General features: G+C 44.8%; 45 protein-coding genes and 1 rRNA gene (1 of these 46 cut by a window edge). 15 read left to right on the top strand and 31 right to left on the bottom strand.

Translation table 11 applies throughout. The features are described 5' to 3' along the window. The 4 genes from qatC to F905_RS12320 all read left to right on the top strand — a co-directional run. A protein-coding gene (gene qatC / locus F905_RS12335; RefSeq protein ID WP_000571785.1) for a Qat anti-phage system QueC-like protein QatC crosses the window boundary here: on the top strand, positions 1-995 show its 3' portion. It extends 328 nt beyond the left edge of the window; the window shows 995 of its 1323 coding nt (coding positions 329-1323); the start codon falls outside the window, past its left edge; the stop codon is at positions 993-995. After that, complete coding sequence (gene qatD / locus F905_RS12330) at positions 992-1735, top strand: Qat anti-phage system TatD family nuclease QatD (protein ID WP_000640182.1); 744 nt, start codon at positions 992-994, stop codon at positions 1733-1735. The genes qatC and qatD overlap by 4 nt, the downstream gene beginning before the upstream one ends. Before the next feature lie 569 nt (positions 1736-2304). After that, on the top strand, positions 2305-2880 hold the full coding sequence (locus F905_RS12325) for a hypothetical protein (protein WP_000057883.1): 576 nt from the start codon (positions 2305-2307) through the stop codon (positions 2878-2880). A 174-nt stretch (positions 2881-3054) separates the two neighbouring features. Then, positions 3055-4425, top strand: coding sequence for a phosphohexomutase domain-containing protein (locus F905_RS12320; protein ID WP_005181263.1), 1371 nt, complete (start codon positions 3055-3057; stop codon positions 4423-4425). Positions 4426-4476: 51 nt separating this feature from the next. On the opposite strand, the gene pgi is transcribed toward F905_RS12320, so the two are convergent. From pgi to wecB, 15 genes are read right to left on the bottom strand one after another with little or no spacing between them, the layout of a single operon-like run. Then, the gene (gene pgi, locus F905_RS12315; RefSeq protein ID WP_005181261.1) at positions 4477-6153 is read right to left on the bottom strand and encodes a glucose-6-phosphate isomerase; all 1677 of its coding nucleotides are present in this window, start codon (positions 6151-6153) and stop codon (positions 4477-4479) included. Beyond that, positions 6153-7409, bottom strand: coding sequence for a nucleotide sugar dehydrogenase (locus F905_RS12310; RefSeq protein WP_005181259.1), 1257 nt, complete (start codon positions 7407-7409; stop codon positions 6153-6155). Before F905_RS12310 ends, pgi begins: the two co-directional genes overlap by 1 nt. An 18-nt stretch (positions 7410-7427) precedes the next feature. Next, the gene (galU, locus tag F905_RS12305) at positions 7428-8303 is read right to left on the bottom strand and encodes a UTP--glucose-1-phosphate uridylyltransferase GalU (protein ID WP_005181257.1); all 876 of its coding nucleotides are present in this window, start codon (positions 8301-8303) and stop codon (positions 7428-7430) included. Between the two features lie 24 nt (positions 8304-8327). Next, entirely contained in the window at positions 8328-10202 is a 1875-nt protein-coding gene (locus tag F905_RS12300) for a nucleoside-diphosphate sugar epimerase/dehydratase (RefSeq protein WP_005181254.1), read from the bottom strand. 43 nt (positions 10203-10245) lie between these two features. Further along, on the bottom strand, positions 10246-10776 hold the full coding sequence (locus F905_RS12295; protein ID WP_005181251.1) for an acetyltransferase: 531 nt from the start codon (positions 10774-10776) through the stop codon (positions 10246-10248). Then, entirely contained in the window at positions 10769-11779 is a 1011-nt protein-coding gene (locus F905_RS12290) for an MraY family glycosyltransferase (RefSeq protein ID WP_005181249.1), read from the bottom strand. Before F905_RS12290 ends, F905_RS12295 begins: the two co-directional genes overlap by 8 nt. A gap of 14 nt (positions 11780-11793) precedes the next feature. Continuing rightward, on the bottom strand, positions 11794-12747 hold the full coding sequence (locus F905_RS12285) for an NAD-dependent epimerase/dehydratase family protein (protein WP_005181244.1): 954 nt from the start codon (positions 12745-12747) through the stop codon (positions 11794-11796). Between the two features lie 16 nt (positions 12748-12763). Further along, positions 12764-13936 carry a glycosyltransferase gene (locus tag F905_RS12280; protein WP_005181242.1) on the bottom strand — a complete coding sequence of 391 codons (1173 nt, stop codon included), beginning with the start codon at positions 13934-13936 and terminating at the stop codon, positions 12764-12766. Next, positions 13933-15579, bottom strand: a complete 1647-nt coding sequence (locus F905_RS12275; RefSeq protein ID WP_005181240.1) for a heparinase II/III family protein — start codon at positions 15577-15579, stop codon at positions 13933-13935. Before F905_RS12275 ends, F905_RS12280 begins: the two co-directional genes overlap by 4 nt. Positions 15580-15583: 4 nt before the next feature. After that, complete coding sequence (locus tag F905_RS12270; protein ID WP_005181237.1) at positions 15584-17719, bottom strand: bi-domain-containing oxidoreductase; 2136 nt, start codon at positions 17717-17719, stop codon at positions 15584-15586. Then, complete coding sequence (locus F905_RS12265; RefSeq protein WP_005181233.1) at positions 17719-18825, bottom strand: EpsG family protein; 1107 nt, start codon at positions 18823-18825, stop codon at positions 17719-17721. Before F905_RS12265 ends, F905_RS12270 begins: the two co-directional genes overlap by 1 nt. Beyond that, positions 18826-19761, bottom strand: a complete 936-nt coding sequence (locus F905_RS12260; RefSeq protein ID WP_005181232.1) for a glycosyltransferase — start codon at positions 19759-19761, stop codon at positions 18826-18828. It abuts the gene before it with no gap. A 6-nt stretch (positions 19762-19767) separates the two neighbouring features. Further along, positions 19768-20445, bottom strand: coding sequence for a lipid II flippase family protein (locus F905_RS12255; protein WP_171065094.1), 678 nt, complete (start codon positions 20443-20445; stop codon positions 19768-19770). Beyond that, complete coding sequence (gene wecC / locus F905_RS12250; protein ID WP_005181226.1) at positions 20435-21682, bottom strand: UDP-N-acetyl-D-mannosamine dehydrogenase; 1248 nt, start codon at positions 21680-21682, stop codon at positions 20435-20437. The genes F905_RS12255 and wecC overlap by 11 nt, the downstream gene beginning before the upstream one ends. A gap of 18 nt (positions 21683-21700) precedes the next feature. After that, positions 21701-22819, bottom strand: a complete 1119-nt coding sequence (gene wecB / locus F905_RS12245) for a non-hydrolyzing UDP-N-acetylglucosamine 2-epimerase (protein ID WP_005181223.1) — start codon at positions 22817-22819, stop codon at positions 21701-21703. Positions 22820-23298: 479 nt separating this feature from the next. Here wecB and F905_RS12240 point away from each other — a divergent pair, with 479 nt between their 5' ends. The 4 genes from F905_RS12240 (at position 23299) to F905_RS12225 (ending at position 28622) form a co-directional block, all read left to right on the top strand. Beyond that, entirely contained in the window at positions 23299-24402 is a 1104-nt protein-coding gene (locus tag F905_RS12240) for a polysaccharide biosynthesis/export family protein (protein ID WP_005181220.1), read from the top strand. Then, on the top strand, positions 24402-24830 hold the full coding sequence (locus tag F905_RS12235) for a low molecular weight protein-tyrosine-phosphatase (RefSeq protein ID WP_005181218.1): 429 nt from the start codon (positions 24402-24404) through the stop codon (positions 24828-24830). Before F905_RS12240 ends, F905_RS12235 begins: the two co-directional genes overlap by 1 nt. Positions 24831-24847: 17 nt before the next feature. Next, entirely contained in the window at positions 24848-27034 is a 2187-nt protein-coding gene (locus F905_RS12230; RefSeq protein ID WP_005181213.1) for a polysaccharide biosynthesis tyrosine autokinase, read from the top strand. A gap of 145 nt (positions 27035-27179) precedes the next feature. Continuing rightward, positions 27180-28622, top strand: coding sequence for a capsule assembly Wzi family protein (locus tag F905_RS12225; protein ID WP_005181211.1), 1443 nt, complete (start codon positions 27180-27182; stop codon positions 28620-28622). Positions 28623-28721: 99 nt separating this feature from the next. Here the strand turns inward: F905_RS12225 and F905_RS12220 are convergent, their stop codons facing one another. Together F905_RS12220 and dapB are read right to left on the bottom strand one after the other, a co-directional pair. After that, the gene (locus tag F905_RS12220; RefSeq protein ID WP_005181209.1) at positions 28722-29366 is read right to left on the bottom strand and encodes an START domain-containing protein; all 645 of its coding nucleotides are present in this window, start codon (positions 29364-29366) and stop codon (positions 28722-28724) included. A 56-nt stretch (positions 29367-29422) separates the two neighbouring features. Beyond that, positions 29423-30244 carry a 4-hydroxy-tetrahydrodipicolinate reductase gene (gene dapB / locus F905_RS12215; protein WP_005181208.1) on the bottom strand — a complete coding sequence of 274 codons (822 nt, stop codon included), beginning with the start codon at positions 30242-30244 and terminating at the stop codon, positions 29423-29425. A gap of 248 nt (positions 30245-30492) precedes the next feature. Here dapB and F905_RS12210 point away from each other — a divergent pair, with 248 nt between their 5' ends. Next, entirely contained in the window at positions 30493-30765 is a 273-nt protein-coding gene (locus F905_RS12210) for a hypothetical protein (protein ID WP_005181206.1), read from the top strand. A gap of 72 nt (positions 30766-30837) precedes the next feature. On the opposite strand, the gene dnaJ is transcribed toward F905_RS12210, so the two are convergent. The 4 genes from dnaJ to F905_RS12190 form a co-directional block, all read right to left on the bottom strand. Then, the gene (gene dnaJ / locus F905_RS12205; protein WP_005181205.1) at positions 30838-31947 is read right to left on the bottom strand and encodes a molecular chaperone DnaJ; all 1110 of its coding nucleotides are present in this window, start codon (positions 31945-31947) and stop codon (positions 30838-30840) included. Positions 31948-32053: 106 nt separating this feature from the next. Next, positions 32054-32431, bottom strand: coding sequence for a hypothetical protein (locus tag F905_RS12200; protein WP_005181203.1), 378 nt, complete (start codon positions 32429-32431; stop codon positions 32054-32056). Between the two features lie 131 nt (positions 32432-32562). Further along, positions 32563-35709, bottom strand: a complete 3147-nt coding sequence (locus F905_RS12195) for an efflux RND transporter permease subunit (protein ID WP_005181199.1) — start codon at positions 35707-35709, stop codon at positions 32563-32565. 2 nt (positions 35710-35711) lie between these two features. Then, a complete protein-coding gene (locus tag F905_RS12190) occupies positions 35712-36812 on the bottom strand; it encodes an efflux RND transporter periplasmic adaptor subunit (RefSeq protein WP_005181197.1) in 1101 nt (366 codons plus the stop codon). A gap of 153 nt (positions 36813-36965) precedes the next feature. Between F905_RS12190 and F905_RS12185 the strand changes: the two genes are divergently transcribed. The 3 genes from F905_RS12185 (at position 36966) to F905_RS12175 (ending at position 42012) form a co-directional block, all read left to right on the top strand. Further along, complete coding sequence (locus F905_RS12185; RefSeq protein WP_005181195.1) at positions 36966-37577, top strand: TetR/AcrR family transcriptional regulator; 612 nt, start codon at positions 36966-36968, stop codon at positions 37575-37577. A 139-nt stretch (positions 37578-37716) separates the two neighbouring features. After that, positions 37717-40401, top strand: a complete 2685-nt coding sequence (ppc, locus tag F905_RS12180; RefSeq protein WP_005181193.1) for a phosphoenolpyruvate carboxylase — start codon at positions 37717-37719, stop codon at positions 40399-40401. A gap of 300 nt (positions 40402-40701) precedes the next feature. Then, on the top strand, positions 40702-42012 hold the full coding sequence (locus F905_RS12175; RefSeq protein ID WP_005181189.1) for a solute carrier family 23 protein: 1311 nt from the start codon (positions 40702-40704) through the stop codon (positions 42010-42012). 242 nt (positions 42013-42254) lie between these two features. On the opposite strand, the gene F905_RS15540 is transcribed toward F905_RS12175, so the two are convergent. The 5 genes from F905_RS15540 to ilvD (F905_RS12155) all read right to left on the bottom strand — a co-directional run bounded on the left by F905_RS15540 (position 42255) and on the right by ilvD (F905_RS12155) (position 48442). Further along, a complete protein-coding gene (locus F905_RS15540; protein WP_005181183.1) occupies positions 42255-42431 on the bottom strand; it encodes a hypothetical protein in 177 nt (58 codons plus the stop codon). Positions 42432-42841: 410 nt separating this feature from the next. After that, entirely contained in the window at positions 42842-43129 is a 288-nt protein-coding gene (locus F905_RS12170) for a chorismate mutase (protein WP_005181180.1), read from the bottom strand. Further along, a complete protein-coding gene (locus F905_RS12165; RefSeq protein ID WP_005181177.1) occupies positions 43110-44432 on the bottom strand; it encodes a hypothetical protein in 1323 nt (440 codons plus the stop codon). Before F905_RS12165 ends, F905_RS12170 begins: the two co-directional genes overlap by 20 nt. A gap of 79 nt (positions 44433-44511) precedes the next feature. Further along, a complete protein-coding gene (gene ilvD, locus F905_RS12160) occupies positions 44512-46197 on the bottom strand; it encodes a dihydroxy-acid dehydratase (RefSeq protein ID WP_005181175.1) in 1686 nt (561 codons plus the stop codon). Positions 46198-46612: 415 nt separating this feature from the next. Continuing rightward, on the bottom strand, positions 46613-48442 hold the full coding sequence (gene ilvD / locus F905_RS12155) for a dihydroxy-acid dehydratase (protein ID WP_075174681.1): 1830 nt from the start codon (positions 48440-48442) through the stop codon (positions 46613-46615). Positions 48443-48865: 423 nt separating this feature from the next. On the opposite strand from ilvD (F905_RS12155), the gene fmt reads away from it, so the two are divergent. Next, positions 48866-49828 (top strand): methionyl-tRNA formyltransferase, encoded by a 963-nt coding sequence (fmt, locus tag F905_RS12150; protein WP_005181170.1) that lies wholly within the window; start codon positions 48866-48868, stop codon positions 49826-49828. Continuing rightward, on the top strand, positions 49825-51129 hold the full coding sequence (rsmB, locus tag F905_RS12145; protein ID WP_005181166.1) for a 16S rRNA (cytosine(967)-C(5))-methyltransferase RsmB: 1305 nt from the start codon (positions 49825-49827) through the stop codon (positions 51127-51129). Before fmt ends, rsmB begins: the two co-directional genes overlap by 4 nt. Before the next feature lie 74 nt (positions 51130-51203). On the opposite strand, the gene F905_RS15240 is transcribed toward rsmB, so the two are convergent. The 3 genes from F905_RS15240 to F905_RS12135 form a co-directional block, all read right to left on the bottom strand. Further along, a complete protein-coding gene (locus F905_RS15240) occupies positions 51204-51314 on the bottom strand; it encodes a methionine/alanine import family NSS transporter small subunit (protein ID WP_005181164.1) in 111 nt (36 codons plus the stop codon). Between the two features lies 1 nt (position 51315). Continuing rightward, positions 51316-52803 (bottom strand): sodium-dependent transporter, encoded by a 1488-nt coding sequence (locus F905_RS12140; protein WP_005181163.1) that lies wholly within the window; start codon positions 52801-52803, stop codon positions 51316-51318. A 521-nt stretch (positions 52804-53324) separates the two neighbouring features. Continuing rightward, on the bottom strand, positions 53325-54776 hold the full coding sequence (locus F905_RS12135; RefSeq protein ID WP_005181161.1) for an aldehyde dehydrogenase family protein: 1452 nt from the start codon (positions 54774-54776) through the stop codon (positions 53325-53327). Positions 54777-54913: 137 nt separating this feature from the next. Here F905_RS12135 and F905_RS12130 point away from each other — a divergent pair, with 137 nt between their 5' ends. Further along, entirely contained in the window at positions 54914-55597 is a 684-nt protein-coding gene (locus F905_RS12130) for a TIGR04219 family outer membrane beta-barrel protein (protein WP_005181160.1), read from the top strand. Between the two features lie 79 nt (positions 55598-55676). Here F905_RS12130 and F905_RS12125 read toward each other — a convergent pair whose 3' ends face one another. Together F905_RS12125 and rrf are read right to left on the bottom strand one after the other, a co-directional pair. Further along, on the bottom strand, positions 55677-57038 hold the full coding sequence (locus F905_RS12125; RefSeq protein WP_005181158.1) for an aromatic acid/H+ symport family MFS transporter: 1362 nt from the start codon (positions 57036-57038) through the stop codon (positions 55677-55679). A 441-nt stretch (positions 57039-57479) separates the two neighbouring features. Further along, positions 57480-57594 (bottom strand): 5S ribosomal RNA (rrf, locus tag F905_RS12120). Between the last annotated feature and the right edge of the window lie 77 nt (positions 57595-57671).

The raw sequence follows: 57671 nt of genomic DNA, 5'->3' as shown, positions 1-57671 counted from the left end.
TTATGCACTTTTTGAGTGGAGACTTGTGGCATTTTCAATTTAGGACAGGAAGTTTTGTTTGGCCAGATAAGATCAAACGTGGTCGTAAAATACCTCTAGCTGGGCATGACTCTGCATGTCTTTTTTCAGGTGGATTAGATAGTGCTATTGGCATTATTGATTTAACCTCGAAAAATATTAACCCTGTGTTGATCAGTCATGCTTATGCTAGAGATAAATCTAAACAAGATAATCTATATAATTTATTGGGTTTGAAAAATTCGAAATTTCAAGTTATTGCATATCCAAGAAAGGCTGGTGATATTCCAACTGACGTACAAATGAGGACAAGAAGTTTTAATTTTATAGCTTTCGGTGCATTAATCAGTACCGCAATCAGCCAACATCATCAAGCAGGTAAAGTAACGACCTTATATGTGCCAGAAAATGGTTTGATCTCTATTAATCCACCTCTTACTCCTCGCCGAATTGGTTCTTTAAGCACTAGAACAACTCATCCTCATTATATGAACCTCTTAAACGAATTGTTTAAGCGAGTTCATTTACCAGTGTTTTTAGAAAATCCTTACCAGTTTATGACTAAAGGTGAGATGATGCAAAACTGTTCAAATAAGATTATTTTGAAGCAGATTGCCAAAGATACGGTGTCTTGTGGTAAATGGAAAAGAACAGGAATTCAGTGCGGCAAGTGTGTTCCATGTATAATAAGAAGAGCCTCGTTCAATTCAGCAGCTATACCTGATCAAACAGTAGATTACGTTTATAAACACTTGGATTTAGTAATAAAGGATCCAGATAATCGTGATGATCTTATGTCAATGATTCTAGCTATTAGAAAATTGAAAAAGGTAAGAAATCCTAATATTTGGATCTCTAAGTCAGGAGCATTGCCTACTGATTTACATATCAGAAATCAAATTTTAGATACAGTGGTTCGAGGATTTAAAGAAGTCGAAGACTATTTAAAGTCACAATCTTTAGGTGTTAATATTTGATTTACCCTTACATTGATTTCCATTGCCATTTAGATTTATATGATGACCCACATGCTGTAGCTAAAGCATGTGGAGATTCAAAAAGCTATATATTATCTGTAACGACAACGCCTAAAGCGTGGTTTGGCACGGATAAACTAACTAGCCATAGTAAAAGAATCAAAACAGCATTGGGTTTGCACCCGCAACTAGCTCATGAACGCTATGAAGAACTTGAGCTATTTGATTCATTAGTTAATCAAACTAGATACATTGGTGAAATTGGACTAGATGGTTCACCCAGCTTTCGAAATCATGCGGAAATACAAAAAAAGATTTTCTCACATATATTAAAAAAAACTAATAGTGGATCAGCTAAAATTTTAACGATACACAGTCTTAGAGCAATAAATCCTGTTATAGAACTCTTAAATGAAAACTTTGATAACGGTATACCAGTGCTCCATTGGTTTACAGGTAATCTTTCCGAGTTAAGAGAGGCTTTGAAAGCTGGATGTTGGTTTTCAATAAATGAGCGAATGTTAAAAACAGAAAAAGGGCGACAATTAGTTAAGCACATTCCTAAAAATATGATACTAACTGAAACTGATGGACCGTTTATTGTGAAATCTGGTACTCCTTTATTACCAGGTCAGGTTCAAGCAGTTATTAATGAACTTGCAGATATATGGGGCGTCAATCCAAATGAAGCTACCGCTCAGATTTACGAAAATTTTAAGTATCTTCTAACGAATAAATAAAGTACTTACCAAAGGTTTATTTATTCTTTTTAATCTGTGTGATCATCAGCGAGTTACTGTAATCACTTCCTGCACTTCGTGTACGATTAACAAATCTTAGCGATTCTGATTGGAATCAAAAATTAGGTGAAAATGGTCAGGTCTATAGAAAAATCTGGCATATTCTAGAAGGAGTCTAAAAAGACCCTTTCATTTTTGCTCCATACTAAAAAACCTTTTGACATTTATATGTTTGATCATTAATTTAGTATGAAGCATCAATACTATGCTAGTCAGTCCACCGCTCAATTTTAGTTGAGTTGGCGAATATCCCCTTGTGATAATGTATATTCTCTTCTTGAGACCAATCTTACTATCCTTATTGTATGCCAAAGGGTGATGTGGGCTGCACAATGAAAATGGCGAGCTATAAGGTTAGCATTTATGCAAAACTTAGTTTTTCCATCAGGATTATCTGTCCAAAGAGCAAAAAAACGCGCTAAAGAACTTGTTAAAAGTAAGCAAAAAACCAAAATGATGCACTTGATGCAATTTCTTTAAAAGAAGTGAATAAGCCATGGGCTCTAGCAATGGCTCAGCTTAAACAAAATTCAGACTCATCAAATTATTTAATCACACGTATTGATATTGCAAGAGTCTTAGAGCAAGAACCTTTATTAACAGCTAATGGCTTTGGTCATGCTGATACTTACCATGAATCTTTTTATAAAAGACACACTTTTCATGATTCAAAAGCAGAATATATTCAGCATTTTCACGCAAGCCAAGAAATATTAAGAAACTCAATTGATGAATGCCAACGGTGCTGTATGTACTTACAACATTTAAAAAAGTTAAAGTCCGTCCGTTATAATTTGGGGAGTTACGGGTTAAAACATAGTGTCGAAAGATATCATCGTAAGTTAAATCAATTCAATGATGCGTATGTATCTAATGGTGCATTAATTTGTGCTGCGATTCATATGGGTTTTTCGATCATGCGAAAAGATCATTTAAGCCCTAATGTTTGGATTTTCGCTAGTGTACAATCAGACATAATAGTATGGGAAAGGCTGCTTGAAGAACAAAAGTCTTTCCTTAGTTTCACACAACAGAGACTTTTTGAGAAAGTGAGCAAGAATACTGATCAGATCAGTATTCTTTAGTTTAGAACTATATTGTTAAATTACAAATTAGAGTCTCAGACTCAGTTTAAGACTTTAATGTTAATCCAGCAATCTCAATTAACGTTAAATTATTGATTATGAATGAAGGCTAGTTTAGAACTATATTGTTCAAACACATCACCGGCCTTTTTTCTTCTGCATGGAGAACAAATAATGACCCAACTGACTTGCTTTAAAGCTTACGATATTCGCGGCAAACTTGGTACAGAACTCAATGAAGAGATTGCTTATAAAATTGGCCGTGCCTATGGACAAATTTATCAACCTAAAACAGTGGTTGTGGGCTGCGACATCCGCCTCAGCAGTGAAGATTTAAAACAAGCCACCATCAAAGGTCTGAATGATGCGGGTGTTGATGTATTAGATTTAGGTATGACGGGAACTGAAGAAGTCTATTTCGGTGCCTTTCATCTCGATGTTCAAGGTGGGATTGAAATCACTGCCAGTCACAACCCGATGGACTATAACGGCATGAAACTGGTGCGCGAAAATGCCCGTCCAATCAGTGCCGATACTGGCTTAAAAGAAATTCAGGCCTTAGCAGAAGCTGGTACATTTACCGAAGTTGCAGCCAAAGGAACCACCCAGTCCTACAATATTCTGCCGGAATTTGTAGATCATCTGATGACCTATATTGATCCGGCCAAGATTCGCCCCATGAAGCTGGTGGTGAATGCCGGTAATGGTGCTGCCGGTCATGTGATTGATGCGATTGAAGATAAATTCAAGGCCCTGAATGTTCCGGTGGAGTTTGTCAAAATTCACCATGAGGCCGATGGCACCTTCCCGAATGGGATTCCGAACCCGATTCTGGTAGAAAACCGCGACAGCACCCGCGAGGCGGTACTGGCGCATGGCGCAGATCTGGGCATTGCCTGGGATGGCGACTTTGACCGCTGCTTCCTGTTTGATGAAAAAGGCCAGTTTATTGAAGGTTATTACATCGTGGGGCTGTTAGCCCAAGCCTTCTTGTTGAAACAGTCCGGTGAAAAAATTGTGCATGATCCGCGACTGGTCTGGAACACCTTTGATGTGGTGGAGCAGTATCAGGGCGAAGCAATCCAGTCCAAATCTGGACATGCTTTTATTAAAGATGTGATGCGTGAGCACAACGCGGTTTATGGCGGAGAAATGAGTGCCCACCACTATTTCCGTGACTTTGCCTATTGTGATAGCGGCATGATTCCATGGTTATTGGCAATTTCAGTCTTGTCTGAAACCGGTCAATCCTTATCGAGTCTGGTTGAAGAGATGATTGCCAAGTTCCCATGTTCAGGTGAAATTAATTTTAAAGTGGCAGACACCCAAGCCACCATTCAAAAGATCTTTAAACACTATGCCGATCAGAACCCGGCCATTGACCAGACCGATGGCGTAAGTCTGGATTTTGGTGCCTGGCGTTTTAATGTGCGTGCCTCCAATACCGAGCCTTTGTTACGTTTGAATATTGAAAGCCGCCGTGACCAGCAACCCAAACCAATGCAAGACTATGTCGATGAATTGACCCGTTTGATTCAGGCTTAACATAAAAAATGGAGCATAAATGCTCCATTTTTTTTATTGCTCACTCTGTAATTATATTCCCTTGTCACTTTTCGCCTGGTCAAGCAAAATTTGAATTAAACCCTGTGTCGAAGCATCCAGTGCCGATACATCCTGCTGCTGGCCATTTAAAATCGGCAACAGCTGATTGGCAATTTCCTTACCCTTTTCCACGCCCCACTGATCAAAGGGGTTAATATTCCAGATCACCGACTGGACAAAGACCTTATGCTCATACAAGGCAATCAGTATCCCCAAGCTATACGGGTTCAGTTCCTGGATTAAAAAGGTTGAACTCGGCTGATTACCGGCATATTGCTTATACGGTGGCAGACTGGCTAGCTCGGCCTGATCTAGCGCCTGATTACCAAAAGCCAGTAAGCGTGATTGCGCCAGACAGTTAGACAGGGCCAGATGATGCTGCTCGACCAGCGCCTCTGCACTTTCGGCATAGGTAAACTGGTTGGCATTGTAGCGTTTGACTGGCGCAATAAAGTCACAGCTGACCGCCTGTGTACCCTGATGCAGCAGCTGATAAAACGCATGCTGGGCATTCGGTCCTACTTCTCCCCAGACAATTGGACAGGTATCCAGTTCGACTGCTTCGCCACTGCGCTGAATCGATTTACCATTCGATTCCATTTCCAGCTGCTGCAGATAAGAGGCAAAATATTTTAAGCGGCCATCATAGGGCAAAACTGCATGGGTCTGAATATCCAGAAAATTATTATTCCAGATCCCGAGTAGGCCCATCAACACCGGAATATTCTGTGCAAAGGGTGCGGTCTGGAAATGCTGATCCACCGCGTAGGCCCCGGCCAGAAAGGCTTTAAAACCTTCCACCCCGATAATCAGCGCAATTGGCAAGCCGATACAGGACCAGAGTGAATAACGGCCACCGACCCAATCCCACAGCAGGAACTGGTTTTCTGGCGCAATGCCCCATGCGGTCATTTTATCGGGCTTGGTCGATACCCCAACAAAATGATGCTGTAATACGCGTGCCTGTTTGCCCAAGGCTTTTTCCAGCCATAAACGGACGGTTTGTGCATTGGACAAGGTATCAATGGTGCCAAAAGATTTAGAGGAAATAATAAATAGCGTGGTTTCCGGACGCAGCTTATGCAGCAGATCCGACAGCTGGCTGCCATCCATGGTCGAAACGAAATGCACGCTCAGTGGCTTGGCACTTGGATGTTTAAAATCGGACAGTGCCTGAGTCGCCATCAAAGGACCCAAGTCCGAACCGCCGACGCCAATATTGACTACATCCTGAATTACTTCACCGGTGGCACCGCGGCATTGTCCGGCATGAATTTTTTCTACCAGCTGATACATACGCTGTAGCTGGGTTTGTACCTGCTGTGCCAGTTCCGGATGAGTACTGTCTTGCTCCGGCAAACGCAGCGCCCAATGCATGGCTGCACGCTGTTCGGTATAGTTAATCGCGTCGGTGGAAAACAGGGTGTTGATCCAGCCCGATAAGTCATGTGCTTCAGCAAAGCGAATCAGCTGAGCCAGCACCTCGGCATCAATACGCTGCTTGCTATAATCGAAAACCAGCGATTTTAAACCTACAGAAAAGTGTTCAAAACGCTGCGCATCCTGTGCAAATAAATCGGTTAAATGGCGCTGTTCAAACTGATTTTTTAAGCTTTGTAACTGTAATAACAGTGAATCACGCGTATGTACCGCTGCTGAACTGCTCATTAGCGTCCTACTCCCATATAGGCAAAGCCCTGCGCTTTGACAAATTGCGGATCATAGATATTACGTCCATCTAAAATTAGTGGATGCTGCATACTGTTGAGCAGGGTTTTATAGTCCGGACTCCAGTAATGTTTCCAGGCGGTTAACAGACACAGCGCATGGCTGTCTTTGACGGCTTCATACTGGTCCTGACACAAGATCAGATCATCGCGTTCGCCATACAATGCCTGAATTTCCGGCAAGGCCTGCGGATCGTGTAATTTAACCGTGAGTCCTTGCGCCCAGAGTGCCTTGAGCATGGCGTGAATCGGTGAATGGTGCACGCGTGAAGTATTTTCCTTAAACGCAGCGCCCCAGATGGCAATGGTTTTGCCTTTTAAATTGCCCTGATAATAGTTCCACAATTTGCGAAACAGCAGTTCTTTTTGCTGCTCGTTAATTTCCCAGACCTGGGCCAAAAGCTGGCTTTTCACCCCGGTGGTTGAAACGGTATTGGCCAAAGTCAGGACATCATGCGAGAAGTTTTCTCCGCCAAAACCGGCGCCCGGATACATATAGGACGCGCCAATCCGGCTATCGGCGGCCATGCCCTGACGCACATGCTCAATATCAATCCCCAGTTTTTCTGCCACCACAGCCAAGTCATTGATATAACTGATCCGGGTTGCCAGCATGCCGGAAATACTCAGCTTGGTAAATTCCGCATCCAGCACCGGCATAAACAGGTATTGCTGCTTACGCGGGAATAAAGGACGTAAAAATTCCTGCACTTTACTCTGTACCTGCGGATTCATACAGCCCACAGTCAACTGTTCCGCCTGGGTAATACTGGCTAGCGCATTGCCTTCCTGGCTCATATCCGGCAAATACACCCAGTCATCTTCAGGCAGCAGCTGTTTCAGTCGTGCCGTACCCTGCAAGCCAAGGGTTGAAGCATTGATCATCAGTTTCGGATGAATGATCGGGCGCTGCTGGAGCTGCTGCAACAATTCAATCAGTAGTGGCTCTTCAGCCGGATTCAGGCTAAACAGATAAACATCAATCTCCAAACCCAGCTCTTTCAGGCTACAGTAATGCAAGAAACCTTGCGCATGTTGCTGCTGCAGCAGGCGATTGACCGCCTCATCCTGAAAGTCAGGCGCTTCCGGGCTATCTTGCTGGAAAATGTCACACCAGTAGACCTTGTGCCCACATTCTGCCAATAGCGCCGCCATCACCCCGGCATAAAGCGTTCGACCAAAAACTGCAACCTTCATACTGCCCCCTGCCCCGTATTAGTCTTTAAGTTCTTGAATCAACTGTTTAAATGCTGCACCTAAACTTGGGTGATCCACCCCGTAATGCAAGACGGCCTTTAAATAGCCGAGTTTGCTGCCACAGTCAAAGGTCTGGCCTTTCATCCGGTAGGCTTCGACGGTTTCCAGCTGCTGTAATGCGGCAATGGCATCGGTCAGCTGGATTTCATTCCCGGCCCCTTTCGGTGTGGTGGCCAACAGCTGCATAATTTTGGCTGGCAATACATAACGCCCGATCACGGAAAGATTAGAAGGTGCAGTACCGACCGCCGGTTTCTCGACAATCCCCTGCATTGCCGCACTCTGGCCTTCTGCAGGGGCAGCGGCAACATCCACAATGCCATACTGATCGACCAGATGCTCCGGCACGGCCTCAACCATAATCTGTGCTGCCTGTGTGGTATTAAAACGTTCAATCATCAAGGCCAGATCATTTTTTTCTACCTGATCTTTAACCAGCACATCTGGCAGTAATACGGCAAAAGCCTCATCACCGACAATATCTTTGGCGCACAGCACCGCATGCCCCAGGCCCAGCGGCTGTGGCTGACGCACACTGACCACGCTGACCTGCGGTGGTAGAATTTCGGTAATTTCTTTTAGCAAATCCCACTTTTGCTTCTGCTCTAATGTGGTTTCCAGTTCAAAGTTACGGTCAAAGTAGTTTTCAATTGACGCTTTGGAAGAATGCGTGACCAGAATAATCTGTTCAATACCGGCAGCAACCGCTTCACGCACCACATATTCAATCGCTGGACGATCGACCACGGTCACCATTTCTTTGGGAATAGATTTACTGGCCGGTAAAAAACGGGTACCCAAACCTGCAACAGGTAAAATCGCCTTCTTAATCATATATTTTAACCTGATCTCGATATTTTAATTTACTTTGACTTCTTTACCACGTTGATAGCCATCAACATAGTGCTCCAGCTGGCTTAATGCCCAATCAATATCCGATTGCACTGCAGTTAAATCATTGAAGCGCTCAAAGACCTGCAATAACTCATCCAGAGGATACATTTTTTCATAAGAACGCAAAATCCGGCTGTGTTGTGTCACTTCGGTATTATCGGCATCAATCAGTAATTCTTCGTAAAGTTTTTCACCAGGACGTAAACCGGAGTACTGGATTTCAATATCGCCGTCCTGACTGTCGGCTTCACGGACTTTCAGACCACTCAGCGCAATCATCTGACGGGCCAGATCCTGAATCCGTACCGGCTCACCCATATCCAGCAGGAACACATCGCCACCATGACCCAAGGCACCAGCCTGAATCACCAGCTGTGAGGCTTCAGGAATGGTCATAAAGAAACGGGTCACATCCGGATGGGTCACGGTAATCGGGCCGCCCTTGGCAATCTGCTGTTTAAATAGTGGCACCACAGAACCCGATGAACCAAGCACGTTACCAAAACGTACAATACTGATCTGGGTCTGGTCCTGCGCTTCCGCCATGGCCTGACAGTACAGCTCAGCCATACGTTTTGATGCGCCCATGACATTGGTCGGACGCACCGCTTTGTCAGTCGAAATCAGCACAAAGGTTTCAACCCCATTTTTCACCGCAGCATTCAGGCTAAAAGCGGTACCAATTGCATTATTTTTCAGACCAGCAATTGGGTTACATTCTACCAGCGGCACATGCTTATAGGCCGCGGCATGATAGACTGTCTGCACCGCATATTGTTCAATAATCCGTTCCAGTTTGGCCTGATCCAGGACCGTACCCAGAATCGGAATAATTTCAACATTGGATGCCAGACGCAGTTCTTTATCAATACTGTACAGGGCAAATTCGGTCAGCTCATAAATCACCAGTTTCTGCGGCTGGTTTTTAATAATCTGGCGGCATAATTCGGAACCAATTGAACCACCAGCCCCTGTAACCATCACCACTTTGTCTTTAATATTTTTTTCCAGCAGCTCTGCCACCGGCGGCACCGGATCACGCCCTAGCAAGTCAATAATATCGACTTCCTGAATATCGGAGACGCGGATTTCACCATCCACCAGTTTGGTCAGGCCCGGAATTTCAGTAATTTTTAAATGGGCAGGTTCCAGAAATTTGACAATTTCACTTTTGCGGCTACGCCCTACAGATGGCAAGGCAATTAAAATTTCATCAATCCGCAATTTGGCAAAACATTTAAGTGCTGTTTCCGGCAGATAAACATCAATCCCGCCAATATTCTGTCCGCTTAAAGACGGATTATCATCAATAAATAAAATCGGTAAATGTTCATTGGAACGGGTTAAAGTCGCTGCGACCTGCTGGCCGGCATTGCCTGCCCCATAAATCGCGACACGTTTTTTCGGGATACCCGCCTGTACATAAGAACGGACAATAAAACGGATGATTCCTCGGCTAAACCACACCCAGGCGAACATCATAAAGCCGAACATCAGTGGAATTGAGGTTGGAATAAAAGCATCTGTTAAATAGGCCAAGGCATAGAGTCCCGCCACCGCCAGGAAAGTCGCCAGGCCCAGTTTGACCATAAATACTTCATTGTAGGTACGCACAATAAAGCGGTACACCCCAAACACAAACAGCAGGATAACCGCAATTGCACTGACCCACAGTGAACCAAACGGAATATTCGGCACCACCTCTGCACCAAGGTCAAACTGACGAATGGCATAACACAGCCAGATTAGGACTAGAAATACACAGAAATCCAGAATGACCAGAAAAGCTAGTTTGGCAGCACGGGGGGATTCGACGAGAGGAATAACGATGGATTTCATATAGTTTTCAATAAGTCGTATCTTAATTTAAAAGAATTTGTTATTAAGATTTATGTCCAATACGGGTCCCCACCTCTAAAAAAGAGCCAGACGGAATTCTCTGTCCACCTGCGATGTTTACGCCAACACTTAAATGACTAAAGTGTTCGATCACCACATCATGATCTAGCAAGGTCCCAATATTAAGAAGCACACCATCTTGAATAATCGTATTCGTGCCAATTATACACCCTGCCATAATACTTACCCCCTGACCAATTTGAGCAGAAGGTGAAATTACAGCCTGTGGATGTATGATAGTGGCGAGTGGTATTGATAAATCAAGCAGTAATTGTTGCCATTTTTGTCGTATTTGGTTATTTCCGACCGCAACAATTGCCTCCATATTCTCTTGCTGAAGCTGAGACAAGTTTTGAATATTTGAGATAATTGAATATTGGCCTACTTGTTTTTGCTCAGGCCAGCGGTCATCCACAAAGTAAATTTGCTGCCATTGTGCAGATAATGCTGCCACTTCAGCAATGGATTGACCAAAGCCCCCTGCCCCCAGAATCAGCAGATTTTTTTTAGGCATCTGGATGTCCTGCTTTTAATTTCATTGCAATTAATATAAGCGGTAAATAGGCCACCAATACCATAAATTCCGGATAAGCCAATGGCTGGGTAACGGTATAATAGGCTAATGGCAATAACCACAATAGGTTAATCGCTGCTACTGCCAATGTCACAGGTGTATGACTCCCCCATTTGCGCGACAGGATTTGATAACTATGGCTACGATGGGCATCATACATTTTATAACCACTCAGCACGCGCTTAATAAGGGTATAGGTGGCATCCACCACAAACACCCCTAAACAAATAATCCATGCACAAAACAGAGCTAAATTTTCTTTGAGGGCGATGAGCGCCAAAATTCCCAAAGTGAGACCGAGAAATCCGCTACAGGCATCGCCCATAAAAATTTTAGCCTTGGGAAAGTTCCACAGTAAAAACCCAAATACACAGGCCGCCAATAACCACAATATGTCTGAGTTCAATGTACTATTGAGTACATAATATAAAATTGCCATACTGACTGTGGTGGTGATGGCCTCAACACTGGCAATGCCGTTAATGCCATCCATAAAATTATATAAGTTTAATAACCACACCAAAAACAGTACAGCAATAATATTGGCAATAAAGCCCAGCTCTAAACTATTAAAAGCTACAACTTCACTAAAGCCTCCTAAGCTCATTACCACACCAATCGCCACTAAAAAATGTATGGCTAAGCGCAGCATGGAGTTGATATGGCCATGATCATCTAAAAAGCCCAGCAAAGCGATAACAAAACCTGCAACCATCAGGGTTAGACCAATATGTAGAGTCAATTGTTGGCTATAGATCAACACCGTCAGTGCCAATAAGTAGCTACATACGATCGCAACACCACCACCTCGCGGTGTGGGTACACTGTGAGAGCTACGTTCATTGGGGTTATCTATTATATTTTTCTTGAGGGCGTAAGCTCGCATAAAATAGGTCAGAGCAAATGCAAGTAAAAAGAAAATAAAAAGGGATAGCATGGACATATTTGTGACTAGGCTCAGTTTTGATGCGCTGTGTTAAACATTTTTTCTAGGCTTGTATCGACATTATACGGTGCTGTCCAACCTAAAAGTTGTGTATTTTTAGTGGTATCTACCACCAGTTCTGAACATAAACGTGAGGCAACCGCTTTTTTCCCAACCAAGCTTGCCAGAAAACTGATCAAGCTTTTCGGTATAGGTAACATTAATAATTGATTATTTTGATATTTCGCTAATTTTTCAAATAGTTGTTTGACCGAAATGTCATCCTGATCACTGGCTAAAAATACTTCACGGTTGGCATTTGGATGCGTCATACACGTATGAATCAGGTCAGCTAAGTTATAGACGCTCACCATACTGCGTTTATTGTCTAAGCAACCAATCGGTAAAGGGAGTTTTTTACTTGCCAAGTTCACCATACTTTTAAAGTTGGCTTTTACTTTCGGTCCATAAATGAGGACGGGACGAATAATAACCACTTCTAAACCTGTACGTTGAGAAAGCGCAAGTAAGGCTTGTTCTGCTTCATATTTGGATAAGCCATACGGGTCATCTGTGTGGACATCGTCATTAGGACAAAAGGCTTGCGTGGTGGTTTGTTCACCATTCACCTTAATACTACTTAAGTAAATGAAACGTTTTACCCCACTTTCTACTGCTTTTTGTGCAAGGTTTAATGTACCTTGTACATTGGTTTGGCGATATGCTTCAAGTGGTGATGCTGCCGTTTCATGCATGACATGTGCACGACCTGCACAGTGAATAATAACTTCAACTTGATTCAGATCGATATTGTCTAAACTATCATTTAGATCAAAATTGATATTACTAATATTTGGATGGTCAAATTTTTGAGCTTTACGGGTATGCGCTAAAACTGAATAGCCTTTTTCAGCCAAAAATTGCGATAAATATTGACCTAAGAAACCGTTACTGCCTGTAATTAACGTATGTGAAACAAAAGGCATAAATTTATTCCTGAAGTTATTTAATTAAGGCTATAACATCGTCAGCTAAGTTATTCATAATATTACTACGTGTATATAAATGAATAAACTTTTCACGAGGCTGAATATCATAGTCTATACTATTAAAAGCTTTTATGGCTTCATTGACGTTACAAGGTTTGAAGATATATGCTCCATGCATACTATCACCTATAAAATTAACAACATATCCAGACAATCCACCCCAAATTGGCTTATTATAACAAGCATATTCAAAAATTTTTGACGGGATTACTTTCTTAAAAGCATCATAGTCATTTAAATGTAAAAATAGAATATCAGCATTTTCATAAAATTTTAACAATTCAACCCTGGTAACAGGTGCAATAATTTCCACATTATTTACATTTAATTCATTTAATTGTTCTTCGAGTTCTTTTTTTCTCCCACCATTACCAATCAATTGAAAAACCACTTTATTTTCAAGCTGTTTTGCTAAGAGTGGTATAATTTTATGTAGACCTTGCCCATCACCAAAATTTCCAGCATATACAACAGATAAAGGTTTATCCTTATCTATATTAGGTGATTGTTTTTCTATTTTATTTAAAAATATTGAGTCAATTCCATTTGTATAAAAGCTATACGGTATATTTTTAAATTTACTTTCAAAATATGGTAAGAATCCTCTTGAAACCAGATTTACCTTATTCGCCTTAGTAATAGTAAATTTTTCAATTACTGAAAGTATCGGCAAAACTAAAACTGTCATTTTTTTTGGAAAAACATCTTCTACTGTATCAATAAAAATATCCCGTATATCTAAATATAAAGGAGCTCTTTTTATTGTCGCAACTAAAGCACCTAAAAAAGCAGTCATTAACCGTGAAGATGTTGCATAAACTAGATCATATTTTTTTCCAACAACTAATTTAAATGCGAATAAAAAAAATAGTATAAAGCTAATAATTTGACCTAATATTCCAGAAAATTTTGTACTAACATCTGCTCTGTAAATTGTCACATTTCCATTATACTCAATTCTTTTACAATCTTCAGAAAAGTCGTTATAACGGTTAGGTAAAGTTGAGATAATATCGATTTTAGCTGAGGGATATTTCTGTTCGATACTCTCTACCAATGCTGTAGTCCTAAATGAACCAGCTGATAAATCTGGTTTATAAAAAAAACTTATGATTAGTAAGTTCATTTACGACTCCATGAAATAGTTGTTACTAATGTACCATTTAAAATATTTACACTTATACATTGATTCTCTATTATTTTTCCGAATTCAGGTTGCCATGTAGTTTTTACAAAATTTAATACTGAGCCTTTACTAAATCTTATTTCACATTTGTATTTATCTAATTCAAATTGTAATGAATGATCATCTATAGATATAACTTTAACACTCGGATGTAAATGAAATCTTGCTTCGGCAGTCTCATACGACCCTATAATAAAATCAGATATAGTTAACTGCTGATCTTTAAATTCAAAACTCCGTTGATGGTAAACATTAAGCCCTAAATTACAATAACCATTATGTGAAGCTTTAAAAGTGATAATTTTATCATTATCATTAAATTCAAGTGTCTCTAATTTTGGATATGCTCTACGTGCTACTCTAAATCCCGCCCAGACCTCGCTAGAGTCGATATTATTTATAATTACAGTATTATGTGCAGAAGTACTACGTTGACGATTACGCTCTTTATCTAAACCATATTGAGAAATACCAGAATTCACAAATAATCTTTCTTTTCCAATACTTAACTCAAAGCTCAATGTATCTGCATGAGCATGACCTGGTTGATAATCGGGACCAACTTTTGCAACATCTACAATCATTTTATAATCATCACCACAGATTGAGATATAACCACTATCTTTTAAATAAGCATCACATGCTTCCACTATTTCAGAGTCATATAATATATTCAATGATATAGCGTAGCTCTTTAAACTTTTAAAAGTAGGAGCAATACCTAAAGTAGAATCATTAAAAAATGAAATATCGCCATCTGGATGACACATATGGCTTAGCCAAACTAACATCTTTTTTATAATAGAAGACAAATAAATAGTATCTAAAGTCTCATTAACAGTGTAAATGGACTGTAATTGATAAATATCCAATAAATCTTCAAGAAAAATAGAGTGATACATTGGTGTTAATTCAAAATTACCACCATCTGCTAATACTTGCTCCTGAATTTCTTTTTGATATAACCTTAGGCCTTTCTGTAACCATGTATTTGACTCATCAGAGTCAAAAAATAATCCTGCAAAAATTAATGCCTTCGCATTAGCAAAGAGGTGGTTTGCTAAAATATGCCATTCAATATTCTTATACAAATGCGCAGCTTGCAAAGCTAATGATTGTAATTGAATGGTATTTAATTTATTTCCAGATAATGCCCACTTAACCCAATTTACAATTCTTAAAGAGGTTGGATAAGGCTCCCAGGCATTTCCTAAAGCATATGGATTCTGTTCAATCCATTGATCAATTAAGTCATAATGCCAGACTTGACGCTCCAACGCTCCTTTTGCATTAAGATCATCAAAATAATGTAAATTATAAAGCCATAACTTATCTTGTTCTTTTGCATTCCAATCTAAAATAGAACTTAATTTTCCTTTTTTATTCAGAAAATAAAACTCTTTTTCACCAATCATGGAAATTGGTTTCTCTATAAAATTATTCCACTTTTTTTTAACTTCTCTTAAGTTAAGTGAAAACTCTTTTTTCTGTACTTTAGGTTTTAATAAAATATAGTGCAGTCGATAATACACCTGCACAAATTTTAAATACTTGATAGTATGAATAAGCTTTTTAATATCCATAACACTATTGTGCTCTCAAAATTTCAGCGGCTTGAATTGTCATACGTGCAACTTCAAAAATTTCATCTGCTGGAATAGGTGACTCTTTGCCTTGACGAATACTCTCAACGAAAGCAGCCGCACAAACATCTTGCCCTTTGTCCTGACGCCACAAATTCATTTTGTTGAAGCCAGACCAGCCAAAACCTTTAAGTTTACGGAAGTTATCAAGTTGTAATACACGGCCTGCAGCAAAGACTTCTACTCGCTCTTTAGGGAAACTTGATGCTCCATTCGCCAAATAGAAAATTGTCCCAAATGAACCATCTTCAAAACCTAAAGTAATGCTTGCTTTATCTTCTAGGACTTGTACAGCATCGGTTTCACCCATACGTCTCGCTTGAACAGACACAATTTTTGAACCTGCTAAAAAGCGCATTAAATCTATGAAGTGACATGCCTCACCAATAATACGCCCACCGCCTACCGCATTATCCTGTGTCCAGTGGTCTGCAGGAATCGCTCCTGCATTCATGGTCATAATAAAGCTTTTAGGTTCTTTCACTGTGTCGAGTAAGGCTTTCATTTTTTGTACTTGAGGTGCAAAACGACGGTTAAAGCCCACCATGACACGGGCATATTGTTTCTTTTCTATATTTTGATTATAAGCCTGTTCAACTTTTTCTATTTCTTCTACCGTCAACGCCAATGGCTTTTCTACAAAAACATTTTTACCCGCTAACAGCGCTTTTTCTACAAAATAGGCATGGCTATTATGTCGTGTTGCAATTGCTACAGTATTTACATCTTGATTGCTTAATAAGGCATCTATATCTGTCGATGCTTCTGCAAATCCTGCCTTTTCACCATGAATCACCCCATTGATACCACCAGAAGTTACAATGGTATGCAGTTGTGAAGCCGCTTTTTTAAATGCAGGAATTAAAATACGTGAAGCATAATTGCCTGCACCAATAAAACCAACGACAGCATTTTGTGCATCTATCTGAATTGGTTTTAAAATGACTTTCTTTTCAGTTCGTGTTTCTACGGCCGAATTGTATTTAAGTAAAATACCCAAACCTGATTTATCTTCCGTTAAAACATCATAAGCTTTTGGCGCATCTTCAAATTCAAAACGATGGGTAATTAAGGCATCTACATTTAATGTGCCTGCCGCCATCATATCCAACACTGCAACAAAGTTACGCTGTTCTGTCCAGCGAACAAATCCTACCGGGTAATCCTGCCCTTTTTCTTCATAAGCAGCATCGTAACGACCTGGTCCATAAGAACATGACACCTGAAAGCTCAGTTCTTTTTCATAGAAGTCTGCACGATTTAACTCTAAACCTGTTACACCGACTAAAATAATACGGCCACGTTTGCGACTCATACGTGCGGCTTGTGTAACGGGATCGCTCACTTTGGTTGATGCAGTAATAATGACACCATCTACCCCTGCACCACGGCTAAATGCCAAACCTGCAGCGACAGGGTCTTCTCCTTTGGCAGGGTTACAGACTTCTGCACCAAACTGTTTGGCAAGTTCGAGTTTGCTTTGGTCAAAGTCAATAGCCAAAACACGGCAGCCATTTGCTCTTAGCATTTGAATGGTGAGTAAGCCAATTAAGCCTGCACCTGTAACCACAAAGCTTTCACCTATGGTTGGTTGTGCCAAACGAATACCTTGTAAGCCAATACTGGCAACAACTGTAAAAGAAGCTGCTTCATCGCTTACATTGTCGGGTATTTTTGCACATAGGTTTTTCGGTACTTTGACCATGTCTGCATGCGGACCATTTGAAACGACACGATCACCGACTTTAAAGTCTTCTACACCTGCTCCAACCTCATGAACTAGACCTACATTACAATAACCAAGTGGTAAGGGTTGTGCCAGTTTGGACTTTACTGCGTCATAGGTAGTAAGCAGCCCATCTGTTTGGACTTTTTCAAGTACCATTTTTACTTTTTCTGGTTGTTGGCGAGCTTTGTCTAACATAGAAGCTTTACCAAAACCGACCAGCATACGCTCTGTACCTGCTGAAATAAGCGAAGTAGTAGTGGAAATAAGTAAATGCCCTTTAGAGCACTGTGGTACTGGTGCTTCTGTTACGGTTGTACCGCCTTTTGCCATGTCTTGAAGGATTTGTTTCATTAGAAAATCTCAAATGCGCCAATATATAAAGTTTTAAATAAAATAGGAGTTAATAAACACATTACTAATGATATAACCTTAATGCTTAAATAATGTTTATTAACATATAAAACATATGGAATTAAAAAACCCATACAAAAATAATCACTAAATCTTGATAAACGTCCGGCTACATGTGGTTCGCCAATAAAGGCAATATTAACGGCTATCCCAAAAAACACAACACCCACTAAACAAAACAAAAACTTTGTATTAATTGGATAGTTATGTAATTTAATAGTCCTTAAAAGATAAAATAAAATAGCAGGATAAATCAGAACTGATAACAAGGCTGTTAATCTGAATCCACCACTTCCCCCATCTTCATCAGACACATAATGTAATTTAGCCAATGCAACTGAAGCACTAGGAAGAAAAGAAAATACTGTAGCTACAATGTTCTCAAAAAAGGAAATAAAGTGAAGAAATAAAAACAGCAATAAAGCCAATACAAAATTCATTAATACAATATTATTTATATTTAACAAATCTTTTTTAGAACTTAAAAAATATAAGACTAAAATATACAACCCAATTAAAAAATATTGTGTATGAAAAGAGAAACCAATAAATAAAAATAAGATGCCTAAATTTTTCCTATCATGGCATAGTTTGAAAAAACCAATCAATATAAATGCAAATGATATAGATGAACGTGGAGAAAAGTAAAAAAGGGTAGGTATAATAATTGGTAGAATAAAAAGGAAAAAATACTTTTTCAGATCACTTGGAAACTTTGAAAGGGCAAAAGAAAATAAAAAAGTTGAAAAAATAAAGTTCAATGCCAAGAAAGCAGGAAATTCTAATTGAGAAATTACAGATATAGCAGAAGTGTACCATACATATAATGGCTCTGCTGTTAAAGATGACATACTTTCAAAAAAAGGAAACGTACCTATAAAAGTGGCGTTATCATACGATTCTTTATAATAATCATAATCTAGACCAGTAGTAGGAAGGTTTAATAAAAAAAGAGGCACACCTAAAAGCAATATATAATAGCCAGCCTTCCTACTAAAAAAATACATCCAACTAGCAACTAAAGTAAATATATAATAATAAAACATCTACTCTTTCTCCAATACATTTCTGCTTTTAAGAAAAAGAAACTCTTCAGTATTATACACTTGCACACCTGAATACCTTTTACATACATCTGAAGCAATTACAGGAACCCCAAACTCTATAGCATCAGCACAGGCTATTCCAAAACTATCCTCTAAAGTTGGTCGAACATACAAATCTGCTTTAGAAAGATAATAATTAAAGATATCTTCATCTTTATCGATAAACACTTTAATACGTGGATGATTTAAATTTAAAAGCTCATCCTTTAACTCACCGTCACCATAAAGAAAAAGAAATAAGTAAGCATTTTGATTTTTATTAATTAATTCAATCAATAGATGATGTTGATAAAGTGGTCGTGGAGACCCAGAACCAACAATGATCTTGAGATTCTGATCTCGCGCCTTATTGAGAGGCAATTTTTCTGAGTCAGAAATATCAACTAATACCGCTGGCACATAAGAACTTTCTTCCACTAATGGGTAGCAAGGCTTAATGCTTTTATAAAACTCTGCTTGGCGCTCATTTAAAGGATAGATTGTATCAAACTTATTTAAGATAAACCTCAATAAGAGCTTAGGTAATTTGCTTTCCAAATGTCCATGATGAAGCATTAAACTCCACTCATTATTAAATTTAGGAAGTAATAAAAAAAATACAAGACTATTGCCTGAAGAAAAATTAAAAAATATTTCTTTCTCTTTGTACTTAAATTGAATTAAAAGTATTTTAAAAATTGCCAAAAGCTTATTAGGTACAAGTGTATATTCGCCTTTATAGTTACTAGGAATACGCTTATCATCACTCATATATAAGTCTATGAATGCCAAAACAAATTGAGGATATGCCTTAACAAGCCTACTTAAAAAAGTAGTCACACCACCAATTGGGTTAGGCAGCCCGCCTACAATTATTGTTTCTCTTGAAAGCTTCATTAATCATTAAACCAATAAAATAATTAAATGTGATAAGATTGCAACGCCAAAAAAACGACCTAACAGTAATGAAAAAATCATATTTATCGCATCAGGGTTATCTTTATCAATCTGCCTAGCCAAGATCGGCTCAACAATAAAAGTTAAAAGTACCGTTGCCAAACCATTTACAACCCCAGATAGTTGGCTAATAGTTGCCCGGAATTCATAAAATGTTAATGCATAATAAAATGCTAAAAAAACCCCTAACGCATAACAACAAAAAACAATACTACTAAGTGTAATCAATTTTTTATTTATAAATACCCTCGATAATGCCACTGGATTAAATTCAGTGTCACTAGTTACGTTTCCATTCAATTTCTTTTTAACTATATAAATAATTTTTTTTCTTAATAAATAAGATATTATATATGCCAACCCAGCTAGAAACATACAAAAATGAAGCATTACCACATAAGTTTCAATAGATATTTTAGTATCGATAACAAAACCAATGAGGGGCATCAGTGCAATAAAAAAGAAACGAGTACCAACAAAAAACATTTGCTGGTACGAATAACTTAATACTTTTGCACCGGTTTCCAATCCTGCAACTCGACAATAATAACTACTGAACTCAAGAAAGTGAATTAAAGCAAATAGTATTGGGATGGAAAAAATTGCAATTTGACTAAGATTCAACACTAACAACCCATGTATTATTTTCTATTGAAATGTTTTTAAATTGCTTATGTGCTACTAATAAAATTGAAACATTCGCTAAACTAGCATCGTTCAAATCTACAAGCGAAATACTACTATTAATATTTTTTGGCAATTCAGAAATATTAGGCTCAACGGCAAGAATATTTAACCCTTGCTCTGCCAGTTTTTTTGTAATATTTAATGCAGGGCTTTCACGTAAGTCATCAATATCTGGTTTAAAAGCTAAGCCATAGCATGCAACCGTTACATCTTTAATGGTTTTTTCAGGGTTGGCTTGTAAAAATTCAGCAATCTTAATTTTCACCTGATCTATCACCCACTCAGGTTTACTATCATTCACTTCACGCGCAGTACGAATTAAACGTGCCTGCTCTGGTGTTTTAGACACAATAAACCATGGGTCAACTGCAATACAGTGCCCGCCTACTCCTGGACCTGGCTGCAAAATATTGACTCGTGGGTGACGATTCGCAAGTTGAATCAACTCCCACACATTAATATCTAATTTGTCGCAAATAATAGAAAGCTCATTGGCAAATGCAATATTTACATCACGGAATGAATTTTCAGTCAATTTACACATTTCTGCGGTACGTGCATTGGTTTCAATACAATCACCTTTTACAAAAACCTTGTATAAATCAATTGCCGCTTGCGAACAGCGCGGGGTCACTCCTCCCACAATACGGTCATTACTAATTAGCTCTTGCAAGACCTTGCCAGGTAATACACGCTCTGGACAGTGGGCAATTAGAATATCAGCTTGCTCACCATGGGTTTGAGGAAAGGTTAAATCTGAGCGTGCTTCACTCAGCCATGCTGCCATTTGCTCAGTTGCACCTACTGGCGAGGTAGACTCTAAAATTACCAAATTACCTGATTTTAAAAATGGTGCTAAAGCTTTGGCAGCCGCTTCAATATATTTTAGGTCAGGCTCATAATTATCTTTAAATGGCGTAGGTACTGCCACAATATAAGCATCAGCCTCGCATGGCTGAAGTTGAGCAGATAATTTCTGTTGTGCAACTACATCTCGCACCAAGGCATCTAGGTCGGGTTCTACAATATGAACCTTCCCCTGATTAATTAAGTCTACCGCGCGCGGATTAACATCTACACCTGTAACTTTTACACCATGTGCAGCAAAAGTTGCTGCTGTTGGTAAACCGATATAACCCAAGCCAATGACACAAATATGCTTAAACTGTTGCATTCTTTTTAACCTTCTTTATTACTTTAAAGCTTCAATAATCTGTTTACAGGCTGTTCCATCCCCATACGGGTTATGTGCTGCTGCCATTGTTTCATATAATTCAGTATTTTCTAGCAGCTCAACCACAGACTGTTGGATCAAGGCAGCATCCGTTCCCACCAGTTTTACTGTACCCGCCTCTACCGCTTCCGGGCGTTCCGTCGTATCTCGCATAACCAATACCGGCTTGCCTAATGAAGGTGCTTCTTCCTGAATACCGCCAGAGTCGGTTAAAATTAAATAACTTCGGTTCATTAAATATACAAAAGGCAAGTAATCTTGTGGGGAAATTAAATAAATATTTGAAATATCTGATAATAACTTATTGACCGGCTGTTGTACATTTGGGTTTAAATGTACCGGATATACAATTTGCACATCAGGATAGTGTTTTGCAATATTTGCCAATGCTGTACAAATATTTAAAAAGCCCTGACCAAAATTTTCACGGCGATGACCGGTGACCAAAATTAATTTTTTATTCGGGTCTAAAAAGTCAAACTGCTGTTCAAATTGAGTAATAATCGCCTGATCTGTTTCAACCTTTTCTTTGACAGTAAGCAAAGCATCAATAACCGTATTGCCTGTAATGGTAATATTTTTCGGGTCTATATTTTCTTTAATTAAATTATTATAAGAAGATTGCGTCGGTGCAAAATGATACGTGGTTAACGCACCCGTAAGTTTACGGTTGGCTTCTTCTGGCCATGGTGAATAAATATCGCCTGTACGCAAACCTGCTTCTACATGACCCACTGCAATTTTATGATAATAGGCAGCTAAAGAGGCAGCAAATGTGGTAGCTGTATCACCATGCACCAACACGACCTCAGGTGTCCACTCAGCAAAAACCTGCTCTAAGCCTTTAAGTACGCCAGAGGTAATATCTGATAAGGTCTGTCCTGGTTTCATCAAGTTTAAGTCATAATCTGGGGTTAGATTAAAAAGTTCCAGTACCTGGTCTAGCATTTGTCTATGCTGCCCCGTCACACACACCTTTGTTTCAAAATTATGGTTATGTTGTTTTAACTGTATAGCTAAAGGCGCCATTTTAATTGCTTCTGGTCGTGTACCAAAGACTAGCAATACTTTTTTCACCTTCTGTTTCCTTATAAATAATGAATGACTTAAGTTGTTGAATAAATGTTCTACCAACCTGGTTTAACCAAACCTTTATATATCTGAGTATATCTCTTGGAGTTTTTCCAGTTTACAAAGAAGGAATGATCCTGAATTCAAAAAAGAGAGATGATGTAGCATTTTAACGCCTTATTTATCTACGTATATTTATGAAGAGTAAATCTTTCGGCGGGAATGTTAGCAGAAAATCATGAATGTTCTGTTATGATTTTTAGCCAAAAAATCTAAAATGCTTCCTTTTGTGTCAGTTTTTTGCAAATCATCTTTCTATAATTTTGCAGTTCCTCACAATTTAGATACTTTTTGCCTCATTTTTCTGGCTATGCTTGCGTATACTTTCGCAATCTACTTACAATTTGTTATATACCCTTAAAATAACTTCGGTAAACTATTTTTTATTTTTTATGATTTTAGAAAAATCGAGAACGGGAATACGTGTGAGACAATTTAAATCTATAATTCTACTGTCTTTTTTGGTGACAGCAAGCGGGTGTGCGGTCACCTCCGGCTTACAGACCTATGACTTACCTTCTGAGGGTGTCTATCAAACAGACTTGGGGACTTCGGTGAATGTGGTCCGACTTACTCAAGATACTGTACTCGGTTTGCAACCGGCCGTACAAAATATTCAGCAAGATTATGCTCACCTGTTTACCCAGTCACATCGCAACTATAGCCTCAGTCCAGGCGACATTCTATCGATCTATTTATGGGCCTACCCAGAAATTACCCCACCTACCAATACTATTAATAATGAACAGGCCATTCAGGCCAATGGTTATCAAATTGACCAAAGTGGCTATATTCAATTCCCGATTATTGGTCGCTATAAAGCCGCAGGCAAGTCTTTAAGTCAGGTAAACCGTGAGCTGCGCAGTCAGTTATCGCGTTATTTAAAAACGCCTGATGTAGTCGCACGCGTTCTGTCTTATCAGGGCCAGCGTTACTCGGTGCAAGGTAATGTAATGAAAGGTGGCCAATTCTATTTAAGTGATCAGCCGACCAGTGTATATACTGCTTTAGGTCTGGCGGGTGGGGTCAATGCCCAGCAAGGCAATAATGCCTCTATTACCTTGGTACGTCAGGGGCAGACCTATCATTTAAACAGTATTGAGCTGGAACAAGCCGGTTTCTCTTTACATAATCTGCTGATTCAACCGAATGACACCCTCTATGTAAACAGCCGCGAAAACCAGAAAATCTATGTGATGGGGGAATCGGGCAAAAATCAGTCCTTGCCAATGCGTGATCAGGGCATGAGTCTGAGTGATGTACTTGGTGAAAGTCTGGGCTTAAATCCATTGTCGGCCAGCCGTAGTAAAATCTATGTGTTACGCAGTCAGCCAAGTGGCGCACAAACCGAAGTCTATCATCTGGACTTAACCAGTATTGCCGACTTTGGTCTGGCTAATCAGTTTAAAATGCGCAGTAATGATATTGTCTATGTCGATGCATCTGGCCTTGCGCGCTGGCAACGTGTGGTGAATCAGATTATTCCATTCTCAAATGCTTTATATAATTTAGACCGTTTGGGGAACTAATGAAAATTAACAATATTCTGGTGGTCTGTATTGGCAATATTTGCCGTAGCCCGATGGCGGAATACTTTTTAAAACAGGAATTTCCGCATTTACAGATTGAGTCTGCCGGTATTTCCGGGCTGGTTGGTCATGCAGCCGATGACAAAGCCAGCCTATGCATGCAGCGTTTAGGGATTGATATGAGCCCGCATGTGGCCCGCAAGCTGAATGCCGAGCTGGTCAAGAAAGCCGACCTGATTTTAGTGATGAGTCAGAACCAGCAAAAACATGTGGAACAGACCTGGCCCTTTGCCAAAGGAAAAACCTTTAGACTCGGCCACTGGCAAAGTAAAAATGTGGCCGATCCTTACCAGCATGATCAGGCAGTATTTGATGACACCTGCCAGCTGATTCAGGCCTGCATTGCAGACTGGAAAAAATATATTTAACTTTCGAACAAAAGACTATGAGCCAAAATACCAATACAGAAGATACCATTGACCTGAAGGAATTGTTTTTCTCCTTAATTGCCCAGTGGAAACTGATTGCTCTCTGTGTCATTTTAAGTTTGGTCTGTGCCTTACTTTATTTAAGAACCACACCAGATACCTATCAGGTCGATGCACTGGTTCAGGTCGAAGAAAATAAAGGGGCATCTGCCGCCTTATTGGGCGATTTGTCCGATATGATTGAGCAGAAATCACCGGCTCAGGCCGAAATTGAGATTCTGAAATCGCGTCTGGTACTCGGTACAGTGATTGATCGCCTAAATTTAAATATTCGCATTCATGGTACAGAAGACAGTTTCTGGAGCCGCTTACTGAATAAGCACGAGTATGACAGTGAATATTCAGGCAAATCCGTGCTGTTTAAAGACAACCAGAAAAGCTTTGATGTACGCAGCTTTGAGATTCCAGATGATTATCGTGATAAAAATCTGCTGCTTCGTTTCTCACAAGGTAAATTTAGTTTAACCGATGAAGAAACTGAACAAGTAGTCTTTTCTGCCCCACTGAACCAGACCAGCCAGTTACAGTCTGAGTATGGCCTATGGAAAGTCGGTATTTATAGTCAGGACAGCTTTGATAGCACGTATCTGATCCAAAAGCAAAGCCTGCCTGCAGCCGTTCGCAGCTTGCTCGCTGACTATTCTGTGGCCGAAAAAGGCAAACTGACCGGTGTACTCGGTCTCAACTACCAGGGTACCGACAAGCAGCATATTACCCAGGTGCTCAATGCCATTTTAGCGGCCTATAGTCAACAGAATATTGAACGTCGCTCGGCTGAAACCGCACAAACCTTAAAGTTCCTGGAAGATCAGCTGCCTGAACTGAAACAGCAACTCGATGTCGCTGAACGTGAATTTAACCGTTTCCGCCAGCAGTACAATACGGTCGATGTCACCAAAGAATCAGAGCTGTATCTGACCCAAAGCGTGACCCTGGAAACCCAAAAAGCCGAATTGGAACAAAAAGTGGCTGAAGCCTCAGCCAAATATACGGCTGAACACCCAATCATGCAGCAAATGAATGCGCAATTATCAGCCATTAATAAAAAGATTAATGAGCTAGATGGAACTTTAAGACGCTTACCAGAATTACAACGTCAGTACCTGCAACTGTTCCGCGAAGTAGAAGTCAAACAGCAGCTGTATACCGGCCTGCTTAATTCTTATCAGCAGTTGCGTATTGCCAAAGCCGGTGAAATTGGTAATGTGCGTATTGTCGATACCGCGGTAGAACCGATTGAACCAATTAAGCCAAAGAAATTACAGATTCTCATTTTATCAGTTTTTCTGGGTGGTTTCCTCGGCACACTGCTGGCCTTATTACGTAATATGCTGCGTAGTGGTGTTAAAGATTCTACCCAAATTGAAAATGAGCTGGACTTGCCGGTGTATGCCACTGTGCCGCGTTCGCCTGTACAGGAAAGCCGGATTAAACTGCTGAAGAAGAAAAAGAATATTCCAATTCTGGCCGTCAAGCATAGCGATGATATTGCCATTGAAAGCTTACGCAGTATGCGTACTGCCATTCATTTTGCCTTAAGCAGCGCCAAGAACAATATTATTATGGTTTCTGGTCCTGCACCGGAAGTCGGTAAATCCTTTATTTCAACCAACCTAGCCACCATTCTGGCACAAAGCCAGAAACGGGTAGTGATTATTGATGCTGACTTGCGCCGCGGTTATTTGCATAAGTACTTTAATCATGCAAACCAACCGGGTCTGGCAGAATACTTAAATGGTCAGACTGAGTTAAGCCAAGTCATTAAAGCTACGGAAGTATCCGGTCTGGATGTGATTGCGCGTGGTAAGAGTCCGGCCAACCCGTCTGAACTGCTCAGCACCACACAATTTAGTGTCATGTTGAATCAGCTGTCAGAACAGTATGATCATATTCTGATTGATACTCCACCAATTCTGGCCGTCACAGACGGGATTATTATTTCCCAGCATGCCGGAGTCAATCTGGTGATTGCACGCTATGCCAAGACACAAATGAAAGAGCTGGAATTGACCATCAACCGTTTTGAACAGGCGGGCGTGAAAGTCAATGGTATTATCCTGAATGATATTCAGCGCTCCAGTGCAGGCTATGGTTATGGCTATAACTATTCCTATGCCTATAAAGCCAACAAGGATAATGACTAATTTTGCAGTGACCAATTACTTTAAAAATCTCGCTACGGCGGGATTTTTAATCTTTCCAGATTACAACTCTACTCAACAGTTTGCATTGAAAAAATAAACTCGTCCGCCTATGGTGTGGAGAGCAAAAAACTCCTGAGAATCAAAAATGCGTCTATCAAAAATATTGCTTGCGACCCTTGCCCTCAGCTCATCCCTGACTTTTGCCCAAGGGATTGTGCTGAATGACCAGAACCTGCGTACCGACCTGAATTGGCTGAATCAACAAGGGGTGATTCAGATCAGTACTTCCACCTGGCCCATGAGTGGCGATGAAATTCAGCGTGCCCTGTCTCAGGCGAAAATCAGTAATTCTGTCCAGCAAAAAGTGGTGGATGCTGTCCTCACCCATTTAAATGCCGATAATCAGCGCTCAAAAGCTGCGCTATTTGCAGAAACTGATCATAAGTATCTGCCTCAAGCCTTTGGTGATCAGGAAAAATCACAATATCAGGCTGGTCTGGAACTGAATGCTGGCGGTAGCCAATGGGATGCCCGATTGCAGGTCAATGCTGAAAAAGACCCGCAGATTGATCATGATCAGGATGTGAATGTTGAAGGCTCTTATATTGCCGGAAAACTCTGGAATCAATGGCTGATTGCCGGACAGATTCCGACCTATTGGGGACCAGGTCATGAGGGGAGTCTGATTCGTGGCGATGCCAGCCGCCCAGTCTATGGCATTACGGCACAGCGGGCAGAACAGACTGCTTTTAGCAGTAAATGGCTGTCCTGGATTGGGCCATGGCAATATCAGGCCTTTGCCGGTCAACTGGACAATTATGATGCGGTCCCGGATGCCAAACTGATTGGCCTGCGTGTTACTGCTCAACCGCTTCCCTATCTGGAACTGGGGGCTTCACGCGCCATTCAGTGGGGGGGTGAAGGACGTCCGGAAAGCTTGAGCTCACTCTGGGATGCGTTTGTTGGCAACAAAGACAATGGTGGCACAGGTGAACCAGATCCATCGAACCAGATTGCCGGTTTTGATGCCCGTTTAAACCTGCAACCTTTAGTGCAAATGCCGCTAGGGGTCTATGCCCAGTATGTCGGTGAAGATGAAGCCGGTGGCCTGCCCGCGAAAAAAATGTATCTGGCCGGGGTGGATTATTCATCCAGTTACCAGAATATGCCCTACCAGCTGTATAGCGAATGGGCCGACACCCGTACCAATGGCAAGGCACAAGGAATCTCCTATAATCACACCAATTATACGGATGGCTTCTATCAGCATGGTTATCCATTAGCGCATGCGATGGGCGGCGATGGCCAGATGATCTCAGTAGGCGGTGATATCCGTTTTGATCGCTTAAACCGTCTGCATGGCCGGGTGCTGTTTGCTAAACTGAATGGGTCGGGTCGGATCACCAATGCGGCTTTCCCCGAACAAGATGAGCTAACAGCTTTAGATATCACCTGGACACATTATCTACGTCCGGATATTCCACTTAAACTGAATGGCTGGCTGGGGGATTCAGACCTGCACGGTAAAGATGGCGGTGCCTCAATCGGCATTGAATTCCCGCTGGAAAAAGGACTATTTAGCTACTAAGGCAGTTAAATGTCGTTTTAAAGACTCAGATCAGCGGTATTTCAATACGCTGTCTGAGTCTGCTGATGCCTGACTCGTCTAAAACCAGACGGGTATTTTTTATCTTAAAATCGCCGGTAAGGGTCGCTCGCGGCCCAGCAAACTCAGCTCAAGTTTCATTTTTTGCAGCATCTGATAAGGCTGCTGCTGCACAAACATATTCACAAAACTGGTTGGAATCGAACCGGCTGGATCGGCATAGCCATAGGTAGACACCTTAACCCGGTTGGCCCCCAGTTTTTGAAAGGTCCAGTCGCCTTCATAATGGGTTAAACGCACATAGCTCGGGTTTAAGGGATAGCCCTGACTGACGGCCTTGTTCTGAATATGAATCACGCCTTGGGCATCTTTAAACATTCTGCCTTTGACCACCAGATCGCGGTCTTTTAACGGAAAAGGAAAATCCAGCACCATATACAGCAGGAACTCGCCTTTCTGGTCATCACGCGACAGTACCTTAACGCTGCCCATATACGGCACCCAGCTGATGGCATGCTCGACATCCAGAATCAGGCCGGCGGCTTTTTCAATCGAGACCGGAAAAGTGGTTTCTGCCTTGTACAGGAACACCGGGTTTTGCGGATGCTGATAGGTCCAGACCTTAATATTATTTTTATGAATATTGAGTTTGGCATTCTGCAAATTCTGGGCAGGTACACTCGCCGCCATGGCGAGCGCACCGGCCAATACAATCCATTTTTTCATTCCATTGTTCATCTTATTTTAGTTTTAGTGTTGTTATAACGGATTTTACAGCGGTTTTAAACTTGAATATCGTTAAAACCCAAGACATCTTTCATGTCATATTTACGCGCATCACGACCGACCACCCAGGCAGCAGCACGCACGGCACCGGCAGCAAAGTTCATCCGGTTGGTGGCTTTGTGGGTAATTTCTACGCGCTCGCCTTCACCAATAAACATGGCGGTGTGTTCACCGACAATATCGCCGCCACGAATGGTCTGGAAGCCAATGCTTTGACGCTCACGCGGACCGGTATGTCCTTCACGATGATAGACCGCATCTTTTTTCAGGTCACGGCCCAGGGTTTCTGCAATTGCTTCACCCATCATTAAAGCAGTACCTGATGGCGCATCGACTTTATGACGATGGTGCGCTTCAATCACTTCAATATCTACCGTATCGCCAAATACTTTAGAAGCAAGTTCTAAAAGCTTAATTGAAACATTCACACCCACTGAATAGTTCGCGGCATACACCACCGGAGTTTGTATTGCCGATTCATCCAGATAGGCTTTTTGTTCATCATTCATGCCGGTGGTGCCAATCACAATTGCCACACCTGCTTCACGACAAATTTTCAGATGGTTTACAGTAGCTGCCGGTGCAGTAAAGTCGATGACCACGTCACACTGCTTTACCACCTCTTCCAGACTGCCGACCACTTTTACACCCAGGCTGCCAATGCCCGCAAGCTCGCCTGCATCTGCACCGATTAAGCTACTTTCCGGACGTTCCACCGCAGCTGCAAGTTGATAACCGGCCTGCTCAACGGCTTGAATAAGGATGCGTCCCATACGGCCACCGGCACCTAATACACCAATGCGTGGAGTTGCTGACATAACATATTCCTGATGTTGATTCGAAATTGTCCTTACTATATCAAAACTCCCTGCCCAGACTAAGCCGGCAGTCTAAAAAAGCCGAAAAAAACTGAAATGGCTCAACCGTAACTTGTAAACCCGATAATTTAAAAATAGAAATTGAAAAGAAAGTTCTGATTTCTCGCGTTTTTTCACAAAAGTGCAAAATTGCTGCAGCAGACTAGCCGTCACGAATGAATAGAATAGAGATTATAAGGAGATCAAGCATGCATTCGAAACAACTGGGGATGGCAGTATGTATGGGGCTACTGATGAGCTCGGCTTGGGCAGAACCGCCATTACAACCGGGCGATACCTTAGAAAGCCTGTCTCAGGTCCGCATTACCACCACTTTACAGCCAGCAGTATCGGCAGAAGAAGCAGCACAAGTGGCGTTAATTGATACAATTGAAGAAGAGCAAAGCGAGCAGACCACTGAGATGGCTGTATCTCAGGACGATGCGCTGGTGGCAGAAATTGACCCTGTGGAAGGGGTTTAATTTTTTACTCGCCATAAAAAAGGGAGATGATGTTCATCTCCCTTTGTGTTTGAGCGCGCTGTTTCAACTGGCTTAGTCAAACAGACGGTCAAAGAATGACTTTTTCTTTGGTGACGAATTGTTGTTATCGCCATCCAGCGTCGCTTGCAGTTCTTTCAGCAGTTCACGCTGACGAGAGGTCAGGTTCACCGGGGTTTCTACCACAATACGGCACAGCAGATCACCGACCATGCTGGTACGTACCGGTTTCACGCCTTTACCGCGCAGGCGGAACAGTTTACCGGTTTGGGTACCTTCCGGAATTTTCAGGCTCACCCGGCCATCCAGCGTCGGAATTTCAATTTCTTTACCGAGGGCAGCATCGGCAATCGAAACCGGCACATCCATATACAGATCGGCACCATCACGCTGGAAGATTTCATGCTCGCGCACCACCACTTCTACGTACAGGTCGCCCGCCTGGCCATCACGGATCGCTTCACCTTTACCGGTTAAACGTACCCGGTCGCCATTGTCGACACCGGCTGGAATGGTAACTTCCAGGGTTTGCTGACGGTCAGACACACCTGAACCATGACATTTGTTACATGGGTTCTTGATGATTTTACCCTGGCCACGACAAGTGCTACAGGTCTGCTGCACCGAGAAGAAACCTTGCTGCATACGTACCTGACCGGCACCATGACAGGTTTTACAGGTTTCAACATCATTCGGATTTTGCGAACCTTTACCATCACAGGCATCACACGGTGCAGGTGCGGTAAAGCTGATGGTTTTTTTCACCCCTTTAACCGCTTCTTCCAGGGTCAGTTCCATCACATAGCGCAGGTCCGAACCACGGCGCGCACGTTGCTGACGGCCACCGCCCCCAAAGGCCCCCCCAAAAATATCGCCGAACTGGCTAAAGATATCTTCAGCACTAAAGCCGCCGCCGAAGCCGCCACCGCCCATGCCGCCTTCAAAGGCCTGATGGCCCATACGGTCGTACATGCTGCGTTTTTCGCTGTCCGACAGCACTTCATAGGCTTCTGAAGCTTCTTTAAATTTTTCTTCAGCTTCCAGGTTATCTGGGTTACGGTCCGGATGATATTTCATCGCCAACTTACGGTAGGCTTTTTTAATTTCATCATCACTAGCGGTTTTAGCAACACCCAAAACCTCATAATAATCACGTTTAGCCATGTCTGGCGATGCTCCTCACGGAATTTTATTTAAGACTCAACTGAGGTCTGAAATTGGGGTTTATCCCAGATTTACAAGGGCAGGCAGCGAAAAAAATTTAGGCTGCTTAAAACACCGCCTTGTTTTTCATGAATTTACTTAAGCCTTTGATCCAGGCATTGAGTAAATATAAGAAGGCAATGGCGCTAAACACCACACCAGCAATGGTGGTCGCAGTGACCCAAGTGGCATCATTCCAGGCATAGAAAAATAGCGGAATAAACCACAGGGCAGCAAATACCGCCAAAATGGAGTAGATCATGACATTGCGCATAACCCAGAGTGCCTGGGCCTGTAACCAGACTTCAGTCTGATCGACCATCACCACTTTACGGGCCAGCCAGTAAGCAAAAATGGCGCTAATTAAGGTAAACAGGGCGAAAAACATGAAGACGTAAGAAAGAGCAATCGAACGACGTAACTTGGCTAAGCTATCTTGCTGCATGTGTGCTTCAACCCCATTTACTGCATGTTTGGTTTTATAATATGCAGTAAATTTACCTATTGAAAATTGTAAAAATGAAGGTGCTACTATATTGAAATTTTCAAGCTTTCGCACCTTATATTGACACAAAATCAGGCCATATTCTGATTTTTTTTCACTTTAAACCACTGCGCATACAGGGCCGGCAAAAAGAATAAAGTGAGCAGCGTCGCAATAATCAATCCGCCCATGATGGCCACCGCCATCGGGCCAAAGAAAATACTGCGCGACAGCGGAATCATGGCCAGCACGGCGGCCAGTGCCGTCAGCACAATTGGACGGCAGCGGCGCACCGTGGCATTGATAATTGCATCCCATGGCGCTTCACCGGCCTGAATATCCTGCTCGATCTGGTCAATCAGAATCAGCGAGTTACGCATGATCATCCCCGACAGCGCAATGGTGCCGAGCATGGCCACAAAACCAAAAGGCTTATTGAACAGTAGCAGGAACAGTACTACCCCAATAATGCCAAGCGGTGCGGTTAAAAACACGATACAGGCCCGTGACATACTTTTTAACTGCAGCATCAACAGGGTAAACACCACCGCCAAAAATAGCGGCATACCGGCATTGACCGAGCTTTGCCCTCGCGCCGATTCTTCCACCGTCCCGCCGACTTCCAGCAGGTAGCCGTTTGGCAACTGGCTGCGAATCTGCTGTAAGGGTTCGCTTAGCTCCCCTACCACCGTGGCTGGCTGTAAACCGCTGCTGATGTCAGCCCGTACGGTAATGGTCGGTAAACGGTTACGGTGCCAGATCAGGCCTTCTTCAAAGCGGTATTCAATCTGGGCAATCTGGGCCAATGGCACACTACTGCCCTGTGCGGTTGGCACTGCCAGGCTGCTGAGCGAACCGACATCGACCCGCTCGGCTGCATCACCGCGCAGGCGAATTTCAATCAGCTCACGTTTTTCCCGGTACTGGTCAATCGCGCTGCCAAGAATGGAGCTGTTGAGGAAATTAGCCAAATCAACACTGCTAACGCCCATTTGTCGCGCCCGGTCCTGATCAATCTGTAGATGAATCACCTTGCTTGGCTCACCCCAATCCAGATGCACATTGGTGGTGTTTGGATTGTCATCGACCTGAGCTGCGACCTGCTGTGCCCATTGCCGCACCTGAGCCAGATCTTCACCGGAAACCCTGAACTGGAGTGGATAGCCAACCGGCGGACCATTTTCCAGCAGCGACACCCGGGTACGCGCTTCCGGTAATAATTTACGAATCTGCTCATCCAGCGAACGGCGAATTTCATCCCGGTCTTCTAGCGATGAGGCCAGCACCACAAACTGGGCAAAACTGGTTTGCGGTAACTGCTGATCGAGCGGTAAATAAAAACGCGGCGAGCCAGTGCCCACATAGGCCACATAGTTATCAATCCCCTCCTGCTTGGCCAGGAACTGCTCGACCTTTTGTACTGCGGCTTCGGTGGCTGTTAACGAAGCGCCTTCTTCGAGTTTCAGATCGACCAGAATTTCGGCCCGGTTCGATGGCGGGAAAAACTGCTGCGGCACCAGCTTGAACATCAAAATCGACAGCACAAAAATGCCTACCGTAGCGGCAATCACGGTTTTGCGATAGGTCACACAAGTATCGACCCAGCGGCGAAAGCCCTGATAAAAACGGGTCTGATACGGATCATGCTGCTCACCGACATGATGCACCACAGGCGCTGGAGCGGGCTGCTTGCGTAAGCGTGCCCAAAGGCGCTGATACCAGCTGGCCTGTTGTGGCGACTGATTAAAATCGGGCAGCAGTTTATCACCCAGATACGGCACAAACAGCACCGCGGCAAACCAGGACACCACCAAGGCAATCGTCACCACCTGGAAGATGGAGCGGGTATATTCGCCGGTACTAGACGCCGCCGTAGCAATCGGTAAAAAGCCGGCGGCAGTAATCAGAGTACCGGTCAGCATTGGAAAAGCGGTGGTTTTCCAGGTAAAACCAGCCGCCTGAAGCCGGCTATAGCCCTGCTCCATTTTAATGGCCATCATCTCTACCGCAATAATGGCATCATCCACCAGCAGGCCCAGCGCCAGAATCAGGGCACCGAGGGAAATCTTGTGCAGGCCAACATCAAACAGGTTCATGCCGGCAAAGGTCATCGCCAGCACCAGCGGAATTGAAAAAGCCACCACCAGACCGGTACGAAACCCGAGCGAGAAAAAGCTGACCAGGAGCACGATAATCACCGCCTCGGCCAGTACCTTCATAAATTCATTGACACTGTGCTTGACCGCCACCGGCTGATCCGAGACTTTTTGCAGCTGCATGCCCAGTGGCAAGGTCTGTTGTAGCCGCTGGAATTCGCTGGCCAGATTTTCCCCCAGCGCCAGAATGTCACCGCCTTTACGCATGGATACGGCAATGCCAATCCCGTTTTCGCCCATAAAACGCATCCGTGGCTGGGCCGGATCGCTAAAACCGCGGTAAATCTCCGCGACATCACCCAGCTGAATGGTGGTGCCATTGACCAGTAGCGGCATCTGCTGCAAGGCTTCAACACTGTTTAGCTGGCCACTAACCCGGACCTGAATCCGGTCAGTTTCGGTTTCAAAAAAGCCGGCACTGGCCATGCTGTTCTGCTGCTGCAACGCCTGCTGAATGGCGGTAACTGGAATACCGAGCTGGGCCGCTTTGGTATTGGACAGTTCAATCCAGATTTTCTGGTCTTGCAAGCCAATCAGTTCGACCTTGCTGACATCCTTGACCCGCTGCAATTGTAGCTGCAGGCGATCGGCATATTCTTTTAAGGTGGCATAGTCAAAATCTTCGCCGGTTAGTACATAAATATTGCCGAAGGTATCGCCAAATTCATCGTTAAAAAACGGCCCCTGCACGCCTTGGGGCAATTCATGCCGGATATCATTGATTTTCTTGCGTACCGTATACCAGATATCCGGAATTTGCCCGGAACGCAGCGAATCTTTGGCAATAAAGGTCACCATCGACTCTCCCGGACGCGAATAGGCCAGAATCCGCTCGTACTGCCCGGTGGTCATCAGCTCTTTTTCAATCCGGTCGGTGACCTGCAAGGACACTTCCTTGGCGGTTGCGCCCGGCCAGTAGGTCTGCACCACCATCACCTTAAAGGTAAACGGCGGGTCTTCACTCTGCGACAATTTGGAATAGGAATACATGCCAATAATGCCGAGCAGCAGCATGAAATACAGAATCAGGCCCTTGTTTTTTAAGGCCCATTCCGACAGGTTAAAGTTTAGCGGTGCGCTCATGCTTAACCCCCTGCCTGAAGCTTGACGGCACGGTTTTCCCGGTCAATCGGATGAATTTTTTGCTGGTCGCGCAGCAGATGTACCCCACCCACCACCACATAGTCCGTTGGCTTCAGCCCGCTAAGTACCGGTACGCTGTCACGGCCATAAGCGCCCAGCTGCACATCTACTTTACGTAGTTGATGATTGGCACCCACCACCAGGACATAGGCCTGCTGGCCATTGGCCGAGACGCTGGACAGCGGTACGGTCAGCTGCTGCTGTGCATTGCCATTTAAAAACACCCGCGCACTTTGTCCCAGCTGGATGGCCGGATTGGCAGCACGCAGCGCCACCTTGACACTAAAAGTACGTGACTGGTCAGCTGCCGGTGAAATCTCCCGCACATAAGCTTCAAAGCGCTGATCCGGCTGTGACCACAAGGTGACTGTGGCCGGCTGACCGACTTTAATCTGGCTCATGGCCTGCTCCGGCACGCCAATCACCACTTCACGTTCACCGGAAATTGCCAGCTGATACGCCGCCTGACCGGCCGCAACCACTTGCCCCACTTCAATATTGCGTGCGGTAATCACCCCGTTTTTATTGGCCACCAGCCGGTTATAGACGGTCTGGTTCTGCGCCACCGCATAATTGGACTGCGCCTGTTTCAGCGCCGCCACGGCAGATTTGTACTGATTGTCGATCGCATCGTATTGCGAGCGGCTAACCGCATTCATTGGCAACAGCTGCTGAAAACGTTGCAATTCATCTTGGGCAATTTTGGCGGCCGACTGGGCACTGTCGAGCTGGGCGCGCGCTGCATTCAGCTGTAACTGGGCATCTTTAACATCTAAACGTGCCAGCGCCTGCCCGACCTTGACCTGATCGCCCACATCGACATAGCGTTCCACCACCTGACCGCCCACCCGAAAGGCCAACGCGGTCTGCTGACGCGCCTGCACCTCTCCGGCATAGCTTTTTTGTGCCTGATGACTGGAGGTGGGCTGGGCCACCATCACATAGGGAATATTCTGTTCAGTGCTGGCGCTGTCCTTGCTGCAACCGACCAGGGTGCTACACACCAGGATCAGGCTGAGAACTACCGTGTTAATCGTGCTCATGCGGTTGACTCTTATTTGTCAGATGTTTTTCAGGCAAAATAGCAATATATTAAAAATGATCAATTTTTAATTAATATACCGATGAGTACATTAATTGCAAGAAACAGCAAAACACAATGACTGTTTTTATTTTATTTAGGATATTTTCAGCAAATGAACGTCGGACGTCCCAAAGATCTCGAAAAACGCCAGCGCATTCTGGAATCGGCTAAATCCTTGTTTTTAAAGCAGGGCTATCATGGTTCGAGCATGAATGAAATTGCCCGCGATGCCGGCGTGACCAAACTGACGGTCTATAATCATTTTCAGGACAAGGCCACCTTGTTTACCTGTGCCATTGAAGATACCTGTGAAGCCCTGATTATGGCGCGTCCGCCGCAGCTCAGTACCGACAGCAATTTCCAGCAGGCGCTGGCACAGCTATGTGCGCTGTCTCTGGAAATTGTCTATTTACCCGAAGCCATCAAGCTGGAATATCTGCTGCTCGATTTGGCCTCACAGCAAAGTCCACTGTTACAGCAGTTTTATCAGGCCTCGCATCAGAAGCTGAACCAGGTCTGGCAGCATTTTTTCCAACAGGCCATTGCGTTAGGTTTCATTCCCAACAGGCCGCTAGAACAGTTAATCCAGTTGATGCTGTCGTTGTTACTCGGTCAGCGCCATCATGAAATTTTGCTCGGCATCCGTCCGATTCCGGCCGCCGATGAACAGCAGCAGCTGATCCAGTCCAGTATCCAGCTGTTCCTGCAAGCCATCTCCGAGTGACTGGCTGCCTAAGCCTTGAACAAAACCGGCTTTTTTGCAGCGCTTCCGGATAAAAATTATCCGACTTTCGCCTTATCTTGGCTTGGATTGTCACGAATTCCGGGTATAGTCAAAACAGGAACTCTGGAGAGGGAAAAAAATGATTCAACAAATTGCTGCTCCATTACGCGAAGATGTGCGTCTGCTGGGAAATTTACTGGGCGATACCCTGAAACAGCACGCCGGACAAGATTTGTTTAATCAGGTCGAACAGATTCGTGCGCTGGCCAAAGGCGCCCGTGATGGCCAGATTGAAGCAGAAAAACAACTCGAACAACTGCTGTCCAGTCTGGAAGATGAAGAAATTCTGCCGCTGACCCGTGCCTTTACCCACTTTTTAAATTTTGCCAATATTGCCGAGCAGTATCATGTGGTGCGTAGCCGCCGCCAGAGCGAATTTGATGACAGCGCACCCTCCCCGAATCCACTCGATCATCTGTTTCAGAAGTTCCAGCAGCACGATATTTCTGCCGAGACCTTGTTCCAGCAGATCTGCGAGCTGAATATTGAACTGGTCTTAACCGCACATCCGACCGAAGTTAGCCGCCGCACCCTCATTCAGAAATATGATGGCATCAATGCCTGCCTGTCGGCTTTTGACCAGCAGAAACTGACGCCGCGTGAACGTCAAGCCGTACTGGAAGAACTGAAACAGCTGATCAGCTCGGCCTGGCAGACCGATGAAATTCGTCAGCATCGCCCGACCCCGATTGATGAAGCCAAATGGGGCTTTACCACCATTGAACAGACGCTGTGGAATGCAGTGCCTAAATTTATCCGGGAACTGGACAACATGGTGCAGGCCCAGTGTGGCCAGCAGTTGCCACTGGAAATTGCACCGCTGCGCTTTGCCTCCTGGATGGGCGGTGACCGCGATGGCAACCCGAATGTGACCCATCAGGTGACCCAGGAAGTGCTGTGGCTCTCGCGCTGGAAAGCCGCCGATTTGTACCTGCGCGATATTGAAGATTTGCGCTGGGAACTGTCGATCCAGCAATGCAGCCCGGAGCTGCTGGCTGCAATTGGCACCCCGCATCCTGAACCGTATCGTGAATATTTACGTGAGACGCGCCAGCGTTTAACGGCCACCCGTGACTGGCTGGCGCAAAAGCTGCAAGGACTGGATGCCGATGACAGCCAGGTGATTAAAAGCAAACAGGAACTGCTGACCCCGTTATTGTTATGTCACCGCTCGTTAATGGCCTGCAACATGCCAGAAATTGCCAATGGCAAGCTGCTGGATTTCATTCGCCGGGTCAACTGTTTCGGAATTGAACTGCTCAAACTGGATATCCGTCAGGAATCTGGTCGTCATCGTCAGGCCATTTCGGCAATTACCGAATATCTTGGGCTGGGCAATTTTGAAACCTGGACCGAACAGGCGCGGCAGAATTTCCTGCTGCAGGAACTGCAAAGCAAACGTCCGCTGTTGCCTAAATACCTGCAGGAACCGAAACAGAGCCTGATTGAACATCCGGATGTGCAGGAAGTGTTTGCCACCATGCGGACTCTGGCCGAACAGCCATCAGAATCGCTGGGTGCCTATATTATTTCCATGGCCGAATATCCAAGTGATGTGCTAGCGGTGTTATTGCTGCAAAAAGAAGCCGGTATTCAAACGCCGCTACGCGTGGTGCCGCTGTTTGAAACCCTGAAAGATCTGGACGGCGCAGCCGACACCATGCACACCCTGTTTAGTATGCACTGGTACAAGCAGCATATTCAGGGCAAACATGAGGTGATGATTGGCTACTCCGACTCGGCCAAAGATGCTGGCTTTATGTCGGCCAACTGGGCCCAGTATCGTGCCCAGGAAGAACTGACCGCTGTGGCGCAGCAGCACGGGGTTCAGCTGACCCTGTTCCATGGTCGTGGTGGTTCTATCAGCCGTGGCGGCGCACCGACCCAGCAGGCCCTGTTCTCACAACCACCGGGTTCTATTTCCGGGGCGATTCGCGTCACCGAACAGGGCGAAATGATTCGCTTCAAGTTTGGTCTGGAAGAAATTGCCTTACAGAATCTGGAAATCTATACCGCTGCAACACTGGAGGCGACCTTGCTGCCACCGCCTGTTCCTAAACAGGAATGGCGCCAGTTAATGCACAGCATGACCGACCTGTCGGTGCAGGTCTATCGCCAGACCGTGCGGGAAAATCCGCATTTTGTGAAATACCTGCGTACCGTGACCCCGGAACTGGAGCTGCAAATGCTGCCGCTTGGTTCACGTCCGGCCAAGCGTAAAGTCAGCGGCGGCATTGAATCGCTACGTGCCATTCCCTGGGTGTTTGCCTGGACCCAGATTCGTCTGATGCTACCAGCCTGGCTGGGCACCGGTGCGGCTATTAACCAGGTGATTGCCCAGGACCAGCAGGCGCTGCTGGAAGAAATGCTGCGCGAATGGCCGTATTTTCAGACCTTGGTGGATATGCTGGAGATGGTTCTGTCCAAGGCCGATGGGCATATTGCGCTCTACTATGAGGCGCATCTGACTGAAGATGAAGAACTGAAAGCGCTGGGTGCCGAGCTGCGTCAACGCCTGAAAGATGCAGTCCAGACCTTGCTGGCGCTGAAAGGTGAGTCACAGCTACTCAGCAGCAATGATGTACTGGATCAGTCGATGAAAGTGCGTAAACCATATTTGCTGCCGCTACATCTGCTGCAGGCCGAACTGATGAAACGCCGCCGCCAGTATCTCAACAGCCAGCAGGCCGAGCATAGTCCGGTAGATCATGCCTTAATGGTCACCATTGCCGGTATTGCCGCCGGATTACGCAACACCGGCTAAGTCAAATTGGCAAAAACATACAGCACATGTTCTGCATGTGCTGTATTTTTAAGCAGTCATAAAGCTGTCATTTCTTTTTTTTATGAATAAAATAATTATTATTTATACATTCCCTCCAGCCAAAGTCGATGAATTAATCTACTGATTTCATACTGTTTTTATATTGAAAAATTTTTACCCTGCGGTAAAAAATAAAGCAAAGTCATAGAATTAATTTGAACAAAAATTTTGTATCTCCGATTAAATCTTTTAAAAAACAGGAGTATGATTGGCACAATTTGTCTTTAGAGTGCTCAAAATATGTCCAATTGGTTTCCCAAATGGCGCCCGTATCAAGGCAGTATCGATGCACGTCCTGTAGGTACCAATGAGTATCTTCCACCTGCGCAAACTGTGGTCCTGGGGGTTCAGCACGCGTTTGCCATGTTTGGTGCGACGGTACTTGCGCCTTTCCTGATGGGCTTTGACCCGAACCTGGCCATTCTGATGTCCGGGATCTGTACCATCCTGTTCTTTATTATGACCGGTGGTCGTGTTCCAAGTTATTTAGGTTCCAGCTTTGCCTTTATTGGGGTGGTAATTGCTGCGACCGGTTATGCAGCATCCGGCACGGGCGGACCCAACCCAAATATTGCGGTGGCAGCCGGCGGGATTATTGCCTGCGGTATTTTATATGCCCTGCTCGGCTTTCTGGTCATGGCCACCGGTACTCGCTGGATTGAAAAATTAATGCCACCTGTGGTCACTGGTGCAGTGGTGATGATCATTGGCCTGAACTTGGCGCCGGTCACGGTCAAAGGCGTAGCCGGTAATCCATTTAATATGTGGATGGCGCTAGTGACCGTCCTATGTATGGGTTCGATTGCGGTATTTACCAAAGGACTGTTACAGCGCCTGTTGCTCCTGGTGGGTCTGCTGCTGGCCTATCTGGTTTACTTTATTGTCAGTAATGTCATGGGTTATGGCACCCCGATTAACTTTGCCCCAATCCAGCAGGCGGCATGGTTTGGCCTGCCAACCTTCCATGGTCCGGAATTTGAAGTCAATGCCATGCTGATCATTGCCCCGGTAGCGCTGATTCTGGTGGCAGAAAACCTGGGCCATATTAAAGCGGTGAGTGCCATGACCGGTGAAAACCTGGACCCGCATATTGGTAAAGCCTTTGTTGCCGATGGTGTAGCCACCACTTTAGCCGGTGGTGTCGGTGCGCCAGGCATGACCACCTATGGTGAAAATATCGGCGTGATGGCAGTGACGCGTGTCTACTCGACCATTATTTTTGCGGTTGCCGGTGTGTTTGCCATTTTCCTCGGTTTATCGCCTAAGTTTGGTGCCATTATTCATACCATTCCAAGCGCGATTTTAACCGGTGCCTCAATTGTGGTGTTTGGTCTGATTACCATTGCTGGAGCGAAAATCTGGATTGAAAACAAAGTCGACTTCTCGAAAAACAAAAACCTGATGGTGGCGGCAGTGACCATTATTTTAGGTACCGGTGACTTTGCCCTGCAATTCGGCAGCTTTAACCTGGGGGGTATTGGGACAGCAACCTTTGCCGCACTGTTACTGAACCTGTTCTTTAGCCTGGGCGAAAAATCAGAAAAAGTATAACTGCCCTGACTAATATACAAAAAAACCGAAGCCGGTATGATCAGTACCGGCTTCGGTTTTTTATCTGAAACCTAAACGCTAGCAGTCAGGTTTCAAGGCAAAATTAAATTATTTTTGCTTTTTCAGGGCTTTTTGCAGCTGTTTCAATTTGCCCTGATGTTTTGAAATCTTTTTCAAACGTGCTTTGATTTTTTGCTTTAACGATTTAACTTGCTTCGCCATGGTATTACTCCCTAGTAAGGCTATTCGCGCTTGTGCTGTTTCACAAAGCTACGAATAAATTTTCTTAATTCACGAGCAGCACTAGTATCCAGTTCTTCACACAAATGAATAAATTCATCGCGTTCAGCACTATTAATACGAATTAAAAGTTGTCCATCTTTTTTGCCTGTCTTTATTTTTTTGATTTGCTCGCTCATTGCTTCACTCCAAAATAAAGACGCTTTAACAAAAAGATGTATATACAATATATATACATTTTCAATTAAGTCAAATCTATCGTGTTAAAATATGTAATAAAATCAATAGATTTAGTTTACCAAAAAACTATAGACGCGCGCAAAGCCTGCCGGGCTCTAGCTTTGCGCAAAATACCGCCATCGGTTTATTTTTAAATTAAAGTTAGATGATTCGCTTGTTTTTCAACCAACCTTGATCTTGAAGCGAAATAACCTCCCAGATTCATCTCACCTGCCGAGTGCTGATGTCTACGGTTCTGGCTAAAGATTAAAGACGAACAAAAATAATCCGCGCCGCCGGAATCAGGAAGATTATCCCGGCCTGCTGTGATGAAAACAGAGTGCCAGCGCGTTTTTAATTGTTATCGGTTTTAAGGTCTAAACTGTTTCAGCTCACGCTGAATAAAATGCTGGAACATGGTCTGGTACAGCTGTTCAATCAGCTGGGCATCGAGCCCCAAGCTGGTGGCCTGGTTACGCAAACGCTCCAGAATCTGGGCCTGGCGTTCCGGGGTCTGCATATCGGTTTCTGATTTTTTAAAACGGGTGGTCTGATCGACATAATATTGACGCGCTGCAATCAGCTCCACCAAAGCACTATCAATCACATCAATCTGTGCGCGAGCCTGTTCCAGCGACTCAACTTTCTCTTTTTTCATGTTGTAAGATGTCATTTTCAGCTTCGTTTTCACTTTTGTACTTTTCTTCTAACACATTACTGAAAATACTTTCAATCATCCAGACGCGATAAAGGCTATTAAACACATAACTTTGCCCGTCAATCCGCAGCTCCAGCACCGGTAAATTCGGCTGGGACTTCATTTCACAGAGCATGTCATTGTCTTTCAGATACTGTTCAATATCGGCACTGCTCAGTTCAACAATGTTCAACTCACGGCGTAACTGCTCGAAATGGGCTTTAAAAGACAGGTCTTTGCCCTGGGTCCACACCGCCTGCAAAATTCGGTGAATGGCCTGCATACGCTGTTCTTCCGGCACGCTATAAAACAGTCGCGCCATCTGATAGGTGGCATCCTGGGTCGGCCGGCAAAACGGGGTAAAGGCCACTTCGGTGCGTTTGGATAAACGGGTCGCCAGACTCCAGTCAAACAGGTCACGGCCCTGATAACTGAGCGGATAGACATTCAAATGAATATTATAATAATTGGCCAGCTCTTCCTGAATATAGGCCAGCAGCAGCCAGGAAATCGGATCTTCCAGCGCGATATATAAATCCAGCTCCGGGTCCATACGCTGAATTTCATTTAAAGCTTCGGCATCATTAATTAAATGCTCACGCCATTCAATATGATTGATCAGGAAAATCGGATTACCGGTCAGCAGCTTCTGCTGTTTTAGGCGCCGGGTCAGGCGTAACAAATCATCTACCGCATGATACTGACGGCCACCAAATTCGAAATAGCTGGCAAGAATGGCATCCTGATTAAAAATCCGTTCCGGAAAATGCTGTTCCTGATGATGGCGGCTGGCCATGGCATACAGGGTGCGTAATTTGCCATACTGCTTTTGCCAGAGCATATGAAATACATCTTCCAGCAAATACAGAAAATCCTGACCACGCAAAGGCGTATGCCGCAAGATGGTTTCAGCTTGCGCCAAGGCTTCCGGGGTCGGTTGCTCCGGGGTGTCATGAAAACTGAAACGGTGCTGCTTGGACAGGATCTGTGCATCATTCAGGCAATAGTTCTGCCATTCCAGCGCCGACATCTGGTTCGGCGGCTCTGCACTGCCACTGGAAATAATTACCTTTAACGGCTTTAAGGCATCGGAGAGAATTTCTTCAAGCTGTGGCAGTTCCTGCACCGCCAGATAGCTATACACATCATCTAAACGCAGATGAATACTGAGGCCCTGCTCAATCGGTAACACCGCTTGACGAGACGGTTTTTGATAAAACCAACTCGATCGGATTGGATCAAACCAACGGCGTAACAGTGACATGAGCTGAGCCTCTAAAGGATTAAACGGCGGAATAAAAGATACTACACCGGTTTATAACAATTTGATCTTAAATGATCAATTACACATCCAAATTTAAATCGGTCACGGCGCCAGTCTCTGCCCCTGAGGTCAGTCGGGCAAATTTGGCCAGTGCACCATGCGTATAATTTGGTTTTGGCTTGACCCAGGCCGCCTGACGCGCGGCAATTTCCTGTTCAGACACATGCCAGGTCATTTCACGGGTTTCGGCATTGATGGAGATTTTATCGCCATTTTTCACCAAACCAATTGGCCCACCTTCATAGGCTTCCGGGGTCACATGGCCAATCACAAAGCCATGACTGCCGCCGGAGAAACGGCCATCGGTAATCAGGGCCACAGCATCGCCCAGGCCTTTACCAATAATCGCCGAAGTCGGTTTTAGCATTTCAGGCATGCCCGGTCCGCCTTTTGGTCCAACACCGCGAATTACCACCACTTCGCCCGGCTGCACCTGACCGTCAAGAATACCGCGCATGGCACCAATTTCACCTTCAAACACCCGTGCCGGGCCTTCAAAATACAGCCCTTCTTTACCGGTAATTTTTGCCACCGCACCGGTTGGCGACAGGTTGCCTTTTAAAATCACCAGATGTGAATCTTTTTTCACCGGCGCATCAAATGGCAGGATAATCTGCTGGCCTTCCGGATAGTCTTCAACATCCGCCAGATTTTCGGCCAGTGTTTTACCGGTCACGGTCAGGCAGGAACCATCGAGCATGCCGGCATCCAGCATCCGTTTCATCAGCGGCTGAATCCCGCCAATCGCAATCAGTTCAGACATCAGGTATTGACCGGATGGACGTACATCGGCCACCACCGGAATATCCTGACCAATGCGGACAAAATCATCTAGGCTCAGCTCGACCCCGGCCGTATGCGCCATCGCCAGTAAATGCAGCACGCCATTGGTGGAACCGCCCAGGGCAATCAGCACTTTAATGGCATTTTCAAACGCGGCTTTGGTCATAATGTCGCGCGGTTTAATGTCCAGACGCAGCAGGTTCATTACCGCTTCACCAGCACGCTGACAGTCAATTTTCTTGTCTTCAGACACCGCTTCCTGCGCCGATGAACCCGGTAAACTCATGCCCAAGGCTTCAATCGCCGAGGCCATCGAGTTGGCGGTGTACATGCCGCCACAGGAACCCGGTCCCGGCAAGGCCACTTCTTCAATCTGTTTGACCTGAATTTCATTAATTTCGCCCTTGGCATGCTGCCCGACCGCTTCAAATACCGAAATCATGTCGGTATGGCCTGCGCCCGGCTTGATGGTGCCACCATAGACAAACAGCCCCGGACGGTTGAGGCGTGCCAGCCCCATAATACAGCCTGGCATATTTTTATCGCAGCCGCCAATTGCAATCACCCCATCATAGGCCTGACAGCCAACCACGGCTTCAATCGAATCGGCAATAATCTCGCGGGTTAGCAGCGAATATTTCATGCCCTCGGTGCCGTTTGAAATCCCGTCCGAAATGGTGATGGTGTTAAAGATAATCCCCTTACCGCCAGCGGCATTGACCCCGGCTTCGGCTTCACGCGCCAGCCCATCAATATGCATATTACACGGCGTGACATTGGCCCAGGTTGAGGCAATCCCGATAAATGGACGCGTAAAATCCTCATCCTGAAAGCCGGTGGCGCGCATCATGGAACGTGCCGGTGCATTTTCAATGCCCTCATAGACCGGGGCGGAATGTTCGCGGATATTATCTTTACTCATTGGTTTCTTCCTTGGCGATCACTGGATTGAAGCCACAGTGTTTGGCAATTTATTCTACGATTATTGTATAGAATTAAATCCGTACAATATAGCTTTCAGCGGTTTCTCGAACATTTGATCTATACCCAAGTCATCTGCAACGGTCCGAGGCAGAACTACAATTCATATTAAATGGTTTTGCGATATCAGTGAAACCTGCAGGTATTGAACGAGTTTTGCAGATGAAAATGGTTTTGCCTCCTTTTTCCCAATGAGCAATATATTTCGCAAGGTCGGTCGAACCAAAGCTAATCAACCATTATCAAATCCTTCTCTTTAAGACAGTGTCATGCTGAAGCTATCCATTTCAAACTTAGCTTCTCACATAAAAAAGCACCCCATCAGGAGTGCTTTTTTAGCTCTAAAAACTTAGCGCTTAGATTTCACGTACCGCACCTTTGGCCGCACTGGTGGTATGCATGGCATAGGCTTTCAGCGCTTTAGAAATCTTGCGTGGACGTTCCTCAGCCGGCTGCCAGCCTTTGGCTTCCTGTGCTTCACGGCGCGCTGCCATGGTTGCATCATCAACCGCCAAGTGAATGCTACGGTTTGGAATATCAATTTCAATACGGTCGCCATCTTCGACCAGACCAATCGCGCCACCTTCTGCCGCTTCCGGAGAGACGTGACCAATCGACAAGCCAGATGAACCGCCCGAGAAACGGCCATCGGTCAGCAAGGCACAGTCTTTACCCAGACCTTTGGATTTCAGGTAGCTGGTTGGGTACAGCATTTCCTGCATGCCCGGACCACCACGTGGACCTTCATAACGAATCACCACCACATCACCGGCGCTGATTTTACCGCCCAGAATCGCCTCCACCGCGGCATCCTGGCTTTCAAATACGCGAGCTGTACCATTAAATTTCAGGATGGATTCATCTACACCCGCAGTTTTTACGATACAGCCATCCAGCGCGATGTTGCCGTACAGCACGGCCAGACCACCATCTTTAGAGAAGGCATGTTCAGCATTACGGATCACACCATTTTCACGGTCGCCATCAAGACGTGAATAATAACGGTCTTGTGAGAATGCAGTCTGGGTCGGAACGCCACCTGGCGCCGATTTGAAGAAAGTGTACACCTCTTCGTTTTCAGTACGGATGATGTCCCATTTATCTAAGGCATCTTTTAAAGTGGCTTCATGTACGGTCGGTACAGAAGTATCCAGCAAACCGGCACGATCCAGCTCGCCTAGAATACCCATGATCCCGCCGGCACGGTGAACATCTTCCATATGTACATCATTTTTCGCTGGAGCCACTTTACACAGGACCGGCACTTTACGCGATAAACGGTCGATGTCATCCATGGTGAAATCAACACCGGCTTCATTGGCCGCAGCCAACAGGTGCAATACAGTATTGGTTGAACCGCCCATGGCAATGTCCAGCGTCATGGCATTTTCATACGAGGCTTTGGTGGCAATTGAACGTGGCAGAACGCTGTAATCATCCTGTTCATAGTGACGTTTGGCCAGTTCCACAATTAAAGAACCAGCACGTTCGAACAGTTTTTTACGGTTGGCGTGGGTGGCCAGTGTAGAACCATTGCCTGGCAACGACAGACCGAGCGCTTCGGTCAAGCAGTTCATTGAGTTGGCAGTGAACATGCCTGAACATGAACCACAGGTTGGACAGGCCGAACGTTCGTATTCCGCCACTTCTTCATCGGTGAAGTTGTCATCTGCAGCGACAATCATGGCATCAATCAGGTCGATGGCTTTTTCGTTGCCACGGATTTTGACTTTACCTGCTTCCATTGGACCGCCCGACACGAACACCACCGGAATATTCAGACGCATCGCGGCCATTAACATGCCCGGGGTGATTTTGTCACAGTTTGAAATACAAACCATGGCATCGGCACAGTGCGCGCTGACCATATATTCGACCGAGTCGGCAATCAGATCACGTGATGGCAAGGAATACAGCATACCGTCATGACCCATGGCGATACCATCATCGACCGCAATGGTATTGAATTCTTTGGCTACACCACCTGACGCTTCAATTTGACGTGCCACCAGCTGACCCAGGTCTTTTAAATGCACGTGACCCGGTACAAACTGGGTAAAAGAGTTGACCACCGCAATAATCGGCTTGCCAAAATCTTCATCTTTCATCCCGGTCGCACGCCATAAGCCACGTGCGCCCGCCATATTTCTTCCGTGTGTCGATGTTTTTGAACGATAGTCAGGCATGTGTATTTCCAAAGAGTTGTGCTTGAGAGGGTGAATCCCCATCTCTGGCTAAAATGTACTGATCTTCAGGTTATCAGTTGAAATTTCGTCACATCATACTACAGCTCAATCTGTCAGCGTGCTGGGTGATCGGGTCTTTTGAACCTTTTATTCTGCGATCTTTCAACTGATGAAAACTGGGGAGACTCGCCTACGGAGCCGATATGATTTGATCATAAAGCATTAGCTCCGGCATTTTCATGAATAATTTTTACCTTTTATATAAACAAAATTTATTGATATTAATTTTTTAAATAAAATTTTGTTTGCAAATAACAGCACCCAGCCAAACTCATGAAGATGCAATCTCTATTTACATGACAATTTAGGCTTAAAAAGGCTTTTCGCATATAATGTGGGGCAAGTTTATATGGAATCTCATGTGTGAAAATTATCTTTGCGGGAACACCAGAATTTGCAGCTGTAGCGCTCGATGCCTTATTAAAAACCGAGCATGAAATTGTGGCGGTCTATACTCAACCTGACCGCAAAGCAGGCCGCGGACAAAAACTTACGGCCTCTGCCGTAAAACAACTGGCGCTGGCGCATGATCTTCCGGTGTATCAACCGTTACATTTTAAATCATCCACAGAAGAAGGTCTGGCTGCGCAGGCAGAACTGAAAGCCCTAAATGCCGATGTAATGGTGGTGGCAGCCTATGGCCTGATTTTGCCGCAAGTGGTGCTGGATACACCCAAATATGGCTGCCTGAATATTCATGGTTCGCTGCTGCCACGCTGGCGAGGAGCGGCGCCCATTCAACGCGCCATTGCCACCGGTGATGCTGAAACCGGCGTGACCATTATGAAGATGGCGGCCGGGCTGGATACCGGCGATATGATGTATAAAACCCTGTGCCCGATTACAGCTGAAGATACCTCTGCCAGCCTGCATGACAAACTGGCCATTCAGGGTGCGGAGGCGATTGTGGCGGTACTGGCTTCGGAGCAGACTTTACAACAGTATCTGGAACAGCGCGAAGTACAGGATGAAGCTTTAACGGTATATGCCCACAAGCTGTCTAAAGCCGAAGCGAAAATTGACTGGTCTCAGGATGCTGTGACAATTGACCGCAATATTCGCGCCTTTAACCCGTGGCCGGTGGCGTTTATTCCGCTGGATGAGCAAAGTAGTTTACGGGTCTGGGGATCTGTGCTGTCGAATGAAGCGGTCAATGGCCAGTCGGCGGGGACCATTCTGGCACTAGATAAACAGGGCGTGCATGTGGCCTGTGGCGATGGCAAAGCCATCTGTCTGACCAGCCTGCAATGGCCGGGTGGTAAAGCGCTGAATCCGGTCCAGATTGCACAAACCCAGAAATTAAGTATTGGGCAGGTGCTGGCATGAATCAACATCCATCCGGTCAGTCACATCTGAACTTACGCGCCCAAGTCATTCGTACTTTATTGGCCGTCCAGCAGGGCCAATCTCTGGCCAGTATTTTACCGCTGCATCTGACCAAGGTCGCCGAGCGTGACCGGGCGTTGTATCACGAACTGGTCTTGGGCACCTTGCGTCAATGGTATGGCCTGAAAAGCATTACCCTGCCTTTGCTGGTCAAACCACTGAACAATGAAACCGTCGAAACCTGTCTCTATGTCGGGCTGTATCAGATTTTATGTACCCGTATTGCCGACCATGCGGCTATTTCAGAAACCGTGACTGCCACCAAGCAGTTAGGCTTTCAGGCGCTCAGTGGTGTGGTCAATGCCATCCTGCGTCGTGTTTCACGTGAAACATCGGTCTTTGAGCAGACGCTGCAAGCGGCGCATGGTTTACCCAGCTGGCTGTTTAAACGTCTGAAAAAAGACTGGCCGGAACAGCTGGAGCAACTGACCCAGGACCTGAAACAGACAGCACCACTGACTTTAAGGGTCAATCAGCGCAAGATCAGCCGTGAAGCCTATCTGAATAAACTGCTGGGCGCCGGTATTCAGGCACGTCCGGGCGAGCGTTCCGATGTGGCGATTATTCTGGAACAGGCGGTGCAGATTCCGGAGCTGCCGGGCTTTGATGCCGGCTGGTTCTCGGTACAGGATGAACATGCCCAGCTTTGTGCGCAGTTACTGCCAGATTTAAATGGCAAAGTGGTGATTGATGCCTGTGCAGCCCCGGGCGGAAAAACCGCACATATTCTGGAAAAATTTAGTCCGGCCACTCTGGTGGCACTGGATCAGGACCCGAAACGGCTGTTACGGGTCAGGGAAAATCTGGAGCGCCTGCAACTGACCGATACGCAGCAGGTCGAAATTCTGGCGGCAGATGCTACGCGCTGGACCGCAACCGAACCGGTCGATTGTATTGTGCTGGATGCACCCTGCTCTGCCATTGGGGTGATGCGCCGTCATCCGGATATTCGCCTGTTACGCCAGTCCGCTGACATTCAGCAAACTGTCGAGCTGCAGCAGCAGATTCTGGAACAGATGTGGTCCCAGCTAAAAGTCGGCGGCACCTTGCTGTATATCACCTGTTCCATTTTAAAAGCAGAAAATGAACAGCAGATGCAGCAGTTCTTTGCCCAGCATGCCGATGCCAAAGAAATTAAAATTGTCACAGACTATGGTGTCGAACAGCAGTATGGCCGCCAGCTGTTACCGGAAGCCGGACGCGGCGATGGCTTCTATTATTGCCGGATCGAAAAAATCTAGACGATAAAAAAAGGAACCCTCAGGTGGTTCCTTTTTTTACAGCAGCTTAGTCTGCACATGCATGTACCACAGACTTAATCCTCTGGTTCATCTGGATGTTTGCTCAGATGAATCATGGCCAGGATTAAACCGCCCCAGAGCAGGACAGTCGAGATGATCATCATGATAATCGCTTCAGTATTCATCTTAGTTCTCCTCTTCCGGTACTTTGTCTTTCAGACAGCTTAGTACAATGGCACCCACAATAAACAGGGCCAGCGTACCGCCACCCACCAGCCATAAGATTTCAGCCGGATAACCGCCATAACCTTCTGCAACAATCGACTTGATAGTTAAGCCTAAAGCCACCAGTAATGATAATGGAGTAATCACGGTTAACAGGAAGTTCCAGCCGGCACCCAGTTTAATACTAGAGTACTGGTTGATATGCGCCTGTAACTGCGACAATAACGGACGACGGAACCACGACACCAGAATAATCGACAGTAAACCACCGCCAACAATACCAATATTATTGGCAAAGTAGTCAATGATGTCGACAAAGGTAATCGCACTATGGGTCGAGAAAATCAGGGTCGAAACAATGGCAGAACCACCGGCAATAATGCTGACCGATTTTTTACGTGACCAGCCTAACTTGTCCTGGAAAGCTGAAATCGGCACTTCCAGAATACTGACCATGGAAGTAATCCCGGCAACGGTCAACGAGGCAAAGAACAGGAAGCCAAATAAGTCGCCGCCTGCGCCCATGCTGGAAATAATTTTCGGGAAGGCAATAAAAGCCAGACCAATACCGCCAGATACCACTTCTTCCACGGTTGAGCCTGAACTTAACGCCATAAAGCCCAAAGCCGCAAATACCCCGATACCGGCCAGAATTTCAAAAGATGAGTTGGCCAGCGCAACCACCGCACCGGAACCAGTCATATTGGTTTTACGCTTTAAATACGAGGCATAGGTCAGCATGATCCCGAAGCCGACAGACAGCGAGAAGAAGATATGACCAAATGCGGCCAGCCAGACTTTATAGTTGCCCATCGCTTCCCAGTTCGGGGTAAAGAAGGCATTTAAACCTGCGGTTGCGCCCGGTAAACGGATCGCCTGAATCACCAGAATTGTGAACAGTACCACCAGTAACGGCATAAAGATTTTATTGGCCAGTTCCACACCACGACGTACGCCACCGTAAAGAATGAACATCACCACTGCCCAGACAATCACCAGACCAAAGAATAAGGTCGGTACAAAGCCCAAGGCCAGCCCTTCGCCATTTTGCAAATAGGAATTAAAGAAGAAAGCCTGGGTATCTGCCCCCCATTTCTGGCCAATTGCGTAGTACATATAACTACCGGCCCAGGACAGAACGCTGGCATAGTAAATCCCGATGACCAAAGTCACCATCACCTGCCACCAGCCCAAGGACTCGCTGTTCATGAGCTTTTTATACGCCAGTGGCGGCGCTTTACGGAACTTATGTCCGACCGCGTAATCTAAATATAATAACGGCAAACCAGCAGCAAAAATTGCCACCAGATACGGCACCAGGAAGGCACCACCACCATTTTCGTAAGCCACATAGGGAAAACGCCAAATATTCCCCAAGCCTACAGCTGAACCAATCGCTGCAATAATAAAGCCTGATCGCGCGGACCAGTTTTCACGATTTCCTGACATAAAACACCTAAACCTAGATGCTTTTTTCACTGCTTTTTATGTGGTTTTCTCGCAAGCAAAAAAGCACCATGCAATATTAATCTTGAGTGTTTGATTTAGCCTTGACCTTTTGGGTACTAGTTTCTAAATGACAAACAGGGAGTGAATGACGAAAACTTGCTTAAAGTGCATCGTGAAGACTCCCTTTTATATGGTTCAACAATACTCACTTTTAAAAAATTATTCTGTAATTTCTGCTCCAAATCTTGGGTTTTTATAATCTATCCTGATTCAACCGCTCAATTAATCAGCTTATTTATTGTACAATTTTGGTTATGAATTACCAAACTTTTTGGAATATATTATGAAGTAAAACTGAAAACTCAATTGCGTTCCTTTAAACGGTCATTTATACCCGATGATATAAAATGCCTATCGCCGCCCCTCAATGCTTTCTTCAGATGCTGTATTTAAATAGATTGCCGTGATCTATAGATGAGAATGCATCAAGTTCAAGCTTGCCCTTGATGCACCCCAAGCCGTCAACCCGGTTGATGGATCACCAGCAAACGTTCTTCCTGCATATCACGAATTGCCGATTGAATTCCCTCACGTCCCAGCCCCGAATCCTTGACCCCGCCATACGGCATGTTATCGACCCGGAACGATGGAATATCGTTAATAATCACCCCGCCAACATGCAGCTGGTCCCAGGCATATAGCATCTGCTGCAGATTCTGGGTATAGACCCCGGCCTGCAAACCAAAGCGGCTCTGGTTAATCCGTTCAATACCCTGCTCAAACTGTTCATACGGCTCCAGAATAGCCACCGGACCAAAAGCTTCATTCTGGTAAATTTCTGACTGAGGCGAAACCTGCTCCAGCAATGTCGGCTCGAACATCACTCCCTGCTGTTCACCGCCCACCAGTATCGTCGCGCCTTCTGCTACGGCCTGATCCAGCCATTTTTTCAGGCGCACGGCTTCGTTCTCTTTAATCATCGGCCCAACCAAAGCGCTGTCCAGCCGCGGATCAGCCGCCCGTAATGACTGCAAACGGCTGACCAGTTTATCTTTAAGCTGTGTGTAAATCGCGCGATGTACCAGAATACGCTGCACACTAATACACACCTGCCCGGCATGGTTATAGGCACCGCCAATCAGCCGGTCAACCAGTGCATCATTGACTTCGGTATCGGCCTCAATCATCACGGCAGCATTGCCGCCCAGCTCCAGCGTGACCTTTTTACGTCCGGCACGCGCTTTCATGTCCCAGCCCACCACATCAGAACCGGTAAAGCTCAGCAGTTTAAAGCGGTCATCGGTGACCAGCACATCGGCCTGCTCACGCGGACAGGGCAATACCGAAAAGGCACCAGCCGGTAAATCGGTTTCCGCCAGAATCTCGGCAATTTTTAAGGCAGAAATCGGGGTTAGGCTGGCCGGTTTTAAAACAAAGGGACAGCCTGCAGCAATCGCGGGTGCAATTTTATGGGCAGTTAAATTCAGAGGAAAATTAAATGGACTGATCAGCGATACCGCGCCAATCGGTACCTGTTTACTGATGCCCTGATAACTGCAAGCCGCGGCAGTTACTGCCAATGGCATCATCCGGCCCTGATCCATCTGGGTTACTGCATCCGCAGCCAGTTGAAAGGTATTGATTAACCGCTCCACTTCAGCAGCGGCAGCCCTTTTCGGTTTACCGCCTTCAATAATCAGCAGTTCGGTGAGCTCGGCCCGGCATTCCTGAAAACGCTGCACACAATGCAGCAGGATTTTCTGTTTCTGAAACGGTTTTAATGCCGCCATCGCCGCTTCCGCCTGGACTGCGGCCTGAATCGCCTGCTCCAGCGTCTCTGCATCGGCCAGCGCCACACGTGCATAACAGCGTTGCAGATACTTATCTTCGACCTCTAGCCACTGGCCGGTCACATGCGGCTGTCCAGCCAGATATAAAGGATAATCGTGCGGATGATCAGTGTGCGTAGCCATGTGCAGGTCCTCTATTTTTTGCATGATGCGTCAATGCAATTTATACCAATTCCCGATATGATGCGCCGAGATGTTTCCCGGCTCCATCCTCCACAATAAATTTATTCTGAGAATATACAAGCTCTACAGGGATTTTTATGCGTACACGTCCAGCATTGTGTTTCATCCTCGGTCTTGGCTGTTTTAGCGCCGCGCAGGCCGATATTATTGGTGTTAAAGGTAGCGTCGATTACTGGCATTATGACAGTGACTTATCGAGTGCCTTGGGCCAGCCCGAGATGAAAGATGACTCCAGTTTGTCTTTTGCCTTGGCGGTTGAACATCCAGTACCGTTATTGCCGAATGTCAAAATCAAGCACAGCACACTTGAGGCAGAATCAGAACGTGAAGTTCTGAATGAAAAGATGGAGCGGATCGACCTCGATTATTCCGACTTCATTGTCTATTACGAAATTCTGGACAATATTGTCAGTGCCGATATTGGTGTGGGTGCCAAGGTGCTGGACGGTACCGTGCAGCAGAATTTAACCGAAGTGGAACAGGTCAGTGAAACCTTGCCAATGCTGTATGCCGAAGCCGGGGTGAAACTACCTTTTACCGGTTTAAGTGCCAAAGCCGAAGCCAGCTATGCCAAGTTTGATGATACTGTCATTAGCGATGCGCAGGCAGAACTGAAATATAATTTTATTGATAATTTACTGATCGATGTCGGCCTGAAAGCCGGTTACCGCATTCTAGATGTGGAGCTAAACGAAGGTGATGAACATAATCTCCAGCTGGATTTTAAAGGTCCTTATCTTGGGCTGGAAGCACATTTCTAAGCCAGGCAAATCATCTTTTTCCCTTTAAACAAAAAGCCTCTACTGAGGCTTTTTGTTGGTTTAGATGAATTACATCGGTTTAGCTATAAGAGCGACTGGCCTTGGACACCACCGGTGGCGTTTCGGTAACCGGCTCAGAGGCTTTCTGGATACGAATCAGGGCAACTGCAATTGCACCAATCACCGCTGGAATCGCCACCGCCAAGAAATTCAGTTTATGCGGTAATTCCATGCCCAATAGCACCCCAATAATAATCGGGCCGACAATTGCACCCACGCGACCAACCGCAGAGGCACAACCAATCCCGGTTGAACGTACCGCTAGTGGATAATACTGCGCCACAAAGCTGTATAGCAGAATACTACTGCCAATTGCGGAAGCCCCAGCCAGCGCCACCAGTAGGTAAATCACCGGTTGTGGCGAGTTAAAGCCTAATCCAACCAGCGCTACAGCCCCCATCAGGAACATGCCAATAATCACCGGTTTTAAATGGAAACGGTCTGCCAGAATCCCGCCGCCAATGGTACCAATTACTGCACCAATATTCATCGACATCAGGAACATCAGGCTGCTACCCAGCGAGTAACCGGCGGCCATCATCAGTTTTGGTAACCAGCTGCCCAGTGCATAGACCATCAATAAACACATAAAGAAACAGCACCAGAACAATAAGGTACTCATGCCACGGTTTTGCTTAAATAAGGCGGCAATAGAGGCATCCGGCACCTGTACTTCATTTAAGACCAGTTGAGTCTGCGCACTGACTTTTTCTTCTGGCGTGATTTTCTGGATAATCTGGCGCGCTTTTTCATCCTGCTGTTTTTTCACTAAAAAGGTCAATGATTCAGGTAAAAACTTCCACAAGATCGGTAACAGTAACAGTGGAATACCCGCGATATAAAACATCACTTCCCAGCCAAAACTTGGAGTTAACCAGGCACCCAGTAATGCAGCCATAATACCGCCGACCGCATAACCACTAAACATGGTCGTCACCAAGGTACTGCGCAGTTTTTGTGGTGCATATTCAGAGGTTAAGGCCACTAGATTCGGTAATACTCCGCCAATTCCTAAACCTGCAATAAAGCGCAAAATTCCGAATTCAGTCGGGTTAGATGCGAAACCGCCCCAGAAGGTAAAACCGCTAAATAAGGTCACACAAATTAAAATGACATTTTTACGGCCAATCTTATCGGCCAGCATGCCAAAAAACATGGCACCGAACATCATTCCGGCCAGGGCAGTACTGGCCAACATGCCTGCTTGCACAGCAGTCATATTCCATTCTTGCATCAGTAGTGGTAGGGCTACGCCATTAATCGCCAGGTCATAACCGTCAAAGATGACTACAAATAAACACCAGAGTACGACGTTTAAATGAAAAGGTTTGAACTTTGCCTTGTCCACTACAGCATTCACATTCATTGTTGTTGCTGTCATTAATCCTCACCTCCAATTGTGAGATTTTATTCTTAATATGAAAAAATGAACAATCATTCACTTTTGTCTACAAAATGAATGATTATTCATTTTTTGTCTATGGATAAAAGGTCTAAATGATAAATTTTTCTTAAAAATCAGATTTGATTTAGCAATAAAGCTCAATTTCAGAGCAGAAAATTTAGTTATAAATTTTACAATTAGTGGAAACTTATTCTATTTTTTAAAATTTTTATATTACAAAACAGTGAAATAAAAGCTTCATCATTGCAATTTTTAAGACAGGCTTAAATGACAACTTCTACCACACAAATTTGCAAATAAATGTAAAAATTGTGTCATAAAGCCAGAAAAATACTATCCAAGTCGTAGATGTAGAAACTAGAAATTACGCCCATAAAAAAATCCCCCTCGCTTTTGCTTGGGGGATTTTGAATAATGAGCTGGCGATGACTTACTCTCACATGGGTAACCCCACACTACCATCAGCGCTAAGAGGTTTCACTTCTGAGTTCGGGAAGGGATCAGGTGGTTCACTCTTGCTATTGTCGCCAGCACAACTGTTATGGACTTGTTCGGGTCTTAGTTACTTTGCTTAAGCTTGATGCTTTTGCATGTAATGCCTTACTTTGT

It is taken from the genome of Acinetobacter sp. CIP 53.82 (assembly GCF_000369465.1).
GTDB classification, from domain to species: domain Bacteria; phylum Pseudomonadota; class Gammaproteobacteria; order Pseudomonadales; family Moraxellaceae; genus Acinetobacter; species Acinetobacter indicus.
Note: the sequence above shows the minus strand (reverse complement) of the source record. Positions and strands in the feature narration are given on the sequence as shown.

Coding starts and splice junctions, on each gene's coding strand:
- F905_RS12195 (WP_005181199.1), bottom strand. CDS start 35,709: ATGAGCGCACCGCTAAACTTTAACCTGTCGGAATGGGCCTTAAAAAAC.
- F905_RS15240 (WP_005181164.1), bottom strand. CDS start 51,314: ATGAATACTGAAGCGATTATCATGATGATCATCTCGACTGTCCTGCTC.
- F905_RS12190 (WP_005181197.1), bottom strand. CDS start 36,812: ATGAGCACGATTAACACGGTAGTTCTCAGCCTGATCCTGGTGTGTAGC.
- F905_RS12290 (WP_005181249.1), bottom strand. CDS start 11,779: ATGTCCATGCTATCCCTTTTTATTTTCTTTTTACTTGCATTTGCTCTG.
- dapB (WP_005181208.1), bottom strand. CDS start 30,244: ATGTCAGCAACTCCACGCATTGGTGTATTAGGTGCCGGTGGCCGTATG.
- F905_RS12210 (WP_005181206.1), top strand. CDS start 30,493: ATGCATTCGAAACAACTGGGGATGGCAGTATGTATGGGGCTACTGATG.
- F905_RS12285 (WP_005181244.1), bottom strand. CDS start 12,747: ATGCCTTTTGTTTCACATACGTTAATTACAGGCAGTAACGGTTTCTTA.
- ilvD (WP_005181175.1), bottom strand. CDS start 46,197: ATGAGTAAAGATAATATCCGCGAACATTCCGCCCCGGTCTATGAGGGC.
- F905_RS12225 (WP_005181211.1), top strand. CDS start 27,180: ATGCGTCTATCAAAAATATTGCTTGCGACCCTTGCCCTCAGCTCATCC.
- F905_RS12130 (WP_005181160.1), top strand. CDS start 54,914: ATGCGTACACGTCCAGCATTGTGTTTCATCCTCGGTCTTGGCTGTTTT.
- rsmB (WP_005181166.1), top strand. CDS start 49,825: ATGAATCAACATCCATCCGGTCAGTCACATCTGAACTTACGCGCCCAA.
- F905_RS12275 (WP_005181240.1), bottom strand. CDS start 15,579: ATGGATATTAAAAAGCTTATTCATACTATCAAGTATTTAAAATTTGTG.
- F905_RS12300 (WP_005181254.1), bottom strand. CDS start 10,202: ATGAAATCCATCGTTATTCCTCTCGTCGAATCCCCCCGTGCTGCCAAA.
- pgi (WP_005181261.1), bottom strand. CDS start 6,153: ATGAGCAGTTCAGCAGCGGTACATACGCGTGATTCACTGTTATTACAG.
- F905_RS12140 (WP_005181163.1), bottom strand. CDS start 52,803: ATGTCAGGAAATCGTGAAAACTGGTCCGCGCGATCAGGCTTTATTATT.
- F905_RS12320 (WP_005181263.1), top strand. CDS start 3,055: ATGACCCAACTGACTTGCTTTAAAGCTTACGATATTCGCGGCAAACTT.
- F905_RS12265 (WP_005181233.1), bottom strand. CDS start 18,825: ATGTTTTATTATTATATATTTACTTTAGTTGCTAGTTGGATGTATTTT.
- ilvD (WP_075174681.1), bottom strand. CDS start 48,442: ATGCCTGACTATCGTTCAAAAACATCGACACACGGAAGAAATATGGCG.
- F905_RS12165 (WP_005181177.1), bottom strand. CDS start 44,432: ATGTCACTGTTACGCCGTTGGTTTGATCCAATCCGATCGAGTTGGTTT.
- F905_RS15540 (WP_005181183.1), bottom strand. CDS start 42,431: ATGAGCGAGCAAATCAAAAAAATAAAGACAGGCAAAAAAGATGGACAA.
- F905_RS12170 (WP_005181180.1), bottom strand. CDS start 43,129: ATGAAAAAAGAGAAAGTTGAGTCGCTGGAACAGGCTCGCGCACAGATT.
- F905_RS12235 (WP_005181218.1), top strand. CDS start 24,402: ATGAAAATTAACAATATTCTGGTGGTCTGTATTGGCAATATTTGCCGT.
- F905_RS12295 (WP_005181251.1), bottom strand. CDS start 10,776: ATGCCTAAAAAAAATCTGCTGATTCTGGGGGCAGGGGGCTTTGGTCAA.
- F905_RS12270 (WP_005181237.1), bottom strand. CDS start 17,719: ATGAAACAAATCCTTCAAGACATGGCAAAAGGCGGTACAACCGTAACA.
- F905_RS12325 (WP_000057883.1), top strand. CDS start 2,305: ATGGCTCAGCTTAAACAAAATTCAGACTCATCAAATTATTTAATCACA.
- dnaJ (WP_005181205.1), bottom strand. CDS start 31,947: ATGGCTAAACGTGATTATTATGAGGTTTTGGGTGTTGCTAAAACCGCT.
- F905_RS12280 (WP_005181242.1), bottom strand. CDS start 13,936: ATGAACTTACTAATCATAAGTTTTTTTTATAAACCAGATTTATCAGCT.
- F905_RS12310 (WP_005181259.1), bottom strand. CDS start 7,409: ATGAAGGTTGCAGTTTTTGGTCGAACGCTTTATGCCGGGGTGATGGCG.
- F905_RS12200 (WP_005181203.1), bottom strand. CDS start 32,431: ATGCAGCAAGATAGCTTAGCCAAGTTACGTCGTTCGATTGCTCTTTCT.
- F905_RS12185 (WP_005181195.1), top strand. CDS start 36,966: ATGAACGTCGGACGTCCCAAAGATCTCGAAAAACGCCAGCGCATTCTG.
- F905_RS12260 (WP_005181232.1), bottom strand. CDS start 19,761: ATGAAGCTTTCAAGAGAAACAATAATTGTAGGCGGGCTGCCTAACCCA.
- F905_RS12230 (WP_005181213.1), top strand. CDS start 24,848: ATGAGCCAAAATACCAATACAGAAGATACCATTGACCTGAAGGAATTG.
- F905_RS12125 (WP_005181158.1), bottom strand. CDS start 57,038: ATGACAGCAACAACAATGAATGTGAATGCTGTAGTGGACAAGGCAAAG.
- F905_RS12175 (WP_005181189.1), top strand. CDS start 40,702: ATGTCCAATTGGTTTCCCAAATGGCGCCCGTATCAAGGCAGTATCGAT.
- wecC (WP_005181226.1), bottom strand. CDS start 21,682: ATGCAACAGTTTAAGCATATTTGTGTCATTGGCTTGGGTTATATCGGT.
- ppc (WP_005181193.1), top strand. CDS start 37,717: ATGATTCAACAAATTGCTGCTCCATTACGCGAAGATGTGCGTCTGCTG.
- F905_RS12135 (WP_005181161.1), bottom strand. CDS start 54,776: ATGGCTACGCACACTGATCATCCGCACGATTATCCTTTATATCTGGCT.
- F905_RS12220 (WP_005181209.1), bottom strand. CDS start 29,366: ATGAAAAAATGGATTGTATTGGCCGGTGCGCTCGCCATGGCGGCGAGT.
- galU (WP_005181257.1), bottom strand. CDS start 8,303: ATGATTAAGAAGGCGATTTTACCTGTTGCAGGTTTGGGTACCCGTTTT.